This window comes from Streptomyces sp. NPDC057877, from assembly GCF_042796855.1.
Classification (GTDB): domain Bacteria; phylum Actinomycetota; class Actinomycetes; order Streptomycetales; family Streptomycetaceae; genus Streptomyces.
Window position 1 is genome coordinate 214380 of record NZ_JBHVMS010000007.1, and the last position, 57671, is coordinate 272050.

At 70.3% G+C, this 57671-nt stretch carries 51 protein-coding genes and 1 tRNA gene (2 of these 52 cut by a window edge); 35 read left to right on the forward strand and 17 right to left on the reverse strand.

Features of this window, described 5'->3' with window-relative positions; translation table 11 throughout:
* From ACFVQG_RS22500 to ACFVQG_RS22510, 3 genes are all read right to left on the reverse strand, one after another.
* Window positions 1–1799, reverse strand: the 5' portion of a protein-coding gene (locus ACFVQG_RS22500; protein ID WP_383387052.1) for an AGE family epimerase/isomerase. 349 nt of this gene lie to the left of the window's left edge; only the first 1799 of its 2148 coding nucleotides appear in the window; the start codon lies at window positions 1797–1799; its stop codon lies beyond the left edge, outside the window.
* A gap of 4 nt (window positions 1800–1803) precedes the next feature.
* Window positions 1804–3834 carry a glycogen debranching protein GlgX gene (gene glgX, locus ACFVQG_RS22505; RefSeq protein WP_383386147.1) on the reverse strand — a complete coding sequence of 677 codons (2031 nt, stop codon included), beginning with the start codon at window positions 3832–3834 and terminating at the stop codon, window positions 1804–1806.
* 489 nt (window positions 3835–4323) lie between these two features.
* Window positions 4324–4411, reverse strand: a tRNA-Leu gene (locus ACFVQG_RS22510).
* A gap of 170 nt (window positions 4412–4581) precedes the next feature.
* Between ACFVQG_RS22510 and ACFVQG_RS22515 the strand changes: the two genes are divergently transcribed.
* The 3 genes from ACFVQG_RS22515 (at window position 4582) to ACFVQG_RS22525 (ending at window position 7321) form a co-directional block, all read left to right on the forward strand.
* Window positions 4582–5934, forward strand: a complete 1353-nt coding sequence (locus tag ACFVQG_RS22515) for a M20/M25/M40 family metallo-hydrolase (protein ID WP_383386150.1) — start codon at window positions 4582–4584, stop codon at window positions 5932–5934.
* Window positions 5935–6090: 156 nt separating this feature from the next.
* On the forward strand, window positions 6091–6324 hold the full coding sequence (gene chpH / locus ACFVQG_RS22520; protein ID WP_383386153.1) for a chaplin ChpH: 234 nt from the start codon (window positions 6091–6093) through the stop codon (window positions 6322–6324).
* A 151-nt stretch (window positions 6325–6475) separates the two neighbouring features.
* A complete protein-coding gene (locus ACFVQG_RS22525; RefSeq protein WP_383386156.1) occupies window positions 6476–7321 on the forward strand; it encodes a chaplin family protein in 846 nt (281 codons plus the stop codon).
* Window positions 7322–7406: 85 nt separating this feature from the next.
* Here ACFVQG_RS22525 and ACFVQG_RS22530 read toward each other — a convergent pair whose 3' ends face one another.
* Window positions 7407–7595 carry a DUF5703 family protein gene (locus tag ACFVQG_RS22530; RefSeq protein WP_383386159.1) on the reverse strand — a complete coding sequence of 63 codons (189 nt, stop codon included), beginning with the start codon at window positions 7593–7595 and terminating at the stop codon, window positions 7407–7409.
* 47 nt (window positions 7596–7642) lie between these two features.
* Here ACFVQG_RS22530 and ACFVQG_RS22535 point away from each other — a divergent pair, with 47 nt between their 5' ends.
* Entirely contained in the window at window positions 7643–8341 is a 699-nt protein-coding gene (locus ACFVQG_RS22535; RefSeq protein ID WP_383386162.1) for a hypothetical protein, read from the forward strand.
* Between the two features lie 49 nt (window positions 8342–8390).
* Here the strand turns inward: ACFVQG_RS22535 and ACFVQG_RS22540 are convergent, their stop codons facing one another.
* Complete coding sequence (locus tag ACFVQG_RS22540) at window positions 8391–10433, reverse strand: helix-hairpin-helix domain-containing protein (protein ID WP_383386165.1); 2043 nt, start codon at window positions 10431–10433, stop codon at window positions 8391–8393.
* Complete coding sequence (locus ACFVQG_RS22545) at window positions 10430–11413, reverse strand: aldo/keto reductase (protein WP_383386167.1); 984 nt, start codon at window positions 11411–11413, stop codon at window positions 10430–10432. The genes ACFVQG_RS22540 and ACFVQG_RS22545 overlap by 4 nt, the downstream gene beginning before the upstream one ends.
* Before the next feature lie 149 nt (window positions 11414–11562).
* Between ACFVQG_RS22545 and ACFVQG_RS22550 the strand changes: the two genes are divergently transcribed.
* The gene (locus ACFVQG_RS22550; RefSeq protein ID WP_383386170.1) at window positions 11563–12618 is read left to right on the forward strand and encodes an LLM class F420-dependent oxidoreductase; all 1056 of its coding nucleotides are present in this window, start codon (window positions 11563–11565) and stop codon (window positions 12616–12618) included.
* 241 nt (window positions 12619–12859) lie between these two features.
* Window positions 12860–13651, forward strand: a complete 792-nt coding sequence (locus ACFVQG_RS22555) for a ferritin-like domain-containing protein (RefSeq protein WP_383386173.1) — start codon at window positions 12860–12862, stop codon at window positions 13649–13651.
* A gap of 129 nt (window positions 13652–13780) precedes the next feature.
* On the opposite strand, the gene corA is transcribed toward ACFVQG_RS22555, so the two are convergent.
* Window positions 13781–14785 (reverse strand): magnesium/cobalt transporter CorA, encoded by a 1005-nt coding sequence (gene corA, locus ACFVQG_RS22560; protein ID WP_383386176.1) that lies wholly within the window; start codon window positions 14783–14785, stop codon window positions 13781–13783.
* 62 nt (window positions 14786–14847) lie between these two features.
* On the opposite strand from corA, the gene ACFVQG_RS22565 reads away from it, so the two are divergent.
* The 4 genes from ACFVQG_RS22565 to mshC all read left to right on the forward strand — a co-directional run bounded on the left by ACFVQG_RS22565 (window position 14848) and on the right by mshC (window position 18344).
* On the forward strand, window positions 14848–15534 hold the full coding sequence (locus ACFVQG_RS22565) for a histidine phosphatase family protein (RefSeq protein WP_383386181.1): 687 nt from the start codon (window positions 14848–14850) through the stop codon (window positions 15532–15534).
* A gap of 100 nt (window positions 15535–15634) precedes the next feature.
* Entirely contained in the window at window positions 15635–16225 is a 591-nt protein-coding gene (locus ACFVQG_RS22570) for a DUF3090 domain-containing protein (RefSeq protein ID WP_383386183.1), read from the forward strand.
* Window positions 16189–17007, forward strand: coding sequence for an SCO1664 family protein (locus ACFVQG_RS22575; RefSeq protein WP_383386189.1), 819 nt, complete (start codon window positions 16189–16191; stop codon window positions 17005–17007). Before ACFVQG_RS22570 ends, ACFVQG_RS22575 begins: the two co-directional genes overlap by 37 nt.
* Window positions 17008–17114: 107 nt before the next feature.
* Window positions 17115–18344, forward strand: a complete 1230-nt coding sequence (mshC, locus tag ACFVQG_RS22580; RefSeq protein WP_383386195.1) for a cysteine--1-D-myo-inosityl 2-amino-2-deoxy-alpha-D-glucopyranoside ligase — start codon at window positions 17115–17117, stop codon at window positions 18342–18344.
* A gap of 52 nt (window positions 18345–18396) precedes the next feature.
* On the opposite strand, the gene ACFVQG_RS22585 is transcribed toward mshC, so the two are convergent.
* The 6 genes from ACFVQG_RS22585 to ACFVQG_RS22610 all read right to left on the reverse strand — a co-directional run bounded on the left by ACFVQG_RS22585 (window position 18397) and on the right by ACFVQG_RS22610 (window position 25703).
* A complete protein-coding gene (locus ACFVQG_RS22585; protein ID WP_383386198.1) occupies window positions 18397–19392 on the reverse strand; it encodes a PAC2 family protein in 996 nt (331 codons plus the stop codon).
* 250 nt (window positions 19393–19642) lie between these two features.
* On the reverse strand, window positions 19643–20314 hold the full coding sequence (locus ACFVQG_RS22590) for a FadR/GntR family transcriptional regulator (protein WP_383386201.1): 672 nt from the start codon (window positions 20312–20314) through the stop codon (window positions 19643–19645).
* Window positions 20315–20475: 161 nt separating this feature from the next.
* Entirely contained in the window at window positions 20476–22092 is a 1617-nt protein-coding gene (locus ACFVQG_RS22595) for an FAD-dependent oxidoreductase (protein WP_383386204.1), read from the reverse strand.
* Between the two features lie 47 nt (window positions 22093–22139).
* The gene (glpK, locus tag ACFVQG_RS22600; protein ID WP_383386207.1) at window positions 22140–23678 is read right to left on the reverse strand and encodes a glycerol kinase GlpK; all 1539 of its coding nucleotides are present in this window, start codon (window positions 23676–23678) and stop codon (window positions 22140–22142) included.
* Between the two features lie 100 nt (window positions 23679–23778).
* On the reverse strand, window positions 23779–24573 hold the full coding sequence (locus ACFVQG_RS22605; RefSeq protein WP_383386210.1) for an MIP/aquaporin family protein: 795 nt from the start codon (window positions 24571–24573) through the stop codon (window positions 23779–23781).
* Between the two features lie 365 nt (window positions 24574–24938).
* Entirely contained in the window at window positions 24939–25703 is a 765-nt protein-coding gene (locus tag ACFVQG_RS22610; RefSeq protein ID WP_383386214.1) for an IclR family transcriptional regulator, read from the reverse strand.
* 348 nt (window positions 25704–26051) lie between these two features.
* Between ACFVQG_RS22610 and metH the strand changes: the two genes are divergently transcribed.
* The 4 genes from metH to ACFVQG_RS22630 all read left to right on the forward strand — a co-directional run bounded on the left by metH (window position 26052) and on the right by ACFVQG_RS22630 (window position 34082).
* The gene (gene metH / locus ACFVQG_RS22615) at window positions 26052–29573 is read left to right on the forward strand and encodes a methionine synthase (RefSeq protein WP_383386217.1); all 3522 of its coding nucleotides are present in this window, start codon (window positions 26052–26054) and stop codon (window positions 29571–29573) included.
* A gap of 126 nt (window positions 29574–29699) precedes the next feature.
* A complete protein-coding gene (locus tag ACFVQG_RS22620; protein WP_383386220.1) occupies window positions 29700–30401 on the forward strand; it encodes an HAD family hydrolase in 702 nt (233 codons plus the stop codon).
* Window positions 30402–30832: 431 nt separating this feature from the next.
* Window positions 30833–32434: an ABC transporter substrate-binding protein gene (locus ACFVQG_RS22625; RefSeq protein WP_383386225.1), complete on the forward strand. Its 1602-nt coding sequence runs from the start codon at window positions 30833–30835 to the stop codon at window positions 32432–32434.
* Between the two features lie 67 nt (window positions 32435–32501).
* Entirely contained in the window at window positions 32502–34082 is a 1581-nt protein-coding gene (locus ACFVQG_RS22630) for an ABC transporter substrate-binding protein (protein WP_383386231.1), read from the forward strand.
* Between the two features lie 227 nt (window positions 34083–34309).
* Here ACFVQG_RS22630 and ACFVQG_RS22635 read toward each other — a convergent pair whose 3' ends face one another.
* Together ACFVQG_RS22635 and ACFVQG_RS22640 are read right to left on the reverse strand one after the other, a co-directional pair.
* Entirely contained in the window at window positions 34310–34984 is a 675-nt protein-coding gene (locus ACFVQG_RS22635; RefSeq protein WP_383386234.1) for a response regulator, read from the reverse strand.
* 14 nt (window positions 34985–34998) lie between these two features.
* Entirely contained in the window at window positions 34999–35946 is a 948-nt protein-coding gene (locus tag ACFVQG_RS22640; RefSeq protein WP_383386237.1) for a RecB family exonuclease, read from the reverse strand.
* Between the two features lie 175 nt (window positions 35947–36121).
* Between ACFVQG_RS22640 and ACFVQG_RS22645 the strand changes: the two genes are divergently transcribed.
* The 3 genes from ACFVQG_RS22645 to ACFVQG_RS22655 all read left to right on the forward strand — a co-directional run bounded on the left by ACFVQG_RS22645 (window position 36122) and on the right by ACFVQG_RS22655 (window position 39377).
* Window positions 36122–37642 (forward strand): site-2 protease family protein, encoded by a 1521-nt coding sequence (locus ACFVQG_RS22645; RefSeq protein WP_383386240.1) that lies wholly within the window; start codon window positions 36122–36124, stop codon window positions 37640–37642.
* A gap of 55 nt (window positions 37643–37697) precedes the next feature.
* Window positions 37698–38600 (forward strand): tRNA (adenine-N1)-methyltransferase, encoded by a 903-nt coding sequence (locus ACFVQG_RS22650; protein WP_383386243.1) that lies wholly within the window; start codon window positions 37698–37700, stop codon window positions 38598–38600.
* A 198-nt stretch (window positions 38601–38798) separates the two neighbouring features.
* Window positions 38799–39377: a hypothetical protein gene (locus ACFVQG_RS22655; protein ID WP_383386246.1), complete on the forward strand. Its 579-nt coding sequence runs from the start codon at window positions 38799–38801 to the stop codon at window positions 39375–39377.
* A 58-nt stretch (window positions 39378–39435) separates the two neighbouring features.
* Here ACFVQG_RS22655 and ACFVQG_RS22660 read toward each other — a convergent pair whose 3' ends face one another.
* The gene (locus ACFVQG_RS22660) at window positions 39436–39741 is read right to left on the reverse strand and encodes a ferredoxin (RefSeq protein ID WP_383386249.1); all 306 of its coding nucleotides are present in this window, start codon (window positions 39739–39741) and stop codon (window positions 39436–39438) included.
* 245 nt (window positions 39742–39986) lie between these two features.
* On the opposite strand from ACFVQG_RS22660, the gene arc reads away from it, so the two are divergent.
* The 6 genes from arc (at window position 39987) to prcA (ending at window position 46158) form a co-directional block, all read left to right on the forward strand.
* Complete coding sequence (gene arc / locus ACFVQG_RS22665; RefSeq protein WP_383386251.1) at window positions 39987–41753, forward strand: proteasome ATPase; 1767 nt, start codon at window positions 39987–39989, stop codon at window positions 41751–41753.
* A 233-nt stretch (window positions 41754–41986) separates the two neighbouring features.
* Entirely contained in the window at window positions 41987–43498 is a 1512-nt protein-coding gene (gene dop, locus ACFVQG_RS22670; protein WP_383386254.1) for a depupylase/deamidase Dop, read from the forward strand.
* Window positions 43499–43686: 188 nt separating this feature from the next.
* Window positions 43687–43905, forward strand: coding sequence for a ubiquitin-like protein Pup (locus ACFVQG_RS22675; protein WP_210922261.1), 219 nt, complete (start codon window positions 43687–43689; stop codon window positions 43903–43905).
* A gap of 43 nt (window positions 43906–43948) precedes the next feature.
* Entirely contained in the window at window positions 43949–44542 is a 594-nt protein-coding gene (locus tag ACFVQG_RS22680) for an endonuclease VII domain-containing protein (RefSeq protein WP_383386256.1), read from the forward strand.
* Complete coding sequence (gene prcB, locus ACFVQG_RS22685; protein WP_383386259.1) at window positions 44494–45339, forward strand: proteasome subunit beta; 846 nt, start codon at window positions 44494–44496, stop codon at window positions 45337–45339. The genes ACFVQG_RS22680 and prcB overlap by 49 nt, the downstream gene beginning before the upstream one ends.
* A 60-nt stretch (window positions 45340–45399) precedes the next feature.
* Window positions 45400–46158: a proteasome subunit alpha gene (prcA, locus tag ACFVQG_RS22690; RefSeq protein WP_383386262.1), complete on the forward strand. Its 759-nt coding sequence runs from the start codon at window positions 45400–45402 to the stop codon at window positions 46156–46158.
* 66 nt (window positions 46159–46224) lie between these two features.
* Here the strand turns inward: prcA and ACFVQG_RS22695 are convergent, their stop codons facing one another.
* Window positions 46225–47238, reverse strand: coding sequence for a LacI family DNA-binding transcriptional regulator (locus ACFVQG_RS22695; RefSeq protein WP_383386265.1), 1014 nt, complete (start codon window positions 47236–47238; stop codon window positions 46225–46227).
* A gap of 100 nt (window positions 47239–47338) precedes the next feature.
* Here ACFVQG_RS22695 and ACFVQG_RS22700 point away from each other — a divergent pair, with 100 nt between their 5' ends.
* The 12 genes from ACFVQG_RS22700 to ACFVQG_RS22755 form a co-directional block, all read left to right on the forward strand.
* Window positions 47339–48598 (forward strand): MFS transporter, encoded by a 1260-nt coding sequence (locus ACFVQG_RS22700; RefSeq protein WP_383386268.1) that lies wholly within the window; start codon window positions 47339–47341, stop codon window positions 48596–48598.
* Between the two features lie 9 nt (window positions 48599–48607).
* Complete coding sequence (gene pafA / locus ACFVQG_RS22705) at window positions 48608–49969, forward strand: Pup--protein ligase (protein ID WP_119101884.1); 1362 nt, start codon at window positions 48608–48610, stop codon at window positions 49967–49969.
* Window positions 49970–50117: 148 nt separating this feature from the next.
* A complete protein-coding gene (locus ACFVQG_RS22710; RefSeq protein ID WP_383386271.1) occupies window positions 50118–51119 on the forward strand; it encodes an FKBP-type peptidyl-prolyl cis-trans isomerase in 1002 nt (333 codons plus the stop codon).
* Between the two features lie 197 nt (window positions 51120–51316).
* Entirely contained in the window at window positions 51317–51688 is a 372-nt protein-coding gene (locus ACFVQG_RS22715; RefSeq protein ID WP_383386274.1) for an FKBP-type peptidyl-prolyl cis-trans isomerase, read from the forward strand.
* Between the two features lie 154 nt (window positions 51689–51842).
* On the forward strand, window positions 51843–52796 hold the full coding sequence (locus tag ACFVQG_RS22720; protein ID WP_383386277.1) for a helix-turn-helix transcriptional regulator: 954 nt from the start codon (window positions 51843–51845) through the stop codon (window positions 52794–52796).
* A 19-nt stretch (window positions 52797–52815) separates the two neighbouring features.
* Window positions 52816–53877 carry a helix-turn-helix transcriptional regulator gene (locus ACFVQG_RS22725; RefSeq protein ID WP_383386280.1) on the forward strand — a complete coding sequence of 354 codons (1062 nt, stop codon included), beginning with the start codon at window positions 52816–52818 and terminating at the stop codon, window positions 53875–53877.
* Window positions 53874–54167: a hypothetical protein gene (locus ACFVQG_RS22730; protein WP_383386283.1), complete on the forward strand. Its 294-nt coding sequence runs from the start codon at window positions 53874–53876 to the stop codon at window positions 54165–54167. The genes ACFVQG_RS22725 and ACFVQG_RS22730 overlap by 4 nt, the downstream gene beginning before the upstream one ends.
* 20 nt (window positions 54168–54187) lie before the next feature.
* Window positions 54188–54382: a hypothetical protein gene (locus ACFVQG_RS22735; RefSeq protein WP_383386285.1), complete on the forward strand. Its 195-nt coding sequence runs from the start codon at window positions 54188–54190 to the stop codon at window positions 54380–54382.
* Between the two features lie 314 nt (window positions 54383–54696).
* Complete coding sequence (gene tatA, locus ACFVQG_RS22740) at window positions 54697–54984, forward strand: Sec-independent protein translocase subunit TatA (protein WP_383386288.1); 288 nt, start codon at window positions 54697–54699, stop codon at window positions 54982–54984.
* A 47-nt stretch (window positions 54985–55031) separates the two neighbouring features.
* Window positions 55032–55982, forward strand: a complete 951-nt coding sequence (gene tatC / locus ACFVQG_RS22745; RefSeq protein WP_383386291.1) for a twin-arginine translocase subunit TatC — start codon at window positions 55032–55034, stop codon at window positions 55980–55982.
* Window positions 55983–56013: 31 nt separating this feature from the next.
* A complete protein-coding gene (locus tag ACFVQG_RS22750) occupies window positions 56014–56904 on the forward strand; it encodes a diacylglycerol kinase (RefSeq protein ID WP_383386294.1) in 891 nt (296 codons plus the stop codon).
* Window positions 56905–56944: 40 nt separating this feature from the next.
* Window positions 56945–57671, forward strand: the 5' end (the start) of a protein-coding gene (locus ACFVQG_RS22755) for a DEAD/DEAH box helicase (RefSeq protein ID WP_383386297.1). 2123 nt of this gene lie beyond the right edge of the window; only the first 727 of its 2850 coding nucleotides appear in the window; it begins with the start codon at window positions 56945–56947; the stop codon falls past the right edge of the window.

Genomic DNA, 57671 nt, shown 5'->3' on the forward strand with positions numbered 1-57671 from the left:
ACATCGCTCTGCGGGAGCCGGACCGTCAGTTCCTTGGCGTCGAAGTGGTGGTGGGGCTGACCGTCGACCCACACCCGGGTCAGCTCCACGGTGCCGGGCGGCAGCAGATCGGGCGTCACCCGCAGCTCCCGGCCCGGCAGATCGGCGGGGCGCGGCCGGAAGTACAGGCTCAGCGGTTCGTGGCTGATCAGCAGTCCGGTGTAGGCGGCGGCCAGGTAGCACAGCTCCAGCGCGTGGTACCCGGCCATGGAGTGCGAGCCCTTGAACCGCTCGGTGCCGACCAGGTACGGATTGCCGTCGGCGAGCACGTTGAAGTAGACGCCGCCGTCCTGGTGGTCCAGGAAGAAGGCGTTGTAGAAGGCAGCCGCCTCCCGGGCCAGCCGCAGCGAGTCCGGGTCGTGCGAGGCCCCGGCCAGGATCAGATAGGCGAGGATCGCCTGCTCCTGCTGCCACCAGGCCTTGCGGTCGTGCCAGACCATGCGGTGGATGCCGCTGTCCGGGTCGGGCCGCCGCTCCACGACGTCGTACCAGCCGCCGCGCAACTGGTCGCTGCCGACCGCGGGCATGATCTCGCCGATCCTGCGGGCCGTCTCCGCGTACTCGGGCTTGTCGGCGAGGGCCTGGATCCGGGTCAGGTTCCAGGCGATCTTGAGGTTGTGGCCGACGACCGCACGGTCCTGCTGCCAGCCCCAGGTGCGGTCCGGCGTCCAGTCCTCGTGGAACCGCTCCTGTACGAAGGGGCTGTTCGGTTCGTCCGGGAAGCGGGCCACGATGGTGTCGGCCGTCTCCTCCAGCAGCTCGGCGAAGTCCTGGCGGCCGGTGGCGAGATAGGCGTTGATCAGGTACGCCGGGGCGTGGTCGCCGATGGAGTTCCAGTTCTTGCGGGAGCGGTTGCGGCCCAGGGCGTCGTCGCAGGGGCTGAGGTTGATGGGGTCGATGTGCGAGAAGAAGCCCCCGCGCTCCTCGTCGCGGAAGTACCGCTGGAACAGCGCCACCGTCCGGTCGATGTCCTCGATGATCCGCGGGTCGCCGGTCACCCGGTACGTCTGGGTGGGCCCCGCCAGCGCGTAGATCTGCTCGTACATCGGGATGGCGTCGAAGTCGTCGCCGAACTCGGAGGCGTACACCTTGCGCCGCCCGGTCGGGGTGATGTCCATGCCGTGGTACCAGTAGACGATCCCGTCCTGTTTGTCGTCCACGCGCATGTACTGCCGCAAGTACTCGGTGCCGCTCTCGGCCGCGTCCAGGAACCGGTCCTCGCCGGTCAGCAGGTAGGCCGTGGCCAGTCCGTACACCAGCCGGGAGATGGTGTCGGTCTCCTGCCGCACGTTCTGCCCGGCGAACTCCGGCGGCTGGGCCCCGTCGAGCGTCAGGTTGGTGCGGTAGTTGCGCCAGTCGTACTTTCCGTCGGGGAACTGCCCGCGCAGATAGAAGTCGGCGATGGCGGCGGCCTGCTGCACCCACCACCTGGGGTGCTCGAAGACGTACTGCCCGCGGCTCTCCTCGGGGAAGGTGATCTCCTTCGCCTCGAACCGCGACCCGCCCTCCCACTCGTAGAAGATCCCGTACGCGAACAGGAAGCGGCCCGCGCCGAGCATGTCCCGGGTCTGCCCCGTGGTGTCGCGGTAGGAGTCGCCGAGGTTGCGGACGATGCGGGAGACGACGTTGCGGGCCAGGTGCACGGTGAACTCGCGGCCGTCGGAGGTGCGCAGCCCGAACCGGTTCTGGGTGGGGCTGTGGTAGGTGACGTAACCGGCGAGGGTGTCGGAGAAGATTCGGCGTTCGGCGGTGGCACTCATCTCGTCACGTGCCCTTCTCATCGGGTAAGGCCACGAGCAGCACGACGCTGCGGCCGTGGGCGTGGAAGGTCTCCGCTTCGATCGGTTCTTCCTGGCCGGGCGCCAGCAGATCGCGCGGCGCGCCGCAGGCGGTGTCCAGCACCCGGTGCCAGCGGTGGCCGTCGATGACCGGCAGCTCGAAGTCCAGGCCCAGGTGGTACATGTTCATGATCAGATGCAGGTCGGGGTCCCCCTGGAACCCGCCGAGCGTGGCGGCCAGCACCCGGGCCTCGGCGTCGTCCCAGCCGGGGCAGAGCAACTGGGTGCCGTGCCAGGTGACATCGGCGACCCCGCGCTCGTTGCGCCGCTCGGTGAAGAAGCGCGGCTCACGGAAGGTCTGGAACCGTTTGCGCAGACCGATGATCCGCTCCGTGAAGGAACGTATCTCCGTCTCCTTCTCGGCCTGCTCCCAGTCCAGCCAGGAGATCGCGTTGTCCTGGCAGTAGGCGTTGTTGTTGCCCTGCTGGCTGTTGCGGAACTCGTCACCCGCCAGCAGCATCGGCACCCCGCGGCTGAGCATCAGCACGGACAGCAGGTTCTTGGTCTGCCGCACCCGAAGCCGTTCGACCTCCTCGGAGTCCGACGGCCCCTCGACCCCGCAGTTCCAGCTGAAGTTCTCGTGCGCCCCGTCGGCGTTCGCCTCGCCGTTGGCGTGGTTGTGCTTGTGGTTGTAGGACACCAGGTCGTTCAGGGTGAACCCGTCGTGGCAGGTGATGAAGTTGATGCTGTTGGTCGGCAGCACCTGCTGCGGGAAGAAGAGGTCCGCCGACCCGCCGATCCGCGAGGCGATCTCCCCGACCAGCCCGGCGTCCCCGCGCACGAAGCGCCGTACGTCGTCCCGGAACGGCCCGTTCCACTGCGCCCAGCGCTTCCCCGGGAACCGGCCGACCTGGTAGAGCCCGCCGCCGTCCCACGGCTCCGCGATGATCTTCGTCTCGGCGAGCACCTGGGACAGCTCGATCGCCCACAGCGCGGGCGGCACCGCCATCTCGTACCCCATCGGCCCCCGGGACATCTCCGAGGCCAGGTCGAACCGGAAGCCGTCCACGTGGTGCTCGGTGACCCAGTACTCCAGGCACTCCAGGATGAACTTGGTGACCATCGGGTGGTTGGCGTTGACGGCGTTGCCGCAGCCCGTGAAGTCCATGTAGCGGCTGCGGTCCTGCGGCCACAGGTGGTAGTACGCCTCGTTCGCCGCGCCCCGGAAGCTGATCGTCGGCCCGTACTCGTTGCCCTCGCTGGTGTGGTTGAAGACCACGTCCAGGATGACCTCGATCCCGGCCCGGTGCAGCGCCTTGACCATGTCCCGGAACTCGGTGATGTGGTGGGCCAGCTGTGGCCTCGCGCAGTAGCCGGTGTGCGGGGCGAAGAAGCCGTACGGGTCGTAGCCCCAGTAGTTGCGCAACGGGGTGCCGTCCGGTCCGATGCGCAGGATCTGGGTGTCGTCGAAGTCGAAGACGGGCAGCAGCTCCACGGCGGTGACCCCGAGCCGTTGCAGCTCGGGGATCTTCTCCACCAGCGCGGAGAACGTGCCGGGCTGCTCGGTGCGCGCGGTGGGTGAGGCGGTCAGGCCCCGCACATGGGCCTCGTAGATGATCGTGTCCGCCATCGGGATGTTCAGCGGCCGGTCGCCCTCCCAGTCGTAGTCGTCGAGGTCGACGACCAGGCTCCGCATGGAGTGCTCCACGTTGTCGGCGCCGCCGACCGCCCGCGAGCGCTCCCAGCAGGTGTTGATGTTGGCCCGGGCGTAGGGGTCGAGCAGCACCTTGCGGTGGTTGAAGCGGGCCCCGGAGTGCGGGGTGTTGCGCGGGCCGTCGATGCGGTACGCGTACACCTGGCCGGGGCCGATGCCCGCCACATGGCAGTGCCAGAAGTGAAAGCTGCGGTGCTGCTCCGGATGGAGCCGGATGACCCGGGACGGCTGGGGCGCGTCACAGCGGTCGAACAGCAGCAGATCGACCCGGGAGGCGTGCTCCGAGAAGATGGAGAAGTTCACGCCACCGGGGACCACGGTGGCGCCCAGTGGCTGTGGATGCCCCGGGGTGACTCTCGAGACGGCCTCCGGCCGCTGCTCCGTCAACACGCTTCCCTGGCTTTTCACAGAGCTTCACCTCATGTCACCTGGGTTGTCGAGCAACAGTCAAGTCCGCCACAGGCCGCGCATGCGCTGTCGGCAACTGGCCGAGGACCACGCCGGAATCAGTCAACAAGCTCTGTAAGATTGAGTCAAGCGCTGTGTAAAACCGGAGGCGCGGACGAACCGGCCCCGGAACGAGGCAAGGGCGAGGCACCTGGCACTTCCCGGCAGAACGGGATCACTCGGAAAACTTGCGGAACCCGGCGGCGCGGGTCCCGCGCTCGGCCGTTTCGGCCGCGACGGCCCACTTCCGCCGCTGTGCCGCCGCTGATCCGCCGCTGTGCCTCAGCTGATCCGCCGGTGTACGACAAATCCCCCCGGCCGCCTGAGCGGCCGAGGGGATTCGGCTGGTGTCCGAGGGGGGACTTGAACCCCCACGCCCGATAAAGGGCACTAGCACCTCAAGCTAGCGCGTCTGCCATTCCGCCACCCGGACAAGGTGTCTGTCGTGCGGGGTTTCCCCCGCGGCGACGACGTAAACATTACCAGGCTTCCAGCCCGGCCGATCACACCCCCGCCCCGTGTGAACGCCGTGTGACCGACCTGCGCCGGTCTTGGGCCACGACCGGCGGCGGGGGAGGATGAGAGGGCTTCGTCAGCACGTCCATGCAGGTACAGCGGGAGGAAAACAGCGTGAGCCAGACGGACCCGGCCACCAGCGTCACCGGCGAGGACGAGGTCGTGGACCTCTGCCGCGAACTCATCCGCATCGACACCAGCAACTACGGCGACCACTCCGGCCCCGGCGAACGCGCGGCGGCCGAGTACGTCGCCGAGAAGCTCGCCGAGGTGGGACTCGAACCCCGGATCTTCGAGTCGCACCCCGGCCGCGCCTCCACCGTCGCCCGGATCGAGGGCGAGGACCCCTCCCGGCCCGCCCTGCTCATCCACGGCCACACCGACGTGGTCCCGGCCAACGCGGCCGACTGGACCCACGACCCGTTCTCCGGCGAGATCGCCGACGACTGCGTCTGGGGCCGCGGCGCCGTCGACATGAAGGACATGGACGCGATGACCCTCGCGGTCGTCCGCGACCGGCTGCGCAGCGGCCGCAAGCCACCCCGCGACATCGTGCTCGCCTTCCTCGCCGACGAGGAGGCGGGCGGCACCTACGGCGCGAGGTTCCTGGTCGACAAGCACCCCGACCTCTTCGAGGGCGTCACCGAGGCGATCGGCGAGGTCGGCGGCTTCTCCTTCACCGTCAACGAGAAGCTGCGCCTCTACCTCGTCGAGACCGCCCAGAAGGGCATGCACTGGATGCGGCTCACCGTCGACGGCACGGCGGGACACGGCTCGATGACCAACGACGACAACGCCATCACCGAACTGTGCGAGGCGGTCGGCCGCCTCGGCCGCCACACCTGGCCGGTACGGGTCACCAAGACCGTCCGCTCCTTCCTCGACGAACTCTCCGACGCGCTCGGCACCGAGCTGGACCCGGAGGAGATGGACGCCACCCTCGCCAAGCTCGGCGGCATCGCCAAGATGGTCGGCGCCACCCTGCGCAACTCGGCCGCGCCCACCATGCTCGGCGCGGGCTACAAGGTCAACGTCATCCCCGGCCAGGCCACCGCCCACGTCGACGGCCGCTTCCTGCCCGGCTACGAGGAGGAGTTCCTCGCCGACCTGGACCGGATCCTCGGCCCGCGGGTCAGGCGCGAGGACGTGCACTCCGACAAGGCGCTGGAGACCGATTTCGACGGCAAGCTCGTCGACGCCATGCAGAGCGCCCTCGGCGCCGAGGACCCGATCGCGCGGGCGGTGCCGTACATGCTCTCCGGCGGCACCGACGCCAAGTCCTTCGACGACCTCGGCATCCGCTGCTTCGGCTTCGCCCCCCTGCGCCTGCCCCCGGAGCTGGACTTCGCCGGGATGTTCCACGGCGTCGACGAGCGGGTCCCCGTCGACGGCCTGAAGTTCGGTGTGCGGGTGCTCGACCGGTTCATCGACGCGTCCTGACGTGACCCACGGAAACGACACTCCACTAATCGGCCGCACGTACGGTCGTGACTGGAAAGGGTGAATGCGCTCATAGGGTCGTAGCTCTATTAGTTCCTCCTCGTTACTGCTGATGCGATCAGCTTCATGGGATCGCATTGTCAACAAGGAGGAATAATGCTCAAGAAGATCGTCGCCGCTGCCGCCGCCACCGGTGGTCTGGTTCTCGCGGGTGCGGGCGTCGCCGCCGCCGACTCCGGTGCTCAGGGCGCCGCGGTGCACTCCCCGGGTGTCGCGTCGGGCAACGTCGTCCAGGCGCCCATTCACATCCCGGTGAACGTCTGCGGCAACACGATCTCCGTGATCGGCGTGCTGAACCCCGCCTTCGGCAACGTGTGCATCAACAAGTGACGTCGGCACCCCTCAAGAGGGTGTGACCCAAGGGTCCGGACCCGCCCCGTCGGCCCCGGAGCGCGCGCCATGCGCTCCGGGGTCGACCGGTTCCTTTTCGCATACGGCAGGCCGAGGAATTCGGCACAAGGGGAAGGCAGGAATTCAGCACATGCGACAGGTCACCCGCAAGGGCCTGATGACCATGGCGGCGGCGACCGGCGTGATCGCCGCGGCGGGCGCCCAGGCCCACGCCACCTCCGGGGCGGGCGCCAGCGGTTCGGCGTCCGGCTCGCCCGGCGTACTGTCCGGCAACAGCGTGCAGGCACCCGTGCACGCGCCGGTGAACGTCTGCGGCAACACCGTGAACGTCGTCGGCGTCCTCAACCCGGCCGCGGGCAACTCCTGCGGCAACGGCAACGGCAACGGCTCGGGCGGTGGCGCCCACGCGGACGGGCACGCCAGCGACTCACCCGGCGTCGGCTCGGGCAACCACGTCCAGGCGCCGGTGCACGTCCCGGTGAACGTCTGCGGCAACAGCGTCGACGTGGTCGGCGTGGGTAACCCGACGACGGGCCAGGACTGCGCCAACGGCGGCTCACCCGGCGACGGCTCCGGCGGCGGCAACCCCACGCCTCCGCCCGGTGGCGGCAACCCCACGCCCCCGCCCGGCGGCGGCGACGGCACGACCCCGCCGCCCGGCTCGCCGGACGACCCCGGCAGCCCCACCGACCCGGAGACGCCGGGCACCCCCGGCAACCCCGGCACCCCGGACAACCCGGTCGAACCCGACCGCCCGGACACCCCCGGCACCCCGCCCGCCGCCGAGGACGGCGGGACGCCGGACGACTCCCCGTCCGGCAACCGCCCCGGCACCCAGACCGTCACCCAGCCGCAGGCGGACGCCCAGCTCGCGGACACCGGCAGCGGCCTCCCGCTCGGCGCCGCGGTCCCGCTGGGCGCGGGCGCGCTGCTGGCCGGAGCGGTCCTCTACCGCAAGGCGCGCACCGCACAGTGAACCACCGCAAAACCCCCCGTTGAGGACAGGACGCGGAGCGGGCTCCCCAACCCGGGGCCCGCTCCGCCCCCGTCCGTGACCTAGATCACCAAGTGGCCCGTACCTGGCGGATGATCCGCCGCCGCAGCCGCACCCTGCGACTGCCGTCACGCAGCAGGCTCAGACGGTCCAACTCCCAGTGCCCGTACTCCGCATGGTCTGTCAGCAGACGAGCCGCCTCCTTGCGGGAGACCCCGCGCGGCACGTACACGTCGACAAATTCGTATTCCGGCATCGCATCTATTGTGCGGGCAGAGCCCGGGTGCGGATAGCGTCTGCACTATGTCTGATGCTGCGCAGCCCACCGCTGCCGAGGTACGAGCCGCCGCCGAGGCGGTCAAGACCGCGCTCGACCGCCACTTGGCCGCGGTCGAACGCCGGTCGGGTGAGGACGACCCGGGCGTCTACGAGGCGTTCAACGAACTGGCCGCCGCCGCCGAGGCGTACGACGAGCTGCTCTACGACCGCTACGACGAGGTCACGCCCTTCGAGATCCCCGGCGCGGAGGACACCCTGCCGCCGTACACGGGCCCGGAGGAGCCGAACGCGCTGAGTGTGCTGATCCGCCGCGACTACACCGTGGTGGAGCCGCAGCGGCTCATGGCCCAGGCCCAGCGCGTGGAGGCGGCGGACGACGACGGCACGGGCGCGCAGGCGGCGGCCACGGTGCACGGGGCGCTCGGCATCCTCTTCGGCGAGTTCGAACCCGACGAGATCGCCTCCCGGCACAAGGAGTTCGGCCTGGAGGAGGGTGACTCCACGATGTGGGTCACGGCCGCGGACGAACCGGCGGACCCCGGCGAATGGCTGGAGGCCCCGTTCGAGAACGCCGATCCGCAGCGGGTGGTCTGCCGCTTCGACGTGAGCGCGGTCTTCGACGAGGAACTGGGCCACGACATCGACGACGAGGAGGACGACCTCGACGGCGAACTGGAGCTGGACGAGGACGAGGACCTGGAACCGCTGGACGCGGAGCGCTGACACGCAGGACACGGGACGGCGGCCACCGGACCGGTGGCCGCCGTCCCGTTCATCCGTCGAGCTGCGCGCCCAGCAGCACCGGCAGCCGTGTCGTGCGCGGCTTGGCCGCGACCTCGGCGACGGCCCGGGCCAGCGCCTGGTCGACCCCGTGCACCACCGACAGATGCCGCTCGGCCCGCCCGAAGGCCGTGTACACCCAGGGCCGACTGAGCGCCGGGGCGGCGTCACCGGGCAACACCACGACCACGGCGGGCCAGCGCCCCCCGACGGCCTGGTGAGCGGTCAGCGCCCACCCGTGCCGCACCGACCGCTCCACCCGCTCACGCGCCACGACGACCTCCTCGCCCGCGCAGGACAGCCGCAGCCCGTCGGCCTCGCCCCCGACGACGACCCCCGGCAGCACCCGGCCCGGCACGGGGGAGTAGACGACCCGGTCCCCGGCGTCGAACCCACCGAACCGCCCCGGCCCGGGGTTGAGCCGTTCCTTCAACGCGGCGTTCAGCACGCGGGTACCGGCCGCACCGCCATGCCCCGGTGTCAGGACGACGGTCTCCTCCACCGGCACCCCGATCGCCCGGGGCACCGAGTCCGCCACGAGCTGCACGGTCCGGTGCACGGCCTCCCCGGCGTCCCGCACCGGCACGATCACGACCTCCTTGCCGGGCGCCTCGACCTGGTTCAGCTCCCCGACACCGATGCCGGACACCAGCTCACCGAGGGGCCCGGGGTCCGGCGTCCGCGATGCCACCCGCGGACAGGCCCGCACGGTCAGCAGATCCGCGAACACCCGCCCGGCCCCCACGGACCACAGCACCGCCGGATCCCCGGCGAGCACCAGCCGCACCCCGTCCGGCAACGACTCCACCAGCAGCGCCCCGGTCTCGACATCGAGCTGCGGAGCGTCAAGGACGACGAGGAGATCCAGATCCAGCGCCCCGTCGGCATCCCGCCCGGGCCCCTCGGTCCCCCCGAGCAGCCCGGCGACGGTGACCACACCGCCCGCGTCCTCCCCGACCAGCGCGGCGAACCGGGCCCGTCCGCCCGGACTGTGGACGGCCCCCCAGGCCCGCAGCCCCACCCCCCGCGCGGCCCTCAGCAGGGCGGCGGGCTCGGCCCGTGAGGCCTCCCCACCGGTGTGCAGCACCAGCCCGTGCCCGGCCACGGCACGGATCAACTCACCCGCGGCCCCCTCGACCGCCCCGGCGGCCCGCTCCCACACCTCCGCCGAACCGTCCTGCTTGGGCACGGAGTTGATCACCCGGGCCAGCCCGTCGGCGAGACTCTCCTCGGCCAGCGCGTACCGCTCCAGCCCGACGAGCACCCGCACGGGCCGCTCCTCACCCTCCGCCTCCCCGCCGCCCTCCTCCAGGGCGTCCTGGAAGACGAGGGCCTCACCCTCGGCGAGCGCACCCTGCACAGCGTCATCCGGATCGGGCACGCCCCGCTGGCCCAGCGCGGCGGTGAGGGCGGGCAGTTCGAGCACCGTGTGCCCGGCGACCGCCGCCTGCTCCAGCAGCCACCCGACGACGGCCCGCCCCCGCCGCTCGTCGTCGGGCGCGCACTGATCACCCAGCAGCGCCCGCGCGAACCCGTCGGCCTGCTCCGGCCGCACCCCCGGCACCCGCAGCAACAGCCAGGGATCGTCCCGCAGGACCTCAGCGGCACCGTCACCCAGGGCACCCACAACCTCCGGGGCGAGCCCCTCGGGCGCACCCCCCGCCACCAACACCTCACGCACACCGGCGACGCTCGCCGCGTCCGGCAGCACGGGAGCCGCCACCGGCTGCGCCACCCGCCGCACGGGCTCCACCACGGCCGCCCGCCGGGGTTGGACCTCCTCCTCGGCGAAGACGGCGGCGGGCTTCTCCCCGCTCTCCACGGCCCGCACGGCGGCCAGCAGTTCGGCGGCCGTGCCACTGAGCTTGGTACCGCTCTCGATGGGCCCCTGCTTCTCCGCCTTGCGCCGCTCGATCCGCTCCCGCTCGAGGCGCTGCGCCTCCAGCTCGGCCTGCGCCTCGGACACCTCGGCGGCGCCCGCGCCGTCCGGCGTCTCCGGCTCGCCGTCCTTGGTGGTCTCCGGCTCCGTGCTCACAGCGTGCTCCAGTCGTGATCGGGATAGCGATGCACGGGCGCCGACACATCGTCGAGCGCCCGGCAGATCTCGTCAGGAAGACTAAGCGCCTCCACTGACAACGCCGCCGTGAGCTGCTGCGCGTTGCGCGCGCCGACGATCGGCGCGACCACGCCGGGCCGGTCGCGGACCCAGGCGAGGGCGACCTGGAGCGGGGTCACCGCGAGCCCGTCGGCGGCCGTCGCCACCGCGTCCACGATCCGGCTGGCGGTGTCGTCGAGATACGGCTCGACGAAGGGCGCGAAGTGCTCGGAGGCGCCGCGGGAGTCCGCGGGCGTGGCGTTGCGGTACTTGCCGGTGAGCACCCCGCGTCCGAGCGGCGACGAGGGCAGCAGCCCGATGCCGAGATCCAGCGCGGCGGGCAGTACCTCGCGCTCCACGCCCCGCTGCAACAGGGAGTACTCCATCTGCGTGCTGGCCAGCCGGGTGCGCGTGCCGGGCGCCGCGAGCTGCCAGGTGGCGGCCTTGGCCAGCTGCCAGCCGCAGAAGTTGGACACACCGGCGTAGCGGGCCCGACCGCTGCTCACGGCCAGGTCGAGGGCCTGGAGGGTCTCCTCCAGCGGGGTGTCCACGTCGTAGGCGTGGACGTGCCACAGGTCGACGTAGTCGGTACCCAACCGCGCGAGCGAGGCGTCCAACGCGGCCAGCAGGTGGCCCCGCGACCCGTCGAAACGCCGGTCCGGATCGGGCACGCTGCCCGCCTTGGTGGAGATCACCAGGTCCCGTCGCGGGACCAGTCCCTCGATGAGCCGCCCGAGCAGGTACTCCGCCTCACCGTCGCCGTAGACATCCGCCGTGTCGACGAGGTTCCCGCCCGCCTCCCAGAACGTCTTCAAGAGGTCCGCCGCGTCGTGCTCGTCGGGTTCCCGGCCCCAGGTAAGGGTCCCGAGACCAATACGGGACACACGCAGGCCAGTACGGCCGAGATGCCTCTGCTCCATGAACGCCGAGATTACTGGCCAGAACCTATGGCGTGGGTTGCCTGTGGACAACGGTTTCCGCGAACCGGACCACGCCCTGCCCCCGCGGGCATCGCCGCACGCTAAGGTCTCCGCACAAGGGACGTTACTGATCAGTAAGGGGAACGGCCATGCAGCTAGGGATCAACCTCGGCTACTGGGGCGCCGGCATGGACGCCGACAACCTCGCCGTGGCGCAGGAAGCCGACCGCCTCGGATACGACGTCTGCTGGGCCGCCGAGGCCTACGGCTCGGACGCCGCCACCGTACTGACCTGGGTCGCCGCGCAGACCACCCGCATCGACGTCGGCTCGGCCATCTTCCAGATCCCGGCCCGCCAGCCCGCCATGACCGCCATGACCGCCGCCACCCTCGACTCCCTCTCCGGCGGCCGGTTCCGCCTGGGCCTCGGCGTCTCCGGCCCCCAGGTCTCCGAGGGCTGGTACGGCGTCAAGTTCGACAAGCCGCTGGCGCGCACGCGCGAGTACGTCGAGATCGTCCGCAAGGCCATGTCCCGGGAACGCCTCAGCCACGACGGCGACCACTGGACCCTCCCTCTCCCCGGCGGCCCCGGCAAGCCCCTCAAGCTCACCGTCCACCCCACGCGCGAGCACATCCCGCTCTACATCGCCGCCATCGGCCCCAAGAACCTGGAGCAGACCGGCGAGATCGCCGACGGCGCCCTGCTGATCTTCCCCTCCGCCGAGCACCTGGAGGAGACGGCGATCAGGTACGTCCGCGCGGGCCGCGAGAAGACCGGCAAGACCCTCGACGGCTTCGACGTCTGCCCCACCGTCCCGCTCGCCGTGGGCGACGACAAGGACGTCCCCGCCCTCGCCGACACCTTCCGCCCCTACACCGCCCTCTACGTCGGCGGCATGGGCAGCCGCAAGCAGAACTTCTACAACCAGCTCGCCCAGCGCATGGGCTACGAGAAGGCCGCCGCCGAGATCCAGGACCTGTACCTGTCCGGCGACAAGCAGGCCGCGGCCAGCGCCGTCCCGCACGACCTGATCGACAAGACCACCCTGCTCGGCTCCGTGGACCGGATCGCCGACCGCATGGCGGCCTACGCCGCGGCGGGCGTCACCACCCTCACCCTCGCCCCCGCGGGCTTCACCCTGGAGGAGCGGCTCACCGCCCTGCGCGCGGGCACGGAGGCCCTGGAGCGCGCGGGTCTGGCCTGAGAGGCGGGGCCCGAAGAAAGTCCCACGGCCGTGGTGGGGGCTCGGGGGTCTTCCCCGCCACGGCCGTCACGTAGGACAACGCCGCGCGCCCCACGCGGTTACGGCCCCCACATGCCCCCGCGGCGACCGCCGCGTCATCCTTTTGACGGAGTTGTCCGACACACCTGTTGCGGCACCCCTCCCAGCGCATTTGACTCGTTCTTTGCGGAGTCCTGCGGAGGCTGCAGAGAGGTGCCCTCAGATGCTTTCGGCCAAGAGTCTGTTCCAGGAGATCCTCGACAACGACGAGTCGTTCCGCCTGTTCTGCTCCATCGCCGCCAGCGGTGAGGCACAGGGCGGCTGGGAGAACGCCCGCATCGCCGCGCTCGTCCCCGACACCGAGCGCGAACTCGCCCCCAAGATCACCCGCCATGGCGCGGACGAGGACAAACACGGGCGGATCTTCAACGCCCTGATGAAGAAGCGCGGCCTCGAACCGGTCCCGGTCCCCCCGGAGACCGACTACACCATGATCCTCGAGAAGCACGGCATCGGCCTCGCCCACGAGCAGCTCAGGAGCGACCAGCCGCTCACCGTCCAGGACATCGTCACCTACCTCGCCCACAGCAGGGTCACCGAACAGCGCGCCTCCGAGCAGATGGAGCTGCTGCGCAAGCACTTCGCCGACCACCCCGACCTCGGCCGCGCGGTCCGGATGATCTCCGCCGACGAGGACAACCACCTCGCCTACTGCCACGAGGAACTGCTCCGCTTCGCCCACGCCGGACACGGCCGGACCATCCAGCGCACCCTGCGCGAGTGCGCGCTCGCCGAGATCCGCATCTACCGGGACGTCAGCCTCGCCGTCATGGCCCACATGGGCCGCCTCCTCGGCTGGTCCAGGCCGAAGGCGGCGGTCCTGGCGTTCGGCATCCACGCCGTGTACGCCTACGAGCGCCTCGGCGGCTGGCGCCGCATGGTGTCGCTCCGGATGCCGGAACACCGCGACGCGCTCGGCGGCCCCACCCCGCCCCCCGCGCCCGAATTCGCCTAGGGCCTGTCTGACGATCCCGTCGGCGCCCAAGGGGCGGCTCAGCGGCGTCACGTGCGTGCGGTGCGGCGAGAGGGCGTGCATGGCGCCGCTGAGCGGGCGGGAATGGTCAGACAGACCCCCGGGGGCCTCTCAGAGCCACCCCCGCCGCTTGAACAGCCGGAACACCCCCACCTCCATCGCCGCCAGCACACCCAACAGCACCGGGTACGACCACATCCACCTCAGCTCCGGCATGTGGTCGAAGTTCATGCCGTAGATCCCCGCGACCATCGTGGGGATCGCGGCCATGGCCGCCCACGCCGAGATCTTCCGCATGTCGTCGTTCTGCCGCACGCTCATCTGCGCCAGATGCGCCGACAGCACATCCGACACCAGCCGGTCGAGCCCCTCCACCGACTCGTTCACGCGCGTCAGATGGTCCTGCACATCCCGGAAGAAGGGCCGGGCCCGGTCGTCCACGAACCGCGGCGCCCCCGACCCGGAGACGCCGCCCCCGCCCGCCACCAGCCGACTCAACGGCAGCGCCAGCGGCCCCGTGGCCCGCCGGAACTCCAGGATCTGCCGCTTGAAGTGGTAGATGCGCGAGGCGGTGTGCCGCGAGTGCCCGCCCTCCACCGAGAAGACCTCCGCCTCCAGCTCCTCCAGGTCGGTGTGCAACTCGGCCGCGACATCCAGATAGTGGTCGACGACGGTGTCGGCGATCGTGTACAGCACCGCCGTGGCCCCCTTGCCCAGCATCTCCGGCTCCCCCTCCAGCCGCCGCCGCACCGGCCCGAGCGGCAGGCCCTCGCCGTGCCGGACGGTCACCACGAAGCCGTCGCCGAGGAAGGTCATCACCTCCCCGGTGGAGACGGCGTCGCTGCGCGGCTCGTACACCACCGGCTTCAGCACCAGGAAGAGCGAGTCGTCGTAGACCTCCAGCTTGGGCCGCTGATGGGCCTTGAGGGCGTCCTCGACGGCCAGCGGATGCAGCCCGAACTCCTCGGCGATCCGGTTCAGCTCCGGCTCGTCGGGCTCGTACAGGCCGATCCACACGAACCCGCCCGCCGCCCGCGCCCCCGCGAGCGCCTCCGAGAAGTCGGCGGGCCCCTCGGTCCGCCGCCCGTCGCGGTACACGGCACAGTCGACGATCACGAAACGCACTCTCCCGTCGTCGGGCCGCCGCCACGCTTCCCGGTACGCCTACCCTGGGCGGCATGCCCACGCTGATCCTGGTCCGGCACGGACGTTCCACCGCCAACACCGAGGGACTGCTCGCCGGCTGGACGCCCGGCGTCGGCCTCGACGAGCGAGGCGCCGCGCAGGCCGCGGCGCTCCCCGGACGCCTCGCCGAGCTGCCGCTCGCCGAGATCGTCACCAGCCCCCTGCAACGCTGTCAGGAGACCCTCCAGCCCCTCCTCGACGCCCGCCCCGACGTACCCCTGCACACCGACGACCGGATCGGGGAGTGCCACTACGGCGACTGGTCCGGCCGCAAACTGGCCGAGCTGAAGGACGAGCCGCTGATGGAGGTCGTCCAGGCGCACCCGTCCGTCGCGGCGTTCCCCGGCGGCGAGTCCATGCGGTCGATGCAGACCCGCGCCGCGGAGGCGGTACGCGAGTGGAACGCGCGCGTGGAGCGCGACCACGGCCCCGACGCCGTGTACCTGATGTGCTCGCACGGCGACATCATCAAGTCGCTCGTCGCGGACGCACTCGGACTTCATCTCGACCTCTTCCAGCGGATCTCCGTCGAACCGTGTTCCATCACCGCGATCCGCTACACACGACTTCGGCCGTTCCTCGTCCGGCTCGGCGACACCGGCGACTTCGCGTCGCTGGCGCCGCGCGAGGAACCTCCGGGCGGTGACGCCCCGGTCGGTGGCGGTGCGGGCGCACCGTGATCGTCGGCCGCAGTAGGGTGAAGCGATTCCCCTAGCCCCGACCCGCACTCCCGCCCGCAATACCGCCCCCCGATCCCCCCGACTTCAATGGAGACAGGACGTGTCCCGTCAGGTGTTCCTCTACGACCAACCGGACCGCTTCGTGGCCGGTACGGTCGGACTGCCCGGGCGCCGTACCTTCTTCCTCCAGGCCTCCGCGGGCACCCGCACGACCAGCGTGGCCCTGGAGAAGACCCAGGTCGCAGCGCTCGCCGAGCGCATGGACGAACTGCTCGACGAGGTCGTGCGCCGAAGCGGCGGCAGCGCCTCCGTACCGGCCATGGCGCCCTCGGAGATCCACGACACCGCCCCCCTGGACACCCCCGTCGAGGAGGAGTTCCGGGTCGGCACCATGGCCCTCGCCTGGGACGGCGAGGAGCAGCGCATGATCGTGGAGGCGCAGGCCCTGGTGGAACTGGACGCCGACACCGACGAGGACCTCGCCGAGGCCGAGGAACGGCTGCTCCAGGACGAGGAGAACGGACCCCCGATGCTCCGGGTCCGGCTCACCGGCGCCCAGGCCAGGGCCTTCGCCAAGCGCGCCCTCGACGTCGTCAACGCCGGCCGGCCGCCCTGCCCGCTGTGCAGCCTGCCGCTCGACCCGGAAGGACATGTATGTCCGCGCCAGAACGGATACCGCCGCGGAGCGTGATCCCCACGGAACTGCTCACCGCGGGTGAGCTGACGGTCCGCGGACGCATCCGGGACGCCTCCAACGCGGCGCTGTACTGCACGGTGGCGTACGACGGACAGGAGGCCGCCTGCGTCTACAAGCCGGTCGCGGGGGAGCGCCCGCTGTGGGACTTCCCGGACGGGACGCTCGCCGGGCGCGAGGTGGCGGCCTACCTCGTCTCCGAGGCCACCGGCTGGGAGCTGGTGCCGCCGACCGTGCTGCGCGACGGCCCGTACGGCGAGGGCATGGTCCAGCTCTGGATCGAGGCGGCGCCCGGCGCCGAACTGCTGGCCCTGGTGGAGGCGGAGGAGCCGGAGCCCGGCTGGAAGGCCATCGGACTCGCCGACGTCGGGGAGGACCGGACCGCGCTGCTGGTGCACGCCGACGACGAGCGGCTGCGGCGGCTCGCCGTCCTCGACGCGGTGATCAACAACGCCGACCGCAAGGGCGGCCATCTGCTGCCCACCGGCGACGGGCGGCTCTACGGCATCGACCACGGGGTCACCTTCAACGCCGAGAACAAGCTGCGCACCCTGCTGTGGGGCTGGGCCGGGGACCCGCTCACCGAGGAGGCCCTGACCGTCCTCGAACACCTCAGGGAGCAGCTCAAGGCGGGCGGGGCGCTCGCCGAACGCCTCACCGGCCTGATCACCGCCGCCGAACTCGACGCGACACGCGCGCGTGTCGACGTACTCCTCACCTCGAGGACGCATCCGGAGCCCAGCGGCGAATGGCCCGCCATCCCCTGGCCACCGGTGTAGGACACGCGTCGAGGGGCACACGGGCCGGGATCGCGCAAGACCGCCTTCCCGGCCATAAGGCCTGGTCCGGTTCGTATACGGAACTCCAGTCCGGTTAGGCTCGACACATGCATGCCTGGCCCGCTTCCGAGGTCCCCGCCCTGCCCGGTCAGGGCCGCGACCTCAGGATCCACGACACCGCGACCGGCGCCCTGGTCACCCTGGACCCCGGTCCCGTCGCCCGCCTCTACGTCTGCGGCATCACGCCGTACGACGCGACCCACATCGGTCACGCGGCGACCTACAACGCGTTCGACCTCGTGCAGCGCGTGTGGCTCGACAACAAGCGGCAGGTCCACTACGTCCAGAACGTCACCGACGTCGACGATCCCCTGCTCCAGCGCGCGGACCGCGACCACGTCGACTGGGTGGCCCTCGCCGAGCAGGAGACCGCCCTCTTCCGCGAGGACATGACCACGCTGCGCATGCTGCCGCCGCGGCACTACATCGGCGCGGTGGAAGCCATACCCGGCATCGTGCCGCTGGTGGAGCGGCTGCGGGACATGGGCGCGGCCTACGAGCTGGAGGGCGACACCTACTTCTCCGTCGAGTCCGACGCCGACTTCGGCAAGGTCTCCGGCCTGGACGCCGCCACCATGCGGCACCTGTCCGCCGAGCGCGGCGGCGACCCCGACCGGCCCGGCAAGAAGAACCCGCTCGACCCGATGCTGTGGATGGCGGCCCGCGAGGGCGAGCCGAGCTGGGACGGCGGCTCGCTGGGCCGGGGCCGCCCCGGCTGGCACATCGAGTGCGTCGCCATCGCCCTTGACCACCTCGGCATGGGCTTCGACGTCCAGGGCGGCGGCTCCGACCTCGCCTTCCCGCACCACGAGATGGGCGCCTCGCACGCCCAGGTGCTCACCGGCGAGTTCCCCATGGCCAAGGCGTACGTCCACGCGGGCATGGTCGCGCTGCACGGCGAGAAGATGTCGAAGTCCAAGGGCAACCTGGTCTTCGTCTCCCAGCTGCGCCGTGACGGCGTCGACCCGGTCGCCATCCGGCTGGCGCTGCTCGCCCACCACTACCGGGCCGACTGGGAGTGGACCGACCAGGTCCTGCGGGACGCCGAGGCCCGCCTCGCACGCTGGCGCGCGGCGGTGTCCCGGCCCGACGGCCCGCCCGCCGAGGCCCTGGTCGAGGAGATCCGTACGGCCCTCGCCGACGACCTGGACGCCCCGGCCGCGCTCGCCGCCGTCGACCGCTGGGTGGCCCGCCAGGACGAACAGGGCGGCACGGACACCGGCGCCCCCGGCGTCGTGTCCCGCGCGGTGGACGCACTGCTCGGCGTGGCGCTCTAGCCGCTCTGGCACCACACGACGAAGGGGCGCTTCCTCGGGGAAGCGCCCCTTCTCACTCCTCCGAGGAGTCGTCGTCCTCCGCCCCCGGCTTCGGCGGCTTCGGTGGCCGCGTCCGCTCACCCGGGTTGTCCCGCAGATACGGCGGACCGTCACTGCCGTCGGTGGCATGCCCACCGGGCCCACCGCCGGGCCCGCCTCCGGGTCCGCCGCCGTCCCGGCGCCGCAGATACCGCTCGAACTCGCGCGCGATCGCCTCGCCCGACGCCTCCGGCAGCTCCGCGGTGTCCCGGGCCTCCTCCAGCGTCTGGACGTACTCCGCGACCTCGCTGTCCTCCGCCGCGAGCTGGTCCACGCCCACCTGCCAGGCACGCGCGTCCTCGGGCAGCTCGCCCAGCGGGATACGGACGTCGATCAGGTCCTCCAGCCGGTTCAGCAGGGCCAGCGTCGCCTTCGGGTTGGGCGGCTGGGACACGTAGTGCGGTACGGCGGCCCACAGCGACACCGCGGGCACGCCCGCGTGCGTGCAGGCCTCCTGGAGGACGCCGACGATGCCCGTGGGGCCCTCGTACTTGGTCTCCTCCAGATCCATCCGCTGCGCCAGGTCCGCGTCCGACGTGGTCCCGCTGATCGGGACCGGACGGGTGTGCGGGGTGTCGCCGAGCAGCGCGCCCAGGATCACCACCAGCTCCACGCCCAGCTCATGGGCGAAGCCCAGCAGCTCGTTGCAGAACGACCGCCACCGCATGGACGGTTCGATGCCCCGCACCAGCACCAGGTCGCGCGGCTTGTCGCCGCCGACCCGGACCACCGACAACCTTGTCGTCGGCCAAGTGATCTTGCGGACGCCCGCATCCATCCACACCGTGGGGCGGTTGACCTGGAAGTCGTAGTAGTCCTCGGCGTCCAGCGCCGCGAACACCTCGCCCTTCCACTCCCTCTCGAGATGCGCGACCGCGGTGGAGGCGGCGTCGCCGGCATCGTTCCAGCCCTCGAACGCGGCCACCATGACCGGGTCGATCAGCTCGGGAACCCCCTCGAGCTCGATCACCCAGTGCCTCCTTCCGACGTGCCCTCGCTTGACGTCCCAACCTTACGGCGTTCCGCGGGGGCGCCCGCAGCCCCCTTGCACGGGGGAGTGAACGGATCACTGCCCCGATCACGCGCCCGAAACACCAACGGATACATCCGAGCTGTCGAGGCGTGGACCCGCCCAGGGGCGCGGGGAACTGCGCGCCCAGCCACCCCCCACCCGCACTCGCGAACCCCACCGCAACCCCCCACGGCGCCCCCGCAAACCCTCACAACGCACTCCGCAACCACTGCTCCACACTCGCGACATGCACCACCGCCCACGCCCGAGCCGCCTCAGCGTCCCCGTCCCGCAGCGCCCCCACGATCGCCCGGTGCTCCCGCAGCGTCCGCCCCACCGCGTCCTCCTGCGTCAGCCCCCGCCACACCCGCGCCCGCGTCGTGGGCCCGGACAACCCGTCCAGCAGCGACGACAGCACCGAGTTCCCGGACGCCCGCCCGATCGCCCGGTGGAACTCCAGATCACAGGCGACGAGTTCCTCCACCGAGGGCGCGGCCCCCAGCGCGTCCAACTGCGCCTCCAGCGCGTCCAGCTCCGCCCCGCTCACCCGCCCCGCCGCCATCGCGGTGGCCGCCGGTTCCAGGATCCGCCGCACCGCGAGGAACTCGAGGACGGTGTCGTCCCGGTGGAAGTCCACCACGAAACTCAGCGCCTCCAGCAGCAACTGCGGGTCCAGGCTGCTGACATACGTCCCGTCGCCCTGCCGCACGTCCAGGATCCGGATCAGCGACAGGGCGCGCACGGCCTCGCGCAGGGAGTTGCGGGACAGCCCCAGGTCGGCGGCGAGTTCGCTCTCCTTCGGCAGCCGGTCCCCGGGCCGCAGCGCACCGGAGACGATCATGCCCTTGATCTTCTCGATCGCCTCGTCGGTCACTGCCACGGTCGGCCTCCCACGGTCGTACGGTCGTGCCCTGGTCCCACAGACATCCGATGTCTCGGCGCATTATGACCGACGTACGACCGACGTATGACCGAGGCACACGAAAGGGGCGGCTCCGTCGGGGTGGAGCCGCCCCTTTCATCCCCCCGTACCGCTCGACATCACTTGTTGTCGAGCAGGTCCTGTACCTTCGCGCGGACGTCGTCCGTGGCCAGGCCCCTGATCGTCAGGGTGGTCCGGCGGCGCAGCACGTCGTCCGTGGTCTCGGCCCACTCGTGGTCGCGGGCCCAGACGACCTGGGCCCAGATCTCCGGGGCGTCGGGGTGGACGCGCGCGGCGAGTTCGGGGCTCTCGTTGGCGATCCGGGCGATGTCGAAGGCGAGCGAGCCGTAGTGGGTGGCCAGGTGCCGGGCGGTGTCGGGCGCCATCCGCGGGCCCGGCGCCGGGTGGTCGGTGAGCAGCCGGTGGGCGACCGCGCGCGGGTTGGCGATCCCGGGCAGCGGCAGCTTCTTCGGCAGTGTGGAGATCGGCTCGAAGTCGTCGCCCAGCGGGTGGCCCGGCAGCGACTCCAGCTTGCGCATGACCGTGCGGCCGATGTGCCGGAAGGTCGTCCACTTGCCGCCCGCGATGGACAGCATCCCGCCCCGGCCCTCGGTGACCACCGTCTCCCGCTTGGCCTTGGCGGTGTCACCGGGCCCGCCCGGCAGCACCCGCAGCCCCGCGAAGGCGTACGTGATCAGGTCCCGGTCGAGCTGCTGGTCGCGGATCGAGAACGCGGCCTCGTCCAGGATCTGGGCGATGTCCTTGTCGTTGACCGCGACGTCGGCCGGGTCGCCCTCGTACACCTCGTCGGTGGTGCCGAGCAGCAGCATGTCCTCCCAGGGGAGGGCGAAGGTGATGCGGTACTTGTCGATGGGGGTGGCCAGCGCCGCCTTCCACGGCGAGGTGCGCTTGAGCACCAGGTGGGCGCCCTTGGACAGCCGGATGGACGGCGCGGCGTCCGGGTTCTCCATGCGGCGCAGGTGGTCGACCCAGGGGCCGGTGGCGTTCAGCACCAGCCGGGCCGTGACGCCGAACTCCTCGCCGGACAGCCGGTCGCGCAACTCCGCGCCGGTCACCCGGCCCCGGGTGAAGCGCAGCCCGGTGACCTCGGCGTGGTTGAGCACGGCCGCGCCCGCGTCGACGGCCGCGCGGACCGTCATCAGCGCCATCCGCGCGTCGTTCATCTGGTCGTCGCCGTAGACGGCCACGGCCTTGAGGTTCTCGGTGCGCAGCTCGGGCACGTCCGCCTGCGCCCGCGCGGGGGAGAGGAGGTGGCCGACGCCGTCGCCGAACGCGGACAGCGCCGAGTACGCGAAGACACCGGCCCCCAGCTTCGCCGCGCCGTGCGGCCCGCCCTTGTACACGGGGAGGTAGAAGGTGAGCGGGTTCGCCAGGTGGGGGGCCACCTGGCGGGAGACCGCACGGCGCTCGAAGTGGTTCTCCGCCACCAGCTTCACCGCGCCGGTCTGCAGATAGCGCAGACCGCCGTGGAGCAGCTTGGAGGAGGCGGAGGAGGTGGCGCCGGCGAAGTCGCCGGCGTCGACCAGGGCCACCCTCAGGCCGGACTGCGCGGCGTGCCAGGCGGTGGAGATGCCCAGGATGCCGCCGCCGATCACGAGAAGGTCGTACGACGCCTTGGAGAGCTGCTCCCGGACCTCGGCGCGGCCGGGGTTGGCGCCGGAGGCCGGGTGGGTGCCGAGGGCAGGCACGGACTGAAGGGTGGACTGACTGGTCATGTCGGGTTACTACTCCTCATCAGAGCCGTCCGAGAGCGGGGCTCTCGTCAGTTCTCGTCCTCGAGCCAGCCCATGGTCCGCTCGACGGCCTTGAGCCAGTTCTTGTACTCACGTGCGCGGGTGTCCGCGTCCATGCGGGGGGTCCACTCGGCGGCCCGGCGCCAGTTGGCGCGCAGGTCGTCGGTGCTGTTCCAGAAGCCGACGGCGAGACCGGCGGCGTAGGCGGCGCCGAGGCAGGTGGTCTCGGCGACCATCGGGCGCACCACGGGGGCGTCCACGAAGTCGGCGAGGGTCTGCATCAGCAGGTTGTTGGAGGTCATACCGCCGTCGACCTTGAGGGTGGCCAGCTCGACGCCGGAGTCCTTGGTCATGGCGTCGGCGATCTCGCGGGTCTGCCAGGCGGTGGCCTCCAGCACGGCACGGGCGAGGTGCGCCTTGGTGACGTAGCGGGTCAGACCGGCGATCACACCGCGGGCGTCGGAGCGCCAGTACGGGGCGAACAGACCGGAGAAGGCGGGCACGAAGTAGGCGCCGCCGTTGTCCTCGACGGACAGCGCGAGCGTCTCGATCTCCGCGGCGGTGGAGATCAGGCCCATCTGGTCGCGCATCCACTGCACCAGGGAGCCGGTGACCGCGATCGAGCCCTCCAGGGCGTAGACCGTGTCCTGGTCGCCGATCTTGTAGCCGACGGTGGTCAGCAGGCCGCTGTAGGAGTTGATGATCTTGTCACCGGTGTTCATCACCATGAAGGTGCCGGTGCCGTACGTCGACTTGGTCTCGCCCTCGGAGAAGCAGGTCTGCCCGAACAGGGCGGCCTGCTGGTCGCCGAGCGCGGAGGCGACCGGGATGCCGCCGAGCAGGTCGCCGAGCTTGCCGCCGGTGATCTCGCCGTACACCTCGGCGGAGGAGCGGATCTCCGGCAGCATCGCGAGCGGCACGCCGATGGACTCGGCGATCTTCTCGTCCCACTGCATGGTGTGCAGGTTCATCAGCAGGGTGCGCGAGGCGTTGGTGACGTCGGTGACGTGCTTGCCGCCGTTGACGCCGCCGGTCAGGTTCCAGATGACCCAGGTGTCCATGGTGCCGAAGAGGATGTCGCCCGCCTCGGCGCGCTCCTTGAGGCCCTCGACGTTGTCGAGCAGCCAGCGCGCCTTGGGACCGGCGAAGTAGGAGGCCAGGGGCAGGCCCGTCTCGCGGCGGAAGCGGTCCTGGCCGACGTTGCGGCCCAGTTCCTTGCAGAGGGCGTCGGTGCGGGTGTCCTGCCAGACGATGGCGTGGTGGACGGGCTCACCGGTGTTCTTGTCCCACAGCACGGTGGTCTCGCGCTGGTTGGTGATGCCGATGGCCTTGATGTCGTCGCGGGTGATTCCGGCCTTGGCGATGGCTCCGGCGACGACCTCCTGGACGTTGGTCCAGATCTCGGTGGCGTCGTGCTCGACCCAGCCCGGCTTGGGGAAGATCTGCTCGTGCTCCTTCTGGTCGACGGAGACGATCCGGCCGTCGCGGTCGAAGACGATGCAGCGGGAGGAGGTGGTGCCCTGGTCGATGGCGGCGATGAAGGGGCCGGCGGTGTGGGCGTCGGTCACTGTGTGCTCCTGAGAGGTCCGTGCGTACGGGGGGCGGTGCGCGCGCGTGTGCTGGACAGCTTGCGGCTCATGCGGGGTGCTGTGCTCGCCGTGCTGGTCGTCAGACGAAGGCGAGCTTGTAGATGCCCGCCGCTATCGCGCCGCCGATCAGCGGACCGGCGACCGGGACCCAGGCGTAGCTCCAGTCGGAGCCGCCCTTGTTGGGCAGCGGCAGCAGCGCGTGCACGATGCGCGGGCCCAGGTCACGGGCCGGGTTGATGGCGTAGCCCGTCGGTCCGCCGAGGGAGAGGCCGATGCCGACCACGACCAGCGCGGTGATCAGCGCGCCGAGGGTGCCCAGGCCGTTGCCCTCGTCGTTCAGGCCCTGGGTGAGGACCGCGAGCACCAGGACGACGGTGCCGATGATCTCCGTGGCGAGGTTCTGCGCCGCGTGCCGGATCTCGGGACCGGTGGAGAAGACGCCGAGGACCGGGCCCGCGCCCTTCTCCTGGGCCTGCACGGCCTTGGCCTGGGTGGCCTGCGCGCCCGGACCGCCGACGATCTCCTTGTCGGTGAGGTGGGCGTGGAACTGGCCGTAGTAGGCGATCCAGACCAGGGCGGCACCGATCATGGCGCCGAGCAGCTGTCCGGCCCAGTAGGTGGGGACGTCGCCCCACTCACCGTCCTTGATCGCGATGCCGAGCGTGACCGCCGGGTTCAGGTGGGCGCCCGACAGGGGCGCGGTGGTGTAGACGGCCGTGAGGACCGCGAAGCCCCACCCGAAGGTGATCGCGAGCCAGCCGGCGTTGCGGGCCTTGGAGGCCTTGAGCACCACGGCGGCCACCACACCACCGCCGAGGAGGATGAGTATGGCGGTACCGATGGTCTCGCCGATGAAGATGTCGGAGCTGGACACCCGCGACTCCTTTGTCCTTCGTCCAGGGGAAGCCGAACCCCGGTCCCAACTGGGGTTCGCGTGCCCTCGGGGTGAGGGCGATGCCGGCCCTTGGCGTTGTCACACTCTAACGCGTATTGCCGGTAGGTGTTCGACAATGCCGACCGATGGACGGGAGTCTTGCCCGGCGTCGCAGGCGCGTCAAGAGTTCTGTTATGGAAAGTGCGATCGTTATTGATCGCTGCGGATCGCCGCACTTTTGTGTGTGATCGTGTGCGATATGGACACCTTTTGCCGTTATGTCCACCCGGGAAAGGTTCGAGGCCGGAACGTCCTACGACGTTCCGGCCTCGCGTTCGTGTCCTCGCCGTGATCTACGGCGGCGCTCAGAACCGCCCGGCGCCCAGGTCCCGGGAGACCGCCCGGGCGCAGTCGCGGACCGCGGCGATCAGCTCGGGACGCAGCTCGCCGTCCCGGCACACCCGCTCCACGGCCCCCGTGATGCCCACCGACCCGACCGGCATCCGCCGCCGGTCGTGGATCGGCGCGGCGATGGAGGCGACGCCCTCCCAGGTCTCCTCCACGTCGGCCGCGTAGCCCCGCGCGCGCGTGATGTCGAGGATGTGCTCGAAGGCGTCCAGATCGCACACCGTGCGCTCCGTGAACGCCTTGCGGTCGGCCTCCAGCGCCTCGCTGTGCGCGACCGGGTCGTACGCCGAGAGCACCTTGCCCAGCGCCGTCGAGTGCAGCGGCTGCATCGCCCCGATCTCCAGCACCTGACGGCTGTCGTCGGGGCGGAAGACGTGGTGCACGATCAGCACGCCCTGCTGGTGCAGCACGCCGAGGTGGACGCTCTCGCCGCTGGAGCGGGCCAGGTCGTCCGTCCAGACCAGGGCGCGCGCCCGCAGCTCGTGCACATCGAGATAGGTGGTGCCCAGGCGCAACAGCTCCGCGCCCAGCTGATAGCGCCCGGAGGCGTCGTCCTGCTCGACGAAGCCCTCCTGCTGGAGGGTGCGCAGGATGCCGTGCGCGGTCCCCTTGGCGAGCCCCAGGGACGAGGCGATGTCCGACAGGCCCAGCCGTCGTTCGCCGCCCGCGAGCAGCCGCAGCATCGCGGCCGCCCGTTCGAGCGACTGGATGTTCCGTGCCATCGCCGTCCTGCCTCCGTCCCCTTCGGCCGTCGCGCCGTGGCGGCGTACGGCCCCTCGAAATACCGTCGAGCCGCGTCGAGCACCGCCGAGCACCGCTGCGCCAGGCCGCCGCTGCCACTGTTCGGCAATGCCGAACACTACCGGTCGATGCCGACCTGCCGCTAATGGTTGGCCGGTACCCGTTGTGTCACACGCCCTCCTTGAGAGCCGCTCGACATCCTGGTCCGCGTCGTGGACGGCCTGACCACCGGGCCCCGGTCCCGGCTACCCTGGCGGCGTGCGTCCTCCGTGAAAAGGTCCGCGGGTGGGCGCAAAGCCGACAGCCGTCGCACTCCAGGGAGCCCTTACATGGCCTCGTTGCCGCAGAGCCCGTCCGCCGCCGACAGCCGCACCCGCGCGTCCGCCCTCCGCGAGGCCCTCGCCAGCCGGGTGGTGGTCGCCGACGGGGCGATGGGCACGATGTTGCAGGCACAGGAGCCCACACTGGAGGACTTCGAGCAGCTCGAAGGCTGCAACGAAGTCCTCAACGCCACCCGCCCGGACATCGTCCGCTCGGTGCACGCGGCCTACTTCGACGTGGGCGTGGACTGCGTCGAGACCAACACCTTTGGCGCGAACCTGTCCGCGCTGGGCGAGTACGACATCGCCGCCCGCATCCCCGAGCTGTCCGAGGCCGGCGCCCGCATCGCCCGCGAGGTCGCCGACGAGTACACGGCATCGACCGGACAGCAGCGCTGGGTCCTGGGCTCGATGGGCCCCGGCACCAAGCTGCCCACCCTCGGCCACACCACGTACGCCGCGATCCGCGACGCCTACCAGCAGAACGCCGAGGGCCTCCTCGCGGGCGGCGCCGACGCCCTGCTCGTGGAGACCACCCAGGACCTGCTCCAGACCAAGGCCTCCGTCGTCGCCGCCCGCCGCGCGATGGAAACGGCCGGATACGACGTACCGCTGATCGTGTCGGTGACCGTCGAGACCACCGGCACCATGCTCCTCGGCTCGGAGATCGGCGCCGCCCTCACCGCGCTGGAACCGCTCGGCATCGACATGATCGGCCTGAACTGCGCGACCGGCCCCGCCGAGATGAGCGAACACCTCCGCTTCCTCGCCCGCCACTCCCGCATCCCGCTGTCCTGCATGCCCAACGCCGGTCTGCCCGTCCTCACCTCGGACGGCGCCCACTACCCGCTGACCGCGCCGGAACTCGCCGACGCGCAGGAGAACTTCGTACGCGACTACGGCCTGTCCCTGGTCGGCGGCTGCTGCGGCACCACCCCCGAACACCTGCGCCAGGTCGTGGAGCGGGTCCGGAACCTGACCCCCACCGCGCGCGAGCCGCGCCCCGAGCCGGGCGCCGCGTCCCTCTACCAGAGCGTGCCGTTCCGGCAGGACACCTCCTACCTGGCGATCGGTGAGCGCACCAACGCCAACGGCTCGAAGAAGTTCCGCGAGGCCATGCTGGAGGGCCGCTGGGACGACTGCGTGGAGATGGCGCGCGACCAGATCCGCGAGGGCGCGCACATGCTCGACCTGTGCGTGGACTACGTCGGCCGCGACGGCGCCGCCGACATGGAGGAGTTGGCGGGCCGCTTCGCCACCGCCTCGACGCTGCCGATCGTGCTGGACTCCACCGAGGTCGACGTCATCCGGGCCGGTCTGGAGAAGCTGGGCGGCCGCGCGGTCATCAACTCGGTCAACTACGAGGACGGCGACGGCCCCGAGTCCCGTTTCGCCAAGGTCACCGCGCTGGCGCGGGAGCACGGCGCCGCGCTGATCGCGCTGACCATCGACGAGGAGGGCCAGGCCCGCACCGTCGAGAAGAAGGTGGAGATCGCCGAACGGCTGATCGACGACCTCACCGGCAACTGGGGCATCCACGAGTCGGACATCCTCATCGACTGTCTGACCTTCACCATCTGCACCGGCCAGGAAGAGTCCCGCAAGGACGGCATCGCCACCATCGAGGCGATCCGCGACCTGAAGCGCCGCCACCCCGACGTGCAGACCACGCTGGGCCTGTCGAACATCTCCTTCGGCCTCAACCCGGCCGCCCGCATCCTGCTGAACTCCGTCTTCCTGGACGAATGCGTGAAGGCGGGCCTGGACTCGGCGATCGTGCACGCCTCGAAGATCCTGCCCATCGCCCGCTTCAGCGAGGAAGAGGTCACCACCGCCCTCGACCTCATCTACGACCGCCGCGCCGAGGGCTACGACCCGCTGCAGAAGCTGATGGCGCTGTTCGAGGGCGCCACCGCCAAGTCGTTGAAGGCGGGCAAGGCCGAAGAACTGGCCGCGCTGCCGCTGGACGAGCGCCTCAAGCGCCGCATCATCGACGGTGAGCGCAACGGCCTGGAGGCCGACCTCGACGCCGCCCTGGCGGACCGCCCGGCCCTGGACATCGTCAACGACACCCTGCTGGACGGCATGAAGGTCGTCGGCGAGCTGTTCGGTTCGGGGCAGATGCAGCTGCCGTTCGTGCTGCAGTCCGCCGAGGTGATGAAGACCGCGGTGGCCTACCTCGAACCCCACATGGAGAAGGTCGAGGGCGCCGAGGGCAAGGGCACCATCGTGCTCGCCACGGTCCGCGGCGACGTCCACGACATCGGCAAGAACCTCGTCGACATCATCCTGTCCAACAACGGCTACAACGTCGTCAACCTCGGCATCAAGCAGCCCGTCTCCGCGATCCTGGAAGCCGCCGAGGAACACCGCGCCGACGTCATCGGCATGTCCGGACTCCTGGTGAAGTCCACGGTGATCATGAAGGAGAACCTGGAGGAGCTGAACGCCCGCGGCCTGGCCTCCGGTTACCCGGTCATCCTCGGCGGCGCCGCCCTCACCCGCGCCTACGTCGAGCAGGACCTGTACGAGATCTACGAGGGCGAGGTCCGCTACGCCCGGGACGCCTTCGAGGGCCTGCGCCTGATGGACGCCCTGATCGGCGTCAAGCGGGGGGTTCCGGGCGCGCAGTTGCCGGAGCTGCGTCCGCGCCGGGTCCGTGCGGCGGTGGCCGCCGAGGTCGAGGAGCGTCCGGAGGAGGGCCATGTGCGCTCCGATGTCGCCACCGACAACCCGATCCCCGAGCCGCCGTTCTGGGGCACCCGGGTGGTCAAGGGCATCCAGCTCAAGGAGTACGCGAGCTGGCTGGACGAGGGCGCCCTCTTCAAGGGCCAGTGGGGCCTGAAGCAGGCCCGCACCGGCGAGGGACCCAGCTACGAGGAACTGGTGGAGACCGAGGGCCGCCCCCGGCTGCGGGGTCTGCTGGACCGCCTGCAGACGGAGAACCTGCTGGAGGCGGCCGTGGTCTACGGCTACTTCCCGTGCGTGTCCAAGGACGACGACCTGATCATCCTGGACGAGCAGGGCAACGAGACCACCCGCTTCACCTTCCCCCGCCAGCGCCGGGGCCGCCGCCTGTGCCTGGCGGACTTCTTCCGCCCGGAGGAGTCCGGCGAGCGGGACGTGGTCGGCCTCCAGGTCGTCACCGTCGGCTCGCGCATCGGTGAGGAGACCGCGCGCCTGTTCGCCTCCGACTCCTACCGCGACTACCTGGAACTGCACGGCCTGTCGGTGCAGTTGGCGGAGGCGCTCGCGGAGTACTGGCACGCGCGCGTGCGCTCCGAACTCGGCTTCGCCGGGGAGGACCCGGCCGCGATGGAGGACATGTTCGCCCTGAAGTACCGGGGCGCCCGCTTCTCCCTCGGCTACGGCGCCTGCCCCGACCTGGAGGACCGCGCCAAGATCGCGGACCTGCTGCGGCCGGAGCGGATCGGCGTGCAGTTGTCGGAGGAGTTCCAGCTCCACCCGGAGCAGTCCACCGACGCCATCGTCATCCACCACCCCGAGGCCAAGTACTTCAACGCACGGTGACCCGCCACGGCGCCCCCGTGACGCGTCTCACCGCACGCTGATCGGATTCGTCGTACAATGGTCGGTCCACCGCAGGCCGGTTCCCGCTCGGGAACCGGCCTGCTCGTCCCTCAAGGAGGTCCGTGGATGACGACCACGATCCCCGCCCTCGCCATCCGTACGGGTGAAGGCTCCGCCCTCGAGGCGGTGCTGCTCGACATGGACGGCACCCTGGTGGACACCGAGGGCTTCTGGTGGGACGTCGAAGTCGAGGTCTTCGCCGCCCTGGGCCACACGCTCCAGGACTCCTGGCGCCAGGTGGTGGTCGGCGGCCCCATGACCCGCAGCGCGGGCTTCCTCATCGAGGCCACCGGCGCCGACATCACCCTCGCGGAACTCACCGTCCTGCTGAACAAGGGCTTCGAGGAGCGCATCGACCACGCCCTGCCGCTGATGCCGGGCGCCCGTCGGCTGCTCGCCGAACTCACCGCCCACGAGGTGCCCACCGCGCTGGTGTCTGCCTCGCACCGGCGCATCATCGACCGTGTCCTGACCACGCTCGGCCCGCGGCACTTCGCGCTCACCGTCGCCGGTGACGAGGTGCCGCGCACCAAGCCGCACCCCGACCCGTATCTGCTGGCCGCCGCCGGACTCGGCGCGGATCCGGCCAGATGCGCGGTGATCGAGGACACCGCCACCGGCGTCGCGGCGGCCGAGGCGGCGGGCTGCCACGTGGTGGTGGTCCCCTCCGTGACCCCCATCGCCCCCTCCGTCCGCCGCACCGTCGTGTCCTCTCTGGAAGAGGTCGACCTGGCCTTTCTGTGCGGCCTTGTGACGCAAATGCGCTAGGTGTTCACCCACCGTGCAGAGCGGATAGCGTGCGAATTCATCCGCCCCCACGGACCGGCGTACGCAAAGGAATTCGACTCTTCCGGATGGCCGAATTCCGGCTTCTCGCCCCACGGCTGAAAGTGTGACGTTCGCCACGCCAGGGCGGGTCGACAGGTGGTCCGACGTGTGCTTCCCGCCCCCGATCCGGGGGTCTCGTCATGCCCTTGTGTCCCGATTGGTGGGAGGCTGCACGAATCCTTCCCCTGTCGGGTTTTCGGTGTGTCCACGCCCGGTTTCACAGCGTGATGGGGCCTCAACTCCGGTGGCTGTGAACACCGCTGCGGGCGCGGACTAATCTCGTCGCGAGAACGACACCCCCAACCTCGTGGAACGGCTACGCCACCCCTGTATGCCGGATACACGGACTTGACATCTGGAGAAACTCGAGCATGAACCGCAAGACTTTGGTGCTGCCGGCCGTCGTGGGCCTGCTCGCGCCGGTGCTGGTGGCCTGCGGCGGGTCCGACAGCGGAAGCGACTCGGACGCCATCGTCGTCGGCACCACGGACGGGTTCATCGCCTCGAAGGACGCCCCGGCTCCCATCGACCCCGCCTACGCCTACGACGTCGGCACCTGGAACATCCTGCGCCAGACCGTGCAGACCCTGATGATCCAGCCCCGCGGTGACGGTGAGCCGGTCCCCGAGGCCGCCGAGAGCTGCTCCTTCACCGACGCGGGCAACGAGCGGTACGTCTGCGAGCTGCGCAAGGACCTCAAGTTCTCCAACGGCGACGCCATCACCGCCGAGGACGTCAAGTACTCCATCGACCGCGCCCGTTCCATCAAGGCGGACAGCGGCGTCTTCGCGCTGCTGTCCACCATCGACACCGTCGAGACCAAGGGCGACCGTGAGGTGATCTTCCACCTCAACACCGCCGACGCCACCTTCCCGTACAAGCTCTCCACCCCCGTCGCGGGCATCGTCAACCCCGACTCCTACGACGAGGGCAAGCTGCGCGACGGCTTCCAGGTCGACGGCTCCGGCCCCTACACGCTGGACGCGGAGGAGGAGGACGGCAAGCTCGTCAAGGCCGTCTTCACCAAGAACTCCCACTACAAGGGCGCCTTGGAGGTGAAGAACGACAAGGTCGAGCTGCGCTCCTTCGCCGACGCCGAGGCCATGGGCACCGCCCTCGAGGAGGGCGACATCCACCTGATGACCCGCACCATGAACCCGGACCAGATCCAGGAGCTGTCCAGCGGCTCCAACAGCGACATCGACCTCGTCGACATGCCCGGCCTGGAGATCCGCTACCTCGCCTTCAACACCGACGACCCGTCCGTGAAGTCGAAGGCCGTACGCCAGGCGATGGCCCAGATCGTCAACCGCAGCGAACTGGTCACCGAGGTCTACGGCAGCCAGGCCGAGCCGCTCTACTCGCTGGTCCCGGCCAGCATCACCGGCCACACCAACGCGTTCTTCAACGTCTACGGCGACCCGAACCTCACCAAGGCCCGCGACACCCTCACCGCGGCCGACATCACCACCCCGGTCAAGCTGACCCTGCACTACACCACCGACCACTACGGCGCCGCCACGAAGGACGAGTTCGAGGTCCTGCAGAAGCAGCTCAACGACAGCGGCCTGTTCGACGTCAGCATCAAGGGCACCCCCTGGGAGACCTTCCGCCCGGCCGAGAAGGAGGGCGAGTACGAGGTCTACGGCATGGGCTGGTTCCCCGACTTCCCGGACGCCGACAACTACCTCGCGCCGTTCCTCGACGCCGACAACTTCCTCGGCTCGCCCTACGCCAACAGCCAGATCCGCAACACCCTGATCCCGCAGTCCCGGCGCGAGGCCGACCGGATCGCCGCCGTCGAGAGCCTCTCGGAGATCCAGGACATCGTCGCCAAGGACGTCCCCGTCCTGCCCCTGTGGCAGGGCAAGCAGTACGTAGCCGCCCGCGACGGCATCACCGGTGCCGCCTACGCGCTCAACGCCTCCTCCACGCTTCAGCTGTGGGAGCTGGGCCAAGGCGTGAGCGGCTGACGCCAGCCCCAATCCGGGGCCCCTGGGACGGGGCCCCGGATCTGTACCGAAGACAAGGCACAAGCAAGTGAACAAGCGCACCCAGTGGTCCGTACTGCCGATCGTGGCGGGCCTGGCCTCCGGCCTGCTGACCGGATGCGGCACCGACACCGGCAACTCCGGCGAGAGCGGCTCCCACGTCGTCATGGGAATGTCCGACGACGTCCTGGCCACCGACCCGGCGTCCGGCTACGACCCGGGCTCCTGGCTGTTGTTCAACAACGTCTTCCAGTCACTGCTCAGCTTCCCCAACGGCGGCACCGAGCCCCAGCCCGAGGCCGCCGAGAAGTGCCTCTTCACGGACACGCAGACCACCGTCTACAAGTGCACGCTGAAGGACGGCCTGAAGTTCAGCAACGGTGACGCGCTCACCTCCGAGGACGTGAAGTTCTCCTTCGACCGCATGCTGAAGATCGACGACCCCGACGGTCCCGCGGTCATGTTCCCCACCCTCGAAGAGGTCGAGACGCCGGACGAGAAGACGGTCGTCTTCCAGCTGAACGCCCCCGACGCCACCTTCCCCAGCAAGATCGCCTCCGGTGCGGGTTCCATCGTCAACCACCGCGAGTACGACGCCGACGGGCTGCGCACCGACAACCAGGCCAGCGGCTCCGGCCCCTACGAGCTGGAGTCCTTCAGCGAGCACGAGGCCGTCTTCTCGGTCAACGAGAACTACGAGGGCACCGCCGAGGTGCAGAACGAGGGCGTCACCCTCAAGTTCTTCCACGGCGACCAGACAGGCCTGAAGAAGGCCCTCCAGGACCAGGACATCGACATCGCCTACCGCGGTCTGAGCGCGAGCGACATCGCCGAGGTCGAAGCCGCCTCCGACGGCACCGGCATCGAGGTCGTCGAGGGCAGCAGCGCCGAAGTCCAGCACCTGGTCTTCAACATGGACGACCCGGTCGCGGGCCAGCTCGGCGTCCGCCAGGCCATCGCCCACCTCCTCGACCGCGAGGCCCTCGTCCAGGACGTCTACGAGGGCACGGCGACCCCGCTGTACTCGATCGTCCCCGCCGGGATCACCGGCCACAACACCGCCTTCTTCGACACCTACGGCGCCCACCCCTCCAAGGACAAGGCCGCCGAAGCCCTGGCCGCCGAGGGCATCACCGGCAAGGTCCAGCTCACCCTCTGGTCCACACCCACCCGCTACGGCCCCGCCACCGACCAGGAACTCAAGGCCATCGCCGGGCAGCTCAACGCCAGCGGCCTGTTCGACGCCGACGTCAAGTCGGTCGCCTTCGACCAGTACGAGAAGGACATCGCCGCCGGGAAGTACGGCGTCTACGTCAAGGGCTGGGTGCCCGACTACCCCGACGCCGACAACTTCACCTCCCCGTTCTTCGGCGAGGGCAACGTGCTGAGCAACAACTACACCAACAAGACGATCACCGGCACGCTCATCCCGAGCACCGCCGCCGAGAGCGACCGCTCCGCCACCGAACGGGACTTCGGCCGCCTCCAGGACGTCGTCGCCGAGGAAGTCCCCGTCCTTCCGGTCTGGCAGGCCAAGCAGTACGCCGTCGTCGGCGACGGCGTCTACGGCCTCGAGTACTGCCTCGACGCGTCGACGGTCTTCCGCTTCTGGGAGCTGCGCAAGGCCTGACGACAGGCCACCCGGCTCACAGCAACGACGAGGGCGCCCCCATCAGGCCCGAAGGGGGCGCCCTTCCCTTTCGTCGCGACGGCCGTGCCCACGGCGGTGTCGAGTGCTCTGCGGAGGCCCCGACGGACTTCCGCTCCCGGCAGTCACGCGAGGCCCGGCACCCATGACGAGGGCACCCCCGTCAAACCCCGGAGGGTGCCCTTTCCTCTTCCTTGCGACGGCCGCGCCTACGGCTGCGCGCCCGGACGCACCAGGCCGCTCTCGTACGCGTACACCGCCGCCTGCACCCGGTCCCGCAGCCCCAGCTTCGTCAGCACATGGCCGACATGGGTCTTCACGGTCGTCTCACTGACGAACAGATCCGCGGCGATCTCCGCGTTCGACAGACCCCGCGCCACCAGCTTCAGCACCTCGACCTCACGCTCGGTCAGCGTGCCCAGGGTGTCCGGCACCGGCTCGTCCCCCGACGGCAGATGCGTGGCGTACTTGTCCAGCAGACGACGGGTGATGCTCGGCGCCAGCATCGCCTCACCGGCGGCCACCACCCGGATCGCCTGCACCAGCTCATTGGCCGGAGCGTCCTTCAGCAGAAAACCGCTGGCCCCCGCCTTCAGCGCCTCCACGACGTACTCGTCCAGATCGAACGTCGTCAGCACCAGCACCTTCGCCGGACCGTCCCGACCCGGCCCGGTGATCTGCCGGGTCGCCTCCACACCGTCCATCCGCGGCATACGGATGTCCATCAGCACCACATCGGGCTGCAGCGCCCGCACCTGATCGAGTGCCTGGAGGCCGTCCCCGGCCTCGCCCACGACCGCGATGTCCTGCTCCGCCTCCAGAATCATCCGGAAGCCCGTGCGCAGCAGCGGCTGGTCATCGACCAGTAGGACACGGATGGCCACGTAAGTCTCCTTCGCTAGTCCGGCCCCATTCTGCCCTGCGTGCCCCCGCCCGACTCCGCCGCCCTGACCGGCAGCGGATACGGCGGGGGAGTGCCGCCGAATTCCGGGCAGTGCGCCTGGTGATCGCACCAGCCGCACAGCTTCGTGGGCCGGGGCCGCCAGTCACCGGTCTCCGTGGCCTGCCGGATCGCCTCCCACAGCGCCAGCAGCTTGCGCTCCACCCGCTCCAGATCGGCGAGGACCGGATCGTACGTCAGGACGTCACCACTGCCGAGATACACGAGCTGCAGCCGACGCGGGACGACCTTCTTCAGCCGCCACACCACCAGCGCGTAGAAGGACATCTGGAACAGCGCCCCGTCCGCGTACTCCGGGCGGGGCGCCTTGCCCGTCTTGTAGTCGACGATCCGCACCTCACCCGTCGGCGCCACGTCGACCCGGTCGATGATCCCGCGCAGCCGCAGCCCCGAGTCCAGCTCGGCCTCCACGAACAGCTCCCGCTCGGCAGGCTCCAGCCGGGTCGGGTCCTCCAGCGTGAACCACCGTTCCACCAACTGCTCGGCCTGCGCCAGCCAACGGGCCAGCCGCTCACCGTCCGGATCGTCGGCGAACAGCTCCACCACCTCCGGCCGGGAGGCACGCAGCCGCTCCCACTGCGCCGGGATCAGCGACTTCGCCCGCGGCGCGGTCCGCTCCCCGGCGGGCGCGTCGAACAGCCGCTCCAGCACCGCGTGCACCAACGTCCCCCGGGTGGCCGCCTCGCTCGGCTTCTCCGGCAGCTTGTCGATCACCCGGAACCGGTACAGCAGCGGGCACTGCATGAAGTCACCGGCACGCGACGGCGACAGGGACGCGGGCGCGACCGCCACCGCGGGCTCCACGGTGATCGTCGCGCCGGTCGGCTCCGGCGCGGGCTCCGGCTCGGTCACGGCAGGCGGCACGCCCTCGTTCCTCGTCTCCATGTCCACAGACCTTACGGCCCGCCACTGACAGTGACCCGGCCGCCGCCGTCCCTCGTGCGACAGCCGGGAAAACAGAGGGGGTGCCGGGGCGGAACACGCCCCGGCGGACGCATACCATCGACCCCAGACCCTTCCGCCCGGCAGGCGCGGAAGACGCTTCGAACGAGGGGACACCGTGGACGTGAGCGGCGGGAGCGGCAAGCCGCGGTCCGACAGGGACCAGCCGGCCGAGGAACACGCCGACCAGGCGCCCCCGGCCCCGGACCCCCATGCCGACTCACCCACCACGACCAACGGCACCGGCCCGCCCCCGGACCACACCCCCACCAGCGACCCCGAGCCCCCGGCACCCGCCACCCCGGACGAGAACGGGACGCCGACACCCCCCGCGTCCGACGCTCCCCAGCCCCCACCGCCCGCGGCCCCAGGCGGTGAGTGGAACACGACACGGCCCGCCACCACCCCCGGCGCGGACACCCGGGAGCACCGCACCGGCACCCCGCCAGAGCGCCCCGCGCCCACCGGAGGCAAGGGACGCGGCCCCGAACCCCGCGGCGGGCTCCTCATGGGACGCCCCTTCGGCGTACCGGTGTACGTCGCGCCCAGCTGGTTCCTGGTCGCCGCGCTCATCACCTGGGTCTTCGGCGGGCAGCTCGACCGCGTCCTGCCCGAGCTGGGCGGCGCCCGCTACCTCGTCTCCCTCTTCTTCGCCGTCGCCTTCTACGCCTCCGTCCTGGTCCACGAACTGGCCCACACGGTCGCCGCGCTCCGCTTCAAGCTCCCGGTGCGCCGCATCCAGCTCCAGTTCTTCGGCGGCGTCTCCGAGATCGAGAAGGAGGCCGAGACCCCCGGCCGGGAATTCGTCCTCGCCTTCGTCGGCCCCCTGCTCTCCCTCGTCCTCGCGGGCGTCTTCTACGTCGCCCTGCTCGCCGTGGAACCCGGCACCGTCCCCGGCGTCCTGCTGGCAGGCCTGATGATCTCCAACCTGATCGTCGCCGCGTTCAACCTGCTCCCCGGCCTCCCCCTCGACGGCGGGCGCATGCTCCGCGCCGTCGTCTGGAAACTCACCGGCAAGCCCATGAGCGGCACCATCGCCGCCGCCTGGGTCGGCCGCGCCCTCGCCGTCTCCGTCCTCATCGGCCTGCCCCTGCTCACCCAGTCCGGCGCCCTCGGCAGCGACGCCGTCGACAACGTCGGCATGGACACCGTCATGGACGCCCTCCTCGCCGCGATCCTCGCCGCGATCATCTGGACCGGCGCCGGAAACAGCCTCCGCGTCGCCCGCCTGCGCGAACACCTCCCCGAACTGCGCGCCCGCGCCCTCACCCGCCGCGCCGTGCCCGTCCAGACCGACACCCCCCTCTCCGAGGCGCTGCGCCAGGCCAACGCCGCCGGAGCCCGCGCCCTCGTCGTCGTCGACGGCGACGGCAACCCCGTCTCCCTCGTCCGCGAGGCCGCCATCGTCGGCGTACCCGAACACCGCCGCCCCTGGGTCGCCGTCAGCGGCCTCGCCCAGGACCTCACCGACGGCATGCGCGTCTCCGCCGAACTCGCGGGCGAAGACCTCCTCGAAGTACTGCGCGCCACCCCCGCCACCGAATACCTCGTCGTCGAGGACACCGGCGCCATCTACGGCGTCCTGTCCGCCGCCGACGTCGAGCGCGCCTTCGTCAAGGCCATGGCCCGCCCCTCCTGACACCCGGCTCCCAGCCGTGGTCGGCGGCCCCCGCCAGGCCCGGTAGGCTGGTCACATGTCCGAACCGACCGGTGCCGCCCGCCGTCGCGGGCCCTTCAAGGTCGGGGACCAGGTACAGCTGACCGACCCCAAGGGCCGCCACTACACGTTCACGCTCGAAGCCGGGAAGAACTTCCACACCCACAAGGGTTCCTTCCCGCACGACGAACTGATCGGCGCACCCGAGGGCAGCGTTGTCCGCACCACCGGGAACGTCGCCTACCTCGCGCTGCGCCCCCTGCTCCCCGACTACGTCCTGTCCATGCCCCGCGGGGCGGCCGTCGTCTACCCCAAGGACGCCGGACACATCCTCGCCTTCGCCGACATCTTCCCCGGCGCGCGCGTCGTCGAGGCGGGCGTCGGCTCCGGCTCGCTCAGCAGCTTCCTGCTGCGCGCCATCGGCGACCAGGGCATGTTGCACAGCTACGAGCGCCGCGCCGACTTCGCCGAGATCGCGCAGGCCAACGTCGAGCGCTACTTCGGCGGCCCCCACCCCGCCTGGCAGCTCACCGTCGGAGACCTCCAGGACAACCTCTCCGACACCGACGTCGACCGCGTCATCCTCGACATGCTCGCCCCCTGGGAGTGCCTGGAGGCCGTCTCCAAGGCGCTCGTCCCCGGCGGCATCGTCTGCTGCTACGTCGCCACCACCACCCAGCTCGCCCGGACCGTCGAGTCCATCCGCGAGATCGGCTGCTTCAACGAGCCGACCTCCTGGGAGACGATGATCCGCAACTGGCACATCGAGGGCCTCGCCGTCCGCCCGGACCACCGGATGATCGGCCACACCGGCTTCCTGCTCACCGCCCGCCGCCTCGCCGACGGAGTCGAACCGCCCATGCGCCGCCGCCGCCCCGCCAAGGGCGCCTACGGCGAGGACTACTCCGGCCCCAACGCCGACGGAGGCATCGGCCGCTGAGGCGGCCCCGTGCCGCTGACAACGTCACTGCGCCGTGCCCGAGTTCCCGCACCCACCCGGGAACTCGGGCACGGCGCCTTCGTGTTGACGTCAGCAGGTCAACCCGATCGAGTGCCCACCCCGGCGTTCCCCCGCACTGTGACGTGTGGCACGATGCAGCCACCCCCACCGGCACAGCCCTCACAGGAGACACTCCTCGTGCAGCAATCCGCCGTTCCGGAACTGGCACACACCAACACCCGCCCCATCCACTGGGTGGCCACCGCCACGGCCATCGCCGGTGTCGTCGCCCTGTCCTCCCTGCTCCAGCCCGGCCCGGCCACCGCCGCCCAGCCCCCCGGCAGCGAGCCCAGGAACGCCCCGGCCGCCGCCCCGCCACCGGCCACCGACGGCGTCGACTTCCCCCTCGACTGCGGCCCCGTCAAGACCGTCGTCGCCGACCGGGCCTCAGGCGACCTCGACGGCGACGGCCGCCCCGAGACCGTCGCCGTGGTGCACTGCGACGCCGGCATGAGCACCCCACCCGACGGCGTGTACGTCCTCACCCGCTCCGCCGACAAGGCCGAACCGCGCGTGGTCGCCACCCTCGTCGACCCCAAGGACCGAGTCACCGTCAGTGACTTCACCGTCCGTGACGGCGCCGTGCTCGCCACCCTGCACGGCTACTCCTCCGCCGACGTACCCACCTGCTGCCCCGACGAGCACGACGACGCGAAGTGGCAGTGGCGCGACGGCGCGTTCGTCCGCTCCACACCCGCCGGCGCGCGCAGCGTGTGACGCGCGCAACCCTACGATGTGAGAAAACAGACAGTAGTTACGGACCGTGCGGATCCAGTCACTCTGCGTCCGGCCCGAAGACCTCGACCCTGTCCGAAACGCGACGCACATGAATGCACTCGCCCGGACACTCCCGCGCCGAGTCCACCACATCCGTGAGCAGCGGCAGCGGCACCGGCGTGGTCGCCCCCCTGTCCTGCAACAACTCCTCGCCCGCGCCCTTCACATAGGCCAGACCGTCGATGTCCAGCTCGAACACCTCGGGCGCGTACTGGACGCAGATGCCGTCGCCGGTACAGAGGTCCTGGTCGATCCAGACCTCCAGAGCCTCGCCGCCGACTTGGACCTCCTGCTGCACAGCCATGCGCTCCTGCCGTTTCTGCGTCGAGCCGTACGGGAATCCGGCCAGCTCTGACGGGTGTTGAACCCTTCGACCCTACCCGTGGCAGCTTTCCAATCGTGTTCGCTGGGTATTCCCCTGGCGTGAGGGAGAGCGCAAGGGTGAAGATCGGACACACCCCGACAGTCTTTGTGATCTAGGGGTTTCAATCGACACCCACCCAGGTAGGGTCTGGAAGCGTCCAGCTCCCCTTGGAGGAGGTGAGGACCGTGGCAGCCCACGACGACGACATGAACCGCGGCATCCGCCCGGGACGAGGGTCCGAAGACCCGGCCGGGCAGATCGCCTACCTTGAGCAGGAGATCGCCGTCCTGCGACGCAAGCTCGCCGACTCTCCGCGGCACACGAGGATTCTCGAAGAGCGGATCGTCGAGCTTCAGACGAACCTGGCCGGCGTGTCCGCCCAGAACGAGCGACTTGCCAACACGCTCCGTGAGGCCCGCGACCAGATCGTGGCCCTCAAGGAAGAGGTCGACCGGCTCGCCCAGCCGCCCGCCGGATTCGGTGTCTTCCTCACGGCGAACGAGGACGGCACCGCCGACATCTTCACCGGCGGCCGCAAGCTGCGGGTGAACGTCAGCCCGAGCGTCGACCTCGAAGAACTGCGGCGCGGCCAGGAAGTCATGCTCAACGAAGCGCTCAACGTGGTCGAGGCCATGGAGTTCGAGCGCGTCGGCGACATCGTCACCCTCAAGGAAATCCTCGAGGACGGCGAACGCGCCCTGGTGCTCGGGCACACCGACGAGGAACGGGTGGTACGCCTCGCCGAGCCCCTGCTCGACGTCACCATCCGCCCCGGCGACGCCCTGCTGCTCGAACCCCGTTCCGGCTACGTCTACGAGGTCGTCCCCAAGAGCGAGGTCGAAGAACTCGTCCTCGAAGAGGTCCCGGACATCGGCTACGAGCAGATCGGCGGCCTCGGCAACCAGATCGAGGCCATCCGCGACGCGGTCGAGCTTCCGTACCTCTACCCCGACCTGTTCCGCGAGCACGAACTGCGCCCCCCCAAGGGCGTCCTGCTCTACGGACCCCCCGGATGCGGCAAGACGCTCATCGCCAAGGCCGTCGCCAACTCGCTGGCCAAGAAGGTCGCCGAGGTCACCGGCCAGGCCGCCGGCAAGAGCTTCTTCCTCAACATCAAGGGCCCCGAGCTGCTCAACAAGTACGTCGGCGAGACCGAGCGGCAGATCCGCCTCGTCTTCCAGCGGGCCCGCGAGAAGGCCAGCGAGGGCACCCCCGTCATCGTCTTCTTCGACGAGATGGAATCCCTCTTCCGCACCCGCGGCTCCGGCGTCAGCTCGGACGTGGAGAACACCATCGTCCCGCAGCTCCTCGCCGAGATCGACGGCGTGGAAGGCCTCCAGAACGTGGTCGTGATCGGCGCCTCCAACCGCGAGGACATGATCGACCCGGCGATCCTGCGCCCCGGCCGACTGGACGTCAAGATCAAGATCGAGCGTCCCGACGCCGAGGCCGCCAAGGACATCTTCGGCAAGTACCTCACCGAGCGCCTCCCGCTGCACTCGGACGACCTGGGCGAACACGGCGGCTCCAAGGCCACCACCGTCCAGAGCATGATCCAGACCGCGGTGGAACACATGTACGCCGAATCGGAGGAGAACCGCTTCCTCGAGGTGACCTACGCCAATGGTGACAAGGAAGTCCTCTACTTCAAGGACTTCAACTCCGGCGCCATGATCGAGAACATCGTGGGCCGCGCCAAGAAAATGGCGATCAAGGACTTCCTCGAAAAGAATCAGAAGGGCCTTCGCGTCTCCCACCTCCTCCAGGCATGCGTGGACGAGTTCAAGGAGAACGAGGACCTGCCGAACACCACCAACCCCGACGACTGGGCCCGCATCTCCGGAAAGAAGGGCGAACGGATCGTCTACATCCGCACCCTCATCACCGGAAAGCAGGGCGCGGATACGGGACGCTCCATCGACACGGTGGCGAACACCGGACAGTACCTGTAAAAGCCAGGGCGGCTGCGGGTCCCCTCTCCGGGTACCCGCAGCCGACTGCTTTTCCGGGCAGGCTGGAGCAAGGCAATGACGCAAATGATCTCCCCACCGGCGCAGAGGCGTTCTAGGCTCTTTCGTACCGCCGAGTCGCGCAGTGCGGGGACGGGCACCGCACACGCAACCGAGCGCCAGCGGTACTGGAGTGACGCCCACGACCGAGGGCGCCGCCGGGCAAGGAGGGCCGCATGACCGTACGGCGAGTAATGGGCATCGAGACGGAGTACGGGATCTCCGTCCCCGGCCACCCCAACGCCAATGCCATGCTCACCTCATCCCAGATCGTCAACGCCTACGCGGCGGCGATGCACCGGGCCCGCCGGGCCCGCTGGGACTTCGAGGAGGAGAACCCCCTGCGTGACGCGCGAGGCTTCGACCTCGCCCGCGAGGCCGCCGACGCCAGCCAGCTCACCGACGAGGACATCGGCCTGGCCAACGTCATCCTCACCAACGGAGCCCGGCTCTACGTCGACCACGCACACCCCGAATACAGCGCCCCCGAGGTGACCAACCCCCGCGACGCCGTCCTCTGGGACAAGGCCGGCGAACGCATCATGGCCGAAGCCGCCGAACGCGCCGCCGCGCTCCCCGGCGCCCAGCCCATCCACCTCTACAAGAACAACACCGACAACAAGGGCGCCTCCTACGGCACACACGAGAACTACCTGATGAAGCGGGAAACCCCCTTCTCGGACATCGTGCGCCACCTCACGCCCTTCTTCGTCTCCCGCCAGGTCTTCACCGGCGCCGGCCGCGTCGGCATCGGCCAGGACGGCCACGAACACGGCTTCCAGCTCAGCCAGCGCGCCGACTACTTCGAGGTCGAGGTCGGCCTGGAGACCACCCTCAAGCGCCCCATCATCAACACCCGCGACGAGCCCCACGCGGACGCCGAGAAATACCGCCGCCTGCACGTGATCATCGGCGACGCCAACCTCTCGGAGATCTCCACCTACCTCAAACTGGGCACCACGGCCCTCGTCCTCTCCATGATCGAAGACGGCTTCATCGCCGTCGACCTGGCCGTGGACCAGCCCGTCCGCACCCTCCACCAGGTCTCCCACGACCCGTCGCTGAGGCGCCTGGTCACCCTCCGTAGCGGGCGCACCCTCACCGCCGTACAACTCCAGATGGAGTACTACGAACTGTCCCGCAAGTACGTCGAGGAACGCTTCGGAGCCGACGCCGACGACCAGACCAAGGACGTCCTGGGCCGCTGGGAGGACACCCTCAACCGGCTCGAACGCGACCCCATGAGCCTGGCGGGCGAACTGGACTGGGTGGCCAAGAGGGAACTCATGGAGGGCTACCGCCGACGCGACGACCTCGACTGGGACGCCGCCCGGCTCCACCTGGTCGACCTCCAGTACGCCGACGTACGCCCCGAGAAGGGCCTCTACAACCGCCTGGCGGCCCGTGGCCGGATGAAGCGGCTGCTGGACGACGCCGAGGTCGAGCGGGCCAAGGTCAAGCCGCCGGAGGACACCCGCGCCTACTTCCGCGGGCGCTGCCTGGAGCAGTACGCCGACGACGTCGCGGCGGCCTCCTGGGACTCCGTCATCTTCGACCTCCCGGGACGGGACTCGCTCCAGCGGGTCCCAACCCTCGAACCGCTTCGCGGAACGCGTAATCACGTCAAGGAGCTACTGGACCGCTGCCGCACCGCGGAGGACCTGGTCAGGGTGCTGTCCGGCAACTGAACGGGTACACGGACCAGACGCCCGGCCGGGGTGGAAACCGCCCCGGCCGGGAATCATCGAGGTGGCCCTCGTACGTTGTAGTAACGGCAGGGCCATTGTCAGACCGGCCTTGTAGGGTCTGATCAAGACCGAACGGCAGGAAAGCCGTCCTGCCGACCATGTCGGGCGAACCGAGCGGGGTGAGGGTTATGGCGACCAAGGACACCGGCGGCGGACAGCAGAAGGCGACGCGCTCCACCGAGGAGGTCGAGGAGCAGTCGACCGAGGCACAGGGGTCGGAGGACCTCAAGGAGCGCCACGAGAAGCTGAGCGATGACGTGGACTCCGTCCTCGATGAGATCGATGATGTCCTCGAGGAGAATGCCGAGGACTTCGTGCGCTCATTCGTTCAGAAGGGTGGGCAGTAGGGCGCTTTTCCCTTCGGATCGAAGGTTAGCGACAGGGGTGGGGTTGTCCGAGACCGAGGACGCGAAGCGCTGCTCGCGGTGCAAGGAGTACAAGCCGCGGGCAGCGTTCGCCAGCAACAGGGCGGCTCGTGACGGGCTACAGGCCTACTGCCGTGAGTGCTGGGCTGGCTACCACCAGGCCCGGCAGATTGCCAAGGGGAAGAACGTTCGGCCGCGGGTGGAGACACCCGAGGGGTACAAGTACTGTCGCAGTTGTGGGGAGATCAAGCCGCACAGCGAGTGGCACCGGAATGCCACTGCCTCCGATGGCCTCTCCATGAGTTGCAAGACCTGTCGCGCGGCCAAAGGTCGCGCGGATCACTTGAAGCGGCAGTACGGCCTCACCGAAGCCGAGCGCGACCAGATGGTCGCCTCCCAGATGGGCCTGTGCGTGATCTGCCTGAAGGCGCCCGCCGTCCATGTGGATCACTGCCACAAGACGGGTAGGGTCCGTGGCGTACTGTGCTTCAACTGCAATTCGGCCATCGGCAAGTTGGGAGACGATCCCGACGCCGTCCGTCGGGCCGCCGCTTACTTGGAAGGAATCGCGTGGAAGCCAACACTCGTAGCACCGGGCGTCTACCAGCTGCCTTCCTGACGCCAGGGTCCTCCTCCTTCATGGACTTCCTGTCCGAGCACCAGCCGGAGCTGCTCCCGGGCAAGCGCCAACTGCCGCCCACTCAGGGTGTGATCGAGGCGCCGCACGGGACGACGATCGTGGCGGTGACGTTCCCGGGCGGGGTCGTGCTGGCAGGTGACCGGCGCGCCACGATGGGTAATGTCATCGCCCAGCGCGACATCGAGAAGGTGTTCCCGGCCGACGAGTACAGCGCCGTCGGTATCGCGGGCACCGCCGGTCTCGCCGTGGAGATGGTCAAGCTCTTCCAGCTGGAGCTGGAGCACTTCGAGAAGGTCGAGGGCGCCCAGCTGTCGCTGGAGGGCAAGGCGAACCGGCTGTCGACGATGATCAGGTCCAACCTGGGCATGGCCATGCAGGGCCTGGCCGTGGTGCCGCTGTTCGCGGGGTTCGACGTGGACCGGGGCAAGGGGCGGATCTTCTCGTACGACGTCACCGGTGGGCGTTCGGAGGAGCACAACTTCGCCGCCACCGGCTCCGGCTCGATCTTCGCGCGCGGCGCCATGAAGAAGTTGTTCCGTGCGGACCTGACCGAGGGCGACGCCACGACGCTCGTGGTGCAGGCCCTGTATGACGCGGCTGACGACGACTCGGCGACCGGTGGTCCCGATGTCGCCCGCCGGATCTACCCGATCGTCACCGTGATCACCGAGGACGGCTTCCGCAGGCTGACCGAGCAGGAGTCGTCGGAGATCGCCCGCTCGGTGCTGGAGCGGAGGCTGGAGCAGCCGGACGGCCCGCGGGCCGCGCTGCTGTAGGCGGCGGCCGGTTCTTGTGAAGGTGATCCAGTGACTTCGACAGAAAGGGACGGATAACCGGTGTCGACGCCGTTCTATGTCTCACCTCAGCAGGCCATGGCCGACCGGGCGGAGTACGCCCGCAAGGGCATCGCCCGGGGCCGCAGCCTGGTCGTGCTGCAGTACGCCGACGGCATCGTGTTCGTCGGCGAGAACCCGTCCCGTGCGCTGCACAAGTTCAGCGAGATCTATGACCGGATCGGTTTCGCGGCCGCCGGTAAGTACAACGAGTACGAGAACCTGCGGATCGGCGGCGTGCGGTATGCCGATCTGCGCGGCTACACCTATGACCGGGACGATGTCACGGCCCGTGGCCTGGCGAACGTGTACGCCCAGACGCTGGGCACGATCTTCTCCTCGGCGGCCGAGAAGCCGTACGAGGTGGAGCTGGTCGTCGCCGAGGTGGGGGAGACGCCGGACGGTGACCAGATCTACCGGCTGCCGCATGACGGTTCGATCGTGGACGAGCACGGCTCGGTCGCGGTGGGCGGTAATGCCGAGCAGATCAGTGGCTATCTGGACCAGCGCCATCAGGACGGCATGACGTTGGCCGAGGCGTTGAAGCTGGCCGTGCAGGCGTTGTCCCGGGACACCAATGGCACGCAGCGGGAGATTCCCGCCGAGCGTCTTGAGGTGGCGGTGCTGGACCGTACGCGTCCGCAGAAGCGCAAGTTCAGGCGGATCACCGCGGGTCAGCTGTCGCGGCTGCTGGCGGATGACACCGCGGCGGCGGAGTCCGCCGAGTCGGGCGACTCGGGGGAGACGCCCGAAGAGGAGTAGCCCGCTTTCCCGCCCTCTCGCTCTGTGTGCCCCGGTCGCCGCTCGTGCGACCGGGGCACATGCCGTTCAGCGGGCGCGTGGCGGTGCCGTGGAGCCCCGTACCACCAGTTCGACGGGGATGTCCCCACCGTCGGGCTCTCGGCCCTCCAGGACGGCGAGCAGGGCCCGCATGCCGCGTTCGCCGAAGAGTTCGGCGTCGAGGCGGACGGTGGTCAGCTCGGGGTCGATGGCGGTGGCGAGGGCGAGGTCGTCGAGGCCGGTGACGGAGATGTCGTCGGGGACGCGCAGTCCGAGGCGGCGCAGGGCCTTGTAGGCGCCGGCGGCGAGTTTGTCGTCGTCGCAGACGATCGCGGTGGGCCGGGTGCCCGAGGTGAGGGCGGTTTCGGCGGCGGTGCGGGCGCCGTCGATGGAGATGGGCGCGCGGGTGGTGCGCAGGGTGGTGCCGGGGACGGCGCTGAGGCGGGCGGCGAGTTCGCGGGCGCGGACGTCGAAGGTCCAGGAGGGTACGTCGGCGGCGAGGTGCAGGAAGTCGCGGTGTCCGAGGCCGAGGAGGTGGTCGGCGACCTGGTGGACGCCGTCGGCGATGTCGAGGTTGACGGTGGCGGCGCCGAGGCTGCCGTCGGGGTCGCTGTCGAGCATGACGAGGGGGAGCTGGTCGCCGCGGATGGCGGTGAGGGCGTCGGCGGCCATGGAGGAGGCGATGACGCCGTCGAGGGCGGCCTGGGCGGAGTGGAAGGGGTCCTTGGCGGGGCCGATGCCTTCGGGGGAGGGGTAGAGGACGACGCCGAAGCCGTGGGCGGCGGCGACGCGGGCGGCGCCGGTGTAGACCCCGGCGAAGAACTCGGTGGTGAGGGCGGGGACCACGAGGAGGACGGTGCGGGTGTGGCCGAGGCGGAGGTTGCGGGCGGCGAGGTTGGGCCGGTAGCCGAGGTCGTGGGCGGCCTGGCGGACGCGTTGGGCGGTGGGTTCGGAGACCCGGCCGCGCCATTTGTCGCCGAGGACGAGGGAGACGGCGGCCTGGGAGACGCCGGCGGCCTGGGCGACGTCCCGGCTGGTGGGTCGGGTGCTGCCTCGTACCACCGTGGGCCTGCTCTCCTCTGGACTCTGGAACTGGGCACATGGTACGTATGACGAACGACGTTATACGTAAAACGTAGGCGAACCTCGAGAAGGGCGGGTCATGGCCACGGGATACCTGGAGATCCTCCGGGCGAAGCACGCCACCCGGCTGCTGGTCGGCACCCTCGTCGGCCGACTGCCCAACGCCACCGCCGCGATCGCGATCGTGCTGTTCATCCGCGCGGAGGGCGGCACGTACAGCCTGGCCGGGGCGCTGGCGGCGGTGTACGGCGTCGCCAACGCGGTCGGGCAGCCGCTCCTCGGGCGCCTGGTGGATCTGTACGGGCAGCCGCGCGTGCAGTTGCCCGCCGCGCTGCTGTCCGCGCTGGCGACGGTGGCCTTCACGTTCACCGGCACGGGTGAGCTGGCCCTGTCGTATGCCGCGGTGGCCGCCGCGGGGCTGTTCACGCCGCCTCTGGAGGGCGGTCTGCGGGCGCTGTGGCCGAGTGTCCTCCGTAAGGAGGACCAGGTGCACACGGCGTACGCGATGGACGCGGTGGCGCAGGAGGTGATGTTCACGGTCGGCCCGCTGCTGGTGACGCTGTGCGTGTCGCTGTGGTCGGCGCAGGCGGCGCTGATCGCGCTGAACGTCGTCGGGGTGGTGGGCGCGCTGTCGGTGGTGGTGTCGCCGCCTTCGCGCGCGTGGCGGTCGGATCCGCGTGAGGCGCACTGGCTGGGGGCGCTGCGCTCGCGCGGGCTGCTGGTGCTGCTGGGCGCGTTCCTGTTCGTCGGGGTGGCGCTGGGCTCGATCACGGTGGCCGCGGTGTCGTATGCCGACGATCACGGGGGTGATGTGGTGTACGGCTGGCTGATGGCGGGGCTGGGGCTGGGCGCGCTGCTCGGTGGTTCGGTCTACGGGGCGCGGCGGTGGACGGGTGCGCCGGAGCGGCGACTGCGGGTGCTGGTCGCTCTCCTGGCGGTGTGTTACGTGCCGCTGACGCTGCTGCCGGGTCCGGTGGCGATGACGGCGTTGTCGGCGCTGGCGGGGGTGTTCCTGGCGCCCGCGATCGCGTGTGCGTTCGTCCTCGTCGACCGGCATGCGCCGCGGGGCACGGTCACCGAGGCGTTCTCGTGGCTGGTGACGACGTTCACGGTGGGCGCGTCGGTGGGGACGGGGCTGACGGGGCCGGTCGTGGAGTGGGGCGGGGCGCTGTGGGGCTTCGTGGTTCCCGGTGTGGCGGGGGCGGTGTCCCTGCTGGTTCTGCTGGCGGCTCAGGGGGTCCTCGCAGCTCCCGCCAGGACAGCGGTCGTTGCGGCTTCATCGGAAAATGATCCAAATCGTGCCGCCGAACCCCGTTTCAGTTCAGGGGATCGGGCGTAATGTTCAGTCATGGACCGCCGCATTTTCGGGCTGGAGAACGAGTACGGCGTCACGTGCACGTTCAGGGGACAGCGCCGTCTGTCGCCTGACGAGGTGGCGCGGTACCTCTTCCGCCGTGTCGTGTCATGGGGCCGCAGCAGCAATGTCTTTCTGCGGAACGGCGCCCGCCTCTATCTCGACGTGGGCTCGCATCCGGAATACGCGACACCCGAATGTGACAACGTGACCGAACTGGTCACCCACGACAAGGCTGGCGAGCGCATTCTCGAGGGACTCCTGGTGGACGCCGAACGACGCCTGCACGAGGAGGGAATCGCGGGCGACGTCTACCTCTTCAAGAACAACACCGACTCGGCGGGCAACTCCTACGGCTGCCACGAGAACTATCTGGTGGCCCGGCACGGGGAGTTCTCCCGGCTCGCGGACATCCTCATCCCGTTTCTCGTCACCCGGCAGCTGCTGTGCGGCGCCGGGAAGGTGCTGCAGACCCCGCGTGGCGCGGTGTACTGCGTCAGTCAGCGGGCCGAGCACATCTGGGAGGGCGTCTCCTCGGCGACGACGCGTTCCCGGCCCATCATCAACACGCGCGACGAGCCGCACGCGGACGCGGAGCGTTACCGCCGTCTGCATGTGATCGTCGGCGACTCCAACATGTCCGAGACGACCATGCTGCTCAAGGTCGGTGCGACCGATCTGGTGCTGCGCATGATCGAGGCGGGCACGGTGATGCGGGACCTGACGCTGGAGAACCCGATCCGGGCGATCCGTGAGGTCAGTCATGACATCACCGGCCGCCGCAAGGTGCGTCTGGCGAGTGGCCGGGAGGCCTCGGCGCTGGAGGTGCAGCGGGAGTACTACGAGAAGGCGGTGGACTTCTGCGAGCGGCGCGGAATCCGCACCGGCACGGTGGAGCAGGTGCTGGAGCTGTGGGGCCGCACGCTGGACGCGATCGAGACGGAGGATCTCGACCGGATCGGCACCGAGATCGACTGGGTGATGAAGTACAAGCTGCTGGAGCGCTACCGCGCCAAGCACAACATGACCATGTCGCATCCGCGGGTCGCGCAGATAGACCTCGCCTACCACGACATCCATCGTCGTCGTGGTCTGTACTACCTGCTGGAGAAGAAGGGGCAAGCTGCCCGGATCTGCAACGACTTGAAGATCTTCGAGGGCAAGTCGGTGCCGCCGCAGACCACTCGGGCCCGGTTGCGCGGTGACTTCATCCGGCGGGCGCAGGAGCAGCGCCGGGACTTCACCGTGGACTGGGTGCACCTGAAGCTGAACGACCAGGCACAGCGCACGGTGTTGTGCAAGGACCCGTTCCGTTCGGTGGACGACCGGGTGGAGAAGCTGATCGCCGGGATGTGAGGGCCGGCAGGTAAGGGGCGGTTCGGGTTTCGAAAGGAATCCCGGAACGCAACACGGGCGCCGTACGTTTCACGTACGGCGCCCTTCTCACGCCGTAGAGTTGCGCGCACGCCATCAACCAAGATCGACCGATTACGAGGCCCCCACCGTGCGCCGACGCTCACTTCTCATCGCCGTACCCGCCGGATTCGCGACGCTCGCCGCCTGCGGTGACGAGGGTTCTGACTCCGGCAAGGCCAGCGACAGCGCGTCGCCGACGGACGGGGCGACCTCCGCGGCCCCCACCCCGAAGATCGTCGACGGTCCGCTGCCGGCGGTGACGGCGGGTACGAAGTTCGACGAGAAGCCGACGGTGGCCAAGGGCTCGGGGGAGCCGTCGGACCAGCTCGCGGTGAAGACGCTCATCGCGGGTGGCGGGCGTACGGTCGCGGAGGGTGACTACGTCCAGGCGAACTACCTGGGTCAGGTCTGGGACACCGCGAAGGTCTTCGACAACTCCTACGACCGCAAGACGCCGCTGGTGATCCAGCTGGCTCAGGGCAGCATCATCGACGGCTGGCGCTATGCCCTGACCGGGAAGAAGACCGGCAGCCGTGTCCAGTTCTCGGTGCCGCCGACGTGGGGGTACGGCGAGAGCGGCAACGCGAACGCGGGCATCAAGGGCACCGACACGCTGGTGTTCGTGGTGGACCTCCAGGGGACGTTCAACGCGAAGAGTTCGGCGGAGGGCACCGACGTCGCCCAGGACAATGTCGACGTGCCCAAGGTCGGCACCAACACCGACGGCAAGGCGCCCTCGATCGAGATCCCCGACACCGACGCGCCGACGAAGCTGGTGGCGAACTACGTCATCGAGGGCGACGGCGCCGAGGTCGGCGCGGAGGACAGCGTGCTGGTGCAGTACAAGGGCGTGCTGTGGGAGGACGGCAAGGAGTTCGACTCCACCTACGGCCGCAAGGCGCTGACGTCGTTCTCCCTCCAGCAGGTCGTCAAGGGCTGGGCGCAGGGCCTGACCGGCAAGAAGGTCGGCAGCCGGGTGCTGATCGTGATTCCCCCGGCTCTGGGGTACGGCGACGAGCCGCCGAGCGGCAGCGGTATCCAGAAGGACTCCACGCTGGTGTTCTCGGTGGACATCCTCGCCAAGATGTGACGGCCCCCTGGCCCGCCCGTCTGACGGCCCTCTGGCCCGCGCCCGTCTGACCGCCCCCTGGCCCGCCCGTCCGACGGCCCGCGGGACCGGTCCGTCGGTGTCCTGCCGACCGTGCCGCCGCCCTGCCGGGCCGCTGGTGGGCGGGGATGAAAGACTGGGCGCGTTGCCTTGTTCGCATACATGCAGGAGCTAGAGACGTGAGCATCGAGAAGCCCGAGATCGACTTCCCGGGCGGCGAGCCCCCGGCGGACCTCGAGATCAAGGACATCTGGGAGGGCGACGGACCGGAGGCCAAGGCGGGCGACACCGTCTCCGTCCACTATGTGGGCGTCGCGTTCTCCACCGGCGAGGAGTTCGACGCGTCCTGGAACCGCGGTACGCCGCTGAAGTTCCAGCTGGGCATCGGCCAGGTCATCGCGGGCTGGGACCAGGGTGTGCAGGGGATGAAGGTCGGCGGTCGCCGTCAGCTGGTCATTCCGCCGCACCTGGCGTACGGGGACCGCGGCGCGGGCGGCCGTATCGGCCCCGGTGAGACGCTGATCTTCGTCTGTGACCTGGTCGCCGTCTGATCGTCGTGATCGGTCCGACCCGCATACCGGTCTGACCGGAGCCGATCATGTGGGGTCCATGCCTGTCCGGGCATGGGCCCTCGGCTTTTGTCACGGCACCGCGGAGCGGTACGGTCATCGGTCGGAAGCACCTTAGGGAAGGCGAAGGGCGTCGATGGCCATTGCCAAGGCCGAGCGGCTGATGAATCTGGCGCTGTGTCTGCTCGGGACCCGGCGGCCGCTGTCCAAGCGGGAGCTGCGCGAGTCCATCGAGGCCTACCTGGAAGCGGGTTCCGACGACTCCTTCAACCGGATGTTCGAGCGGGACAAGGACGATCTGCGCGAGCTGGGGCTGGTCATCGAGACCGTGGAGAGCCTCGACGGCGAGGTCGGCTATCTCGCGCGCCGCGACAGCAACCGGCTGCCGCCCATCACCCTGGACGCGGAGGAGGCCGCCGCCCTGGGACTGGCCGCCAAGGTGTGGCAGCAGGCCCGGCTCGCGGGCGCGGCCAGCGGGGCGCTGCAGAAGCTGCGCGCGGCCGGGCTGCCCGAGGACGTCGACCCGTACGAGGCGCATGGGGCGCTGGAGCCGCGCATCCCCGTGCACGAGGCGGCGTTCGAGCCGCTGATGCTGGCCTGCCGCGACCGCCGTCCCGTCGCCTTCGACTACCGCAAGGCCTCCGCCGCCCGTCCCGAGCCGCGGCATGTGGAGCCGTGGGCGCTGGAGTGCTGGCGGGGTCACTGGTATCTGGCGGGCTGGGACCGCGACCGGGGCGCCGAGCGGGTCTTCAGGCTGTCGCGGATCACCGGCCGGGTGCGCACCCGCAGCGGCCGCTACAGCGCCCCGGTCCCCGATGTCGTCACCGTGCGGGAGACGGTCGCGAGCTGGGCGGGGGAGATCGCCGACCGGACGGCCCGGATCCGGCTGCGTTCCGGCTCGGGTTACCCGTTGCGGGCGAAGGCCACCTCGGCGCGGGAACTGGGCGACGGCTGGGACGAGTTGGAGATTCCGTACGGGCACGGGCTGGACGCCTGGCTGGTGGAGTTCGGGCCCGATGTGGTGGTCCTGGAGCCCGCCGAGCTGCGGGCCGATGTGGTGGACCGGCTGCGTGCCGTGGCCAAGGGCTGAGGGGGAGCGGAGAAAGACAGTGGCTGGCAAACCGGTCAGGCCCGTGAACGCCATCGACCAGACCCGGCGGATGCTCTCCCTGGTGACCTATCTGCGGGAGCGGCCCGGCGCGCGCGTCGAGGACGTCGCCCGTGCCTTCGGCATCACCGAGGACGAGCTGATCTCGGACCTGGATGTGCTGCCGCTGTGCGGGACGAGCTTCCGTGGCGGTGATCTGCTCGACATCGACACCGACGGTGAGCGGATCTGGTGGCACAACCCGGCCGCGCTCGGCGCGGAGGCCGCCGAGCCGCTGCGGCTGGCCGCCGACGAGGCGACCGCGCTGCTGGTGGCGGCCCGCGCGGTGGCGACCCTGCCGGGGCTGCGCGAGGGCGACCGGCAGGCGTTGCTGCGGGCCACCGCCAAGGTGGAGGCCGCGGCGGGGGAGACGGCCGGGGCCAGTTCCCGGCTCTCGGTGACCTTCGAGTCGGAGGGCGGCGTCTTCGCGGACGTCGACCGGGCGATCTCCGAGCGGCGCAGGCTGTGGATCCGCTACTACTCCCCGGCCCGCGACGAGGTCACCGAGCGGGAGATCGACCCGATCCGGCTGGTCAGCGTCGGCCACACCTATGTGGAGGGCTGGTGCTACCGCTCCGAGGCGCGCCGTACCTTCCGGCTGGACCGGGTCGCCGAGATCAAGGTCCTCGACGAACCGTCCGCGCCGCCGGAGGTGGAGCTGCGGGACCTCTCCGAAGCGCTGGTGCAGCCCGCGGCGGAGGACCCTGAGGTCGTCGTCGAGGTCGGTCCGGGCGGTCGCTGGGTCGCGGAGTACTACCCGCACGACAGCGCCGATGAGCTTCCCGACGGCGGGCTCCGTATCACTTTGCGCACGCCCGATCCGACGTCGCTGCGAAGGCTGGCGCTGCGGCTCGGGCGGGACGGCCGCATCGTCGCCCCGCACGAGCTGGCCGACAGCGCCCGCCGGGCGGCCCGGGAGGCGCTGGCGGCGTACGACGGCGTCGACGCGGACGAGGAGACGCCGCCGGGCGGGGTGCGTGAGCCGCACGACGGCCGGTACGACAGGCAGGAGCGAGGACTGTGAGCGAGTCGGCGACGTCCGGTGCGCGGGGCATGTCGGTGGCCGCCGCGTTCGCCGGGATGCGGAGCGTGGCGCCCGTGGTGTTCAAGGCGGGCTGCCCGGACTGCCGGGGCCGCTTCGAGCTGGCCGCGAGCGCGCTGCGGCTCGCCATCGGCGCCAGCAGCCGTACCACCTTCTACTCCTTCACCTGCCCCGACTGCGGCACCCAGGTCCGCAAGCCCGCCGGTGAGCGCATCGTGGAACTGCTCACCGGCGGCGGTGTCAGCACCCTGCGGCTGCACTCGACCGTGTAGGACCCTCTAGGCTCGCCCTCATGTTCTGGGCGATGTTCGCGGTGGCGCTGGGGTTTTCGGGGCTGTTGGTTCTCGGGGTGCTCGCGGTCCGGGTGTTTCTGGAGGCCGAGCGGCTGGGGAAGCAGGTCGCGGATTCGGCGCGGCGGGTGAACCGGGCCGCGGAGGAGCTGGAGCGGGCGGCGGAGAGCGCGGCGCGGTCGGCGGACGCGCTGTAGAAGGACTGTCGCGTTGTAGAAGGACTGTCCAGGTCCGCTAGGGGCGCGCTGTGAGAGGGCTTGAGCGGCCCTGTGAGTCCGTGCACGCCGGGCGCTCGGAGTCGATTCACCCTGTCAACTTGGCCCATACGGCAGGTACGCTGCTGATCGCGGCCCGGTAAACGAGGCCCGGGTCGCGGCCGGGAGTACGCACAGGGATTGCCTCACGTTCACCCCTGAGCGTTACGATCGCTGACAAGCACGGTGGGTCGGACAGTTGTCCGACCGATCGGACAGCACCCACCCAAGCCGCCTCGGTGAGAAGGTAAAGACTTATGTTCGGAAGGCTCGGAGCCCCCGAGATCATTCTCATCCTCGTCGTCATCATCCTGCTGTTCGGCGCGAAGAAGCTTCCGGACATGGCCCGCTCGCTCGGCAAGTCCGCGCGCATCCTCAAGAGCGAGGCCAAGGCGATGAAGGAGGACAAGTCCTCCGCGCCGGCCGACCCGCCGCAGCCGGACGACCAGCAGGCTCCCCCCGCTCAGCGCATCATCCAGGCCGCGCCCGGTGACGTGACCAGCTCGCGCCCGGTCAGCGAGCCGACGGACACGACCAAGCGCTGACGCAGGGCCGGTGACCTCCGGCCCGCCGCACGAGATGGGAACGTGGGTTGCTGAAGCCTGCCCGCAACAAGGAGAAGGATCCCGAGGGGCGGATGCCCCTCGCGGAGCACCTGCGTGAGCTACGCAACCGGCTCGCGAAGGCGCTGCTGGCGATCGTGCTGGTGACCGTCGTCGCCGCCTTCTTCTACAACGAGATCATCAACTTCTTCACCGAACCGATCCTCGAATCGGTCGGCTGCTCGAAGTCGTTCGAGGAACTGGCACGGTCGGCGGACTCCAGCGAGCCCTGCGCGCAGATCACCATCAACGGTCTCCTCACGCCGTTCACCCTCGCGCTCAAGGTCTCCCTGATGGCCGGTGTGGTGCTGGCCGCGCCGGTCTGGCTGTACCAGCTGTGGGCGTTCGTCGCGCCCGGTCTGCACCGGCACGAGAGGAAGTACGCGTACGCGTTCGTCGCGACCGGCTTCCCGCTCTTTCTCGGCGGCGCCTTCTTCGCCTACATGGTGCTGCCCACCACCGCGAAGGTGCTGATCGAGTTCACGCCGTTCGGCGTCGACAACCTGCTGCCGCTGGACGATCTGCTCGACCTGGTCACGCGCATGGTCATCGTCTTCGGTCTCTCCTTCGAACTGCCGCTGCTGCTGGTGATGCTCAACTTCAGCGGCGCCATCTCCGGCAAGCGCATGCTCGGCTGGTGGCGCGGCATGATCATGGGCATCACCGTCTTCGCGGCCATCGCCACGCCCAGCACCGACCCGCTGACGATGATGGCGCTCGCCGGGCCGATCTGGATCCTGTACTTCGCCGCCGTGGCCATCTCGCTGCTCAACGACCGCCGCAGGCGGCGCCGCGAGGCCCTCGGCCCCGCCGACGACGAGGCCTCCGACCTGGACCTCACCCCCGAGGACATCGGCGAGGTCGAGACGGTCGCCAGCTCGGCGGTGCTGCCCGAGCAGGCGAGCAAGGACCGGGTCAACGGTTATGACGACGTGACCTGAGGAACGGCGCGCGGCTCATAGGGTCACTGCCGTGAGCAGCGAGATCACCATCGTCGTCAATCCCACCGCGGGACGCGGCCGGGGCGCCCACGCGGCGCGGCCGGCCGCTTCGGCGTTCCGGGACGCCGGATTCCAGGTGCGCACGATCGTCGGGGAGAGCGCCGGGGACGCCCTCACGCGCGCGCGTGCCGCCGTCGCGGACGGCACCGGCGCGCTGATCGCCGTAGGCGGCGACGGGATGGTGAACCTGGCGCTCCAGGCCGTCGCCGGGACCCGCACCCCGCTCGGGGTCGTCGCCGTGGGCACCGGCAACGACTTCGCGCGCACCCTGGGACTGCCGCTGCGCGACCCGGCCGCCGCGGGCCGGACCGCGGCCGACGCCCTGAAGGGGGCCCGGCTGCGTGACATCGACCTCGGCCGGGCCGGCGACCGCTGGTTCGGCACCGTCCTCGCCTCCGGCTTCGACTCCCGCGTCAACGACCGCGGCAACCGGATGCGCTGGCCCGCCGGGCGGCTCAAGTACGACCTCGCCATGCTGGCCGAACTGGCCGCGTTCCGGCCGTTCCCGTACCGGATCACCCTGGACGGCGGTGCGACGCGGGAGATCGAGGCGACGCTGGTGGCGGTCGGCAACGGGGCGTCGTACGGGGGCGGGATGCGGATCTGTCCCGGTGCGGACCCCACCGACGGGCTGTTCGACGTCACGGTGGTCGGGGACTGCGGCCGGGCCACGCTGCTGAGGGTGTTCCCGTCGGTGTACCGGGGCGGGCACGTGCGCCATCCCAAGGTGAGCGTGTACCGGGCCGCGCGGGTGGAACTGGCCGCGGCGGGGATCACCGGGTACGCCGACGGGGAACGGCTCGGGCCGCTGCCGCTGAGCGCGCGCTGCGTGCCCGGGGCGGTCCGGGTCGTGGGCCCCTGAACTGGGCGTATCACCGGATTCACGGCAGCTGATCCGGATAATGATCGTCCTGTTGTCGGTGGGGCCCGGTACGCTCGAAAGTACGATGACAGAGGATCTCTCACCGGCCGAGCGGTACGCGGCAGCCCGCAAGCGGGCTGTCGAGCAGGCCACCGCGCTCGCGTCCTTCCGCGAGATGTACGACTTCGGCCTCGACCCGTTCCAGATCGAGGCCTGCGAGGCCCTCGAGGCGGGCAAGGGCGTGCTGGTCGCCGCCCCCACCGGCTCCGGCAAGACGATCGTCGGCGAGTTCGCCGTCCACCTCGCCCTGCAACAGGGCCGCAAGTGCTTCTACACCACCCCCATCAAGGCGCTGTCCAACCAGAAGTACGCCGACCTGTGCCGCCGCTACGGCGCCGACAAGGTCGGCCTGCTCACCGGCGACAACAGCGTCAACTCCGATGCCCCGGTGGTCGTGATGACCACCGAGGTGCTGCGGAACATGCTGTACGCGGGCTCCCAGACCCTCCTCGGTCTGGGGTACGTGGTCATGGACGAGGTGCACTACCTCTCCGACCGGTTCCGTGGCGCGGTGTGGGAAGAGGTGATCATCCATCTGCCCGAGTCCGTGACGCTGGTGTCCCTGTCGGCGACCGTGTCCAACGCCGAGGAGTTCGGCGACTGGCTCGACACCGTCCGCGGCCACACCGAGGTGATCGTCTCCGAGCACCGGCCGGTGCCGCTGTTCCAGCACGTCCTCGCCGGGCGGCGGATGTACGACCTGTTCG

What these genes read in the sequence shown, in the direction of transcription:
- ACFVQG_RS22515 (WP_383386150.1), top strand. Translation starts at nt 4,582, where the DNA reads ATGCAGGTACAGCGGGAGGAAAACAGCGTGAGCCAGACGGACCCGGCC.
- chpH (WP_383386153.1), top strand. Translation starts at nt 6,091, where the DNA reads ATGCTCAAGAAGATCGTCGCCGCTGCCGCCGCCACCGGTGGTCTGGTT.
- ACFVQG_RS22525 (WP_383386156.1), top strand. Translation starts at nt 6,476, where the DNA reads ATGCGACAGGTCACCCGCAAGGGCCTGATGACCATGGCGGCGGCGACC.
- ACFVQG_RS22530 (WP_383386159.1), bottom strand. Translation starts at nt 7,595, where the DNA reads ATGCCGGAATACGAATTTGTCGACGTGTACGTGCCGCGCGGGGTCTCC.
- ACFVQG_RS22535 (WP_383386162.1), top strand. Translation starts at nt 7,643, where the DNA reads ATGTCTGATGCTGCGCAGCCCACCGCTGCCGAGGTACGAGCCGCCGCC.
- ACFVQG_RS22545 (WP_383386167.1), bottom strand. Translation starts at nt 11,413, where the DNA reads ATGGAGCAGAGGCATCTCGGCCGTACTGGCCTGCGTGTGTCCCGTATT.
- ACFVQG_RS22550 (WP_383386170.1), top strand. Translation starts at nt 11,563, where the DNA reads ATGCAGCTAGGGATCAACCTCGGCTACTGGGGCGCCGGCATGGACGCC.
- ACFVQG_RS22555 (WP_383386173.1), top strand. Translation starts at nt 12,860, where the DNA reads ATGCTTTCGGCCAAGAGTCTGTTCCAGGAGATCCTCGACAACGACGAG.
- ACFVQG_RS22565 (WP_383386181.1), top strand. Translation starts at nt 14,848, where the DNA reads ATGCCCACGCTGATCCTGGTCCGGCACGGACGTTCCACCGCCAACACC.
- ACFVQG_RS22575 (WP_383386189.1), top strand. Translation starts at nt 16,189, where the DNA reads ATGTCCGCGCCAGAACGGATACCGCCGCGGAGCGTGATCCCCACGGAA.
- mshC (WP_383386195.1), top strand. Translation starts at nt 17,115, where the DNA reads ATGCATGCCTGGCCCGCTTCCGAGGTCCCCGCCCTGCCCGGTCAGGGC.
- ACFVQG_RS22595 (WP_383386204.1), bottom strand. Translation starts at nt 22,092, where the DNA reads ATGACCAGTCAGTCCACCCTTCAGTCCGTGCCTGCCCTCGGCACCCAC.
- ACFVQG_RS22610 (WP_383386214.1), bottom strand. Translation starts at nt 25,703, where the DNA reads ATGGCACGGAACATCCAGTCGCTCGAACGGGCGGCCGCGATGCTGCGG.
- metH (WP_383386217.1), top strand. Translation starts at nt 26,052, where the DNA reads ATGGCCTCGTTGCCGCAGAGCCCGTCCGCCGCCGACAGCCGCACCCGC.
- ACFVQG_RS22620 (WP_383386220.1), top strand. Translation starts at nt 29,700, where the DNA reads ATGACGACCACGATCCCCGCCCTCGCCATCCGTACGGGTGAAGGCTCC.
- ACFVQG_RS22625 (WP_383386225.1), top strand. Translation starts at nt 30,833, where the DNA reads ATGAACCGCAAGACTTTGGTGCTGCCGGCCGTCGTGGGCCTGCTCGCG.
- ACFVQG_RS22640 (WP_383386237.1), bottom strand. Translation starts at nt 35,946, where the DNA reads ATGGAGACGAGGAACGAGGGCGTGCCGCCTGCCGTGACCGAGCCGGAG.
- ACFVQG_RS22650 (WP_383386243.1), top strand. Translation starts at nt 37,698, where the DNA reads ATGTCCGAACCGACCGGTGCCGCCCGCCGTCGCGGGCCCTTCAAGGTC.
- ACFVQG_RS22660 (WP_383386249.1), bottom strand. Translation starts at nt 39,741, where the DNA reads ATGGCTGTGCAGCAGGAGGTCCAAGTCGGCGGCGAGGCTCTGGAGGTC.
- dop (WP_383386254.1), top strand. Translation starts at nt 41,987, where the DNA reads ATGACCGTACGGCGAGTAATGGGCATCGAGACGGAGTACGGGATCTCC.
- ACFVQG_RS22675 (WP_210922261.1), top strand. Translation starts at nt 43,687, where the DNA reads ATGGCGACCAAGGACACCGGCGGCGGACAGCAGAAGGCGACGCGCTCC.
- ACFVQG_RS22700 (WP_383386268.1), top strand. Translation starts at nt 47,339, where the DNA reads ATGGCCACGGGATACCTGGAGATCCTCCGGGCGAAGCACGCCACCCGG.
- pafA (WP_119101884.1), top strand. Translation starts at nt 48,608, where the DNA reads ATGGACCGCCGCATTTTCGGGCTGGAGAACGAGTACGGCGTCACGTGC.
- ACFVQG_RS22720 (WP_383386277.1), top strand. Translation starts at nt 51,843, where the DNA reads ATGGCCATTGCCAAGGCCGAGCGGCTGATGAATCTGGCGCTGTGTCTG.
- ACFVQG_RS22735 (WP_383386285.1), top strand. Translation starts at nt 54,188, where the DNA reads ATGTTCTGGGCGATGTTCGCGGTGGCGCTGGGGTTTTCGGGGCTGTTG.
- tatA (WP_383386288.1), top strand. Translation starts at nt 54,697, where the DNA reads ATGTTCGGAAGGCTCGGAGCCCCCGAGATCATTCTCATCCTCGTCGTC.